Origin of the sequence: Dongia mobilis, from assembly GCF_004363235.1 — a bacterium.
Classification (GTDB): domain Bacteria; phylum Pseudomonadota; class Alphaproteobacteria; order Dongiales; family Dongiaceae; genus Dongia; species Dongia mobilis.
The window spans coordinates 57034-113518 of sequence record NZ_SNYW01000002.1; the positions used below are offsets into that span (position 1 = coordinate 57034).

Annotated in this window: 51 protein-coding genes and 1 other RNA gene (2 of these 52 running past the window's edge); 35 read left to right on the forward strand and 17 right to left on the reverse strand. The window is 66.7% G+C overall.

The window, feature by feature from the left end; genetic code table 11:
• Positions 1-915: the 5' portion of a PPK2 family polyphosphate kinase gene (locus A8950_RS01230; protein ID WP_133611668.1), read on the reverse strand. The gene continues 21 nt to the left of window position 1, outside the view; only the first 915 of its 936 coding nucleotides appear in the window; its start codon is at positions 913-915; its stop codon lies off the left edge, out of view.
• Positions 916-927: 12 nt separating this feature from the next.
• A complete protein-coding gene (locus A8950_RS01235; protein ID WP_133611669.1) occupies positions 928-1914 on the reverse strand; it encodes an NADPH:quinone reductase in 987 nt (328 codons plus the stop codon).
• Between the two features lie 109 nt (positions 1915-2023).
• Between A8950_RS01235 and fzlA the strand changes: the two genes are divergently transcribed.
• Positions 2024-2692 carry an FtsZ-binding protein FzlA gene (gene fzlA / locus A8950_RS01240; RefSeq protein WP_133611670.1) on the forward strand — a complete coding sequence of 223 codons (669 nt, stop codon included), beginning with the start codon at positions 2024-2026 and terminating at the stop codon, positions 2690-2692.
• Between the two features lie 7 nt (positions 2693-2699).
• On the opposite strand, the gene A8950_RS01245 is transcribed toward fzlA, so the two are convergent.
• Positions 2700-3476, reverse strand: coding sequence for a tetratricopeptide repeat protein (locus tag A8950_RS01245; protein WP_133611672.1), 777 nt, complete (start codon positions 3474-3476; stop codon positions 2700-2702).
• 116 nt (positions 3477-3592) lie between these two features.
• On the opposite strand from A8950_RS01245, the gene A8950_RS01250 reads away from it, so the two are divergent.
• Positions 3593-4501 carry an SDR family oxidoreductase gene (locus A8950_RS01250; protein WP_133611761.1) on the forward strand — a complete coding sequence of 303 codons (909 nt, stop codon included), beginning with the start codon at positions 3593-3595 and terminating at the stop codon, positions 4499-4501.
• Here the strand turns inward: A8950_RS01250 and A8950_RS01255 are convergent.
• On the reverse strand, positions 4495-5256 hold the full coding sequence (locus A8950_RS01255) for an alpha/beta hydrolase (protein ID WP_407644219.1): 762 nt from the start codon (positions 5254-5256) through the stop codon (positions 4495-4497). The genes A8950_RS01250 and A8950_RS01255 overlap by 7 nt on opposite strands.
• Before the next feature lie 240 nt (positions 5257-5496).
• Between A8950_RS01255 and A8950_RS01260 the strand changes: the two genes are divergently transcribed.
• From A8950_RS01260 to A8950_RS01295, 8 genes are all read left to right on the forward strand, one after another.
• Complete coding sequence (locus A8950_RS01260; RefSeq protein ID WP_133611676.1) at positions 5497-6702, forward strand: glycosyltransferase; 1206 nt, start codon at positions 5497-5499, stop codon at positions 6700-6702.
• Positions 6703-6891: 189 nt separating this feature from the next.
• Positions 6892-7464 (forward strand): histidine phosphatase family protein, encoded by a 573-nt coding sequence (locus A8950_RS01265; RefSeq protein ID WP_133611678.1) that lies wholly within the window; start codon positions 6892-6894, stop codon positions 7462-7464.
• Positions 7465-7659: 195 nt separating this feature from the next.
• A complete protein-coding gene (gene leuD / locus A8950_RS01270) occupies positions 7660-8271 on the forward strand; it encodes a 3-isopropylmalate dehydratase small subunit (protein ID WP_133611679.1) in 612 nt (203 codons plus the stop codon).
• Positions 8272-8425: 154 nt separating this feature from the next.
• Positions 8426-9541 carry a 3-isopropylmalate dehydrogenase gene (gene leuB / locus A8950_RS01275; protein WP_133611680.1) on the forward strand — a complete coding sequence of 372 codons (1116 nt, stop codon included), beginning with the start codon at positions 8426-8428 and terminating at the stop codon, positions 9539-9541.
• A gap of 194 nt (positions 9542-9735) precedes the next feature.
• Entirely contained in the window at positions 9736-10617 is an 882-nt protein-coding gene (locus A8950_RS01280; RefSeq protein ID WP_133611681.1) for a universal stress protein, read from the forward strand.
• 115 nt (positions 10618-10732) lie between these two features.
• Positions 10733-11005 (forward strand): hypothetical protein, encoded by a 273-nt coding sequence (locus A8950_RS01285; RefSeq protein WP_133611683.1) that lies wholly within the window; start codon positions 10733-10735, stop codon positions 11003-11005.
• A gap of 432 nt (positions 11006-11437) precedes the next feature.
• Entirely contained in the window at positions 11438-12466 is a 1029-nt protein-coding gene (locus A8950_RS01290; RefSeq protein ID WP_133611684.1) for an aspartate-semialdehyde dehydrogenase, read from the forward strand.
• 73 nt (positions 12467-12539) lie between these two features.
• Positions 12540-13022 (forward strand): GNAT family N-acetyltransferase, encoded by a 483-nt coding sequence (locus A8950_RS01295; protein ID WP_166644937.1) that lies wholly within the window; start codon positions 12540-12542, stop codon positions 13020-13022.
• A 128-nt stretch (positions 13023-13150) separates the two neighbouring features.
• On the opposite strand, the gene A8950_RS01300 is transcribed toward A8950_RS01295, so the two are convergent.
• From A8950_RS01300 to A8950_RS01325, 6 genes are all read right to left on the reverse strand, one after another.
• Complete coding sequence (locus A8950_RS01300) at positions 13151-14572, reverse strand: DUF4139 domain-containing protein (RefSeq protein WP_208109696.1); 1422 nt, start codon at positions 14570-14572, stop codon at positions 13151-13153.
• 172 nt (positions 14573-14744) lie between these two features.
• On the reverse strand, positions 14745-15347 hold the full coding sequence (gene recR / locus A8950_RS01305; RefSeq protein ID WP_133611689.1) for a recombination mediator RecR: 603 nt from the start codon (positions 15345-15347) through the stop codon (positions 14745-14747).
• A gap of 76 nt (positions 15348-15423) precedes the next feature.
• Positions 15424-15747, reverse strand: a complete 324-nt coding sequence (locus tag A8950_RS01310) for a YbaB/EbfC family nucleoid-associated protein (RefSeq protein WP_133611691.1) — start codon at positions 15745-15747, stop codon at positions 15424-15426.
• The gene (locus tag A8950_RS01315) at positions 15744-17585 is read right to left on the reverse strand and encodes a DNA polymerase III subunit gamma/tau (protein ID WP_133611692.1); all 1842 of its coding nucleotides are present in this window, start codon (positions 17583-17585) and stop codon (positions 15744-15746) included. The genes A8950_RS01310 and A8950_RS01315 overlap by 4 nt, the downstream gene beginning before the upstream one ends.
• Before the next feature lie 167 nt (positions 17586-17752).
• An RNA gene (gene ffs / locus A8950_RS01320) (signal recognition particle sRNA small type) lies at positions 17753-17851 on the reverse strand.
• A gap of 111 nt (positions 17852-17962) precedes the next feature.
• Positions 17963-18703, reverse strand: a complete 741-nt coding sequence (locus A8950_RS01325; RefSeq protein ID WP_133611693.1) for a DUF6134 family protein — start codon at positions 18701-18703, stop codon at positions 17963-17965.
• A gap of 398 nt (positions 18704-19101) precedes the next feature.
• Here A8950_RS01325 and nudC point away from each other — a divergent pair, with 398 nt between their 5' ends.
• Positions 19102-20019 carry an NAD(+) diphosphatase gene (nudC, locus tag A8950_RS01330; protein WP_133611695.1) on the forward strand — a complete coding sequence of 306 codons (918 nt, stop codon included), beginning with the start codon at positions 19102-19104 and terminating at the stop codon, positions 20017-20019.
• Here nudC and A8950_RS01335 read toward each other — a convergent pair.
• On the reverse strand, positions 20016-21038 hold the full coding sequence (locus A8950_RS01335; protein WP_133611696.1) for a pentapeptide repeat-containing protein: 1023 nt from the start codon (positions 21036-21038) through the stop codon (positions 20016-20018). The genes nudC and A8950_RS01335 overlap by 4 nt on opposite strands.
• 247 nt (positions 21039-21285) lie before the next feature.
• Between A8950_RS01335 and A8950_RS01340 the strand changes: the two genes are divergently transcribed.
• A complete protein-coding gene (locus tag A8950_RS01340; protein ID WP_133611698.1) occupies positions 21286-22923 on the forward strand; it encodes an ATP-binding protein in 1638 nt (545 codons plus the stop codon).
• Between the two features lie 17 nt (positions 22924-22940).
• Positions 22941-23825 (forward strand): TraB/GumN family protein, encoded by an 885-nt coding sequence (locus A8950_RS01345; protein ID WP_133611700.1) that lies wholly within the window; start codon positions 22941-22943, stop codon positions 23823-23825.
• 16 nt (positions 23826-23841) lie between these two features.
• On the opposite strand, the gene A8950_RS01350 is transcribed toward A8950_RS01345, so the two are convergent.
• On the reverse strand, positions 23842-24435 hold the full coding sequence (locus A8950_RS01350) for a LysE family translocator (RefSeq protein ID WP_133611701.1): 594 nt from the start codon (positions 24433-24435) through the stop codon (positions 23842-23844).
• 98 nt (positions 24436-24533) lie between these two features.
• Here A8950_RS01350 and A8950_RS01355 point away from each other — a divergent pair, with 98 nt between their 5' ends.
• The gene (locus A8950_RS01355; RefSeq protein ID WP_166644938.1) at positions 24534-25394 is read left to right on the forward strand and encodes a LysR substrate-binding domain-containing protein; all 861 of its coding nucleotides are present in this window, start codon (positions 24534-24536) and stop codon (positions 25392-25394) included.
• Between the two features lie 305 nt (positions 25395-25699).
• On the forward strand, positions 25700-26098 hold the full coding sequence (gene rnk, locus A8950_RS01360) for a nucleoside diphosphate kinase regulator (RefSeq protein WP_133611704.1): 399 nt from the start codon (positions 25700-25702) through the stop codon (positions 26096-26098).
• A 151-nt stretch (positions 26099-26249) separates the two neighbouring features.
• Here rnk and A8950_RS01365 read toward each other — a convergent pair whose 3' ends face one another.
• Together A8950_RS01365 and A8950_RS01370 are read right to left on the reverse strand one after the other, a co-directional pair.
• Positions 26250-27101, reverse strand: a complete 852-nt coding sequence (locus tag A8950_RS01365; protein ID WP_133611706.1) for a prephenate dehydratase — start codon at positions 27099-27101, stop codon at positions 26250-26252.
• Between the two features lie 56 nt (positions 27102-27157).
• Positions 27158-27931 (reverse strand): 3-deoxy-manno-octulosonate cytidylyltransferase, encoded by a 774-nt coding sequence (locus tag A8950_RS01370; RefSeq protein ID WP_133611707.1) that lies wholly within the window; start codon positions 27929-27931, stop codon positions 27158-27160.
• A gap of 328 nt (positions 27932-28259) precedes the next feature.
• On the opposite strand from A8950_RS01370, the gene A8950_RS01375 reads away from it, so the two are divergent.
• The 8 genes from A8950_RS01375 (at position 28260) to A8950_RS01410 (ending at position 38817) form a co-directional block, all read left to right on the forward strand.
• Positions 28260-28799, forward strand: a complete 540-nt coding sequence (locus A8950_RS01375; RefSeq protein WP_243735493.1) for a c-type cytochrome — start codon at positions 28260-28262, stop codon at positions 28797-28799.
• A 23-nt stretch (positions 28800-28822) separates the two neighbouring features.
• Positions 28823-29614: an inositol monophosphatase family protein gene (locus tag A8950_RS01380; RefSeq protein ID WP_243735494.1), complete on the forward strand. Its 792-nt coding sequence runs from the start codon at positions 28823-28825 to the stop codon at positions 29612-29614.
• Positions 29615-29740: 126 nt separating this feature from the next.
• Entirely contained in the window at positions 29741-31783 is a 2043-nt protein-coding gene (locus A8950_RS01385) for an extracellular solute-binding protein (RefSeq protein ID WP_133611711.1), read from the forward strand.
• A 109-nt stretch (positions 31784-31892) separates the two neighbouring features.
• The gene (locus A8950_RS01390) at positions 31893-32990 is read left to right on the forward strand and encodes a microcin C ABC transporter permease YejB (RefSeq protein WP_133611712.1); all 1098 of its coding nucleotides are present in this window, start codon (positions 31893-31895) and stop codon (positions 32988-32990) included.
• Positions 32987-34054, forward strand: a complete 1068-nt coding sequence (locus A8950_RS01395) for an ABC transporter permease (RefSeq protein WP_133611714.1) — start codon at positions 32987-32989, stop codon at positions 34052-34054. Before A8950_RS01390 ends, A8950_RS01395 begins: the two co-directional genes overlap by 4 nt.
• Entirely contained in the window at positions 34051-35667 is a 1617-nt protein-coding gene (locus A8950_RS01400; RefSeq protein ID WP_133611715.1) for an ABC transporter ATP-binding protein, read from the forward strand. Before A8950_RS01395 ends, A8950_RS01400 begins: the two co-directional genes overlap by 4 nt.
• Positions 35664-36605: a 2-hydroxyacid dehydrogenase gene (locus tag A8950_RS01405; protein WP_133611717.1), complete on the forward strand. Its 942-nt coding sequence runs from the start codon at positions 35664-35666 to the stop codon at positions 36603-36605. The genes A8950_RS01400 and A8950_RS01405 overlap by 4 nt, the downstream gene beginning before the upstream one ends.
• Positions 36606-36798: 193 nt before the next feature.
• Positions 36799-38817, forward strand: a complete 2019-nt coding sequence (locus tag A8950_RS01410; protein ID WP_133611718.1) for a methyl-accepting chemotaxis protein — start codon at positions 36799-36801, stop codon at positions 38815-38817.
• 22 nt (positions 38818-38839) lie between these two features.
• Here A8950_RS01410 and A8950_RS01415 read toward each other — a convergent pair whose 3' ends face one another.
• The gene (locus tag A8950_RS01415) at positions 38840-39397 is read right to left on the reverse strand and encodes an NUDIX hydrolase (RefSeq protein WP_133611720.1); all 558 of its coding nucleotides are present in this window, start codon (positions 39395-39397) and stop codon (positions 38840-38842) included.
• Positions 39398-39457: 60 nt separating this feature from the next.
• Between A8950_RS01415 and A8950_RS01420 the strand changes: the two genes are divergently transcribed.
• Both A8950_RS01420 and A8950_RS01425 read left to right on the forward strand, forming a co-directional pair.
• Complete coding sequence (locus tag A8950_RS01420) at positions 39458-40219, forward strand: AzlC family ABC transporter permease (protein WP_133611721.1); 762 nt, start codon at positions 39458-39460, stop codon at positions 40217-40219.
• Positions 40219-40545, forward strand: a complete 327-nt coding sequence (locus A8950_RS01425) for an AzlD domain-containing protein (protein ID WP_133611722.1) — start codon at positions 40219-40221, stop codon at positions 40543-40545. Before A8950_RS01420 ends, A8950_RS01425 begins: the two co-directional genes overlap by 1 nt.
• 5 nt (positions 40546-40550) lie before the next feature.
• On the opposite strand, the gene A8950_RS01430 is transcribed toward A8950_RS01425, so the two are convergent.
• On the reverse strand, positions 40551-41744 hold the full coding sequence (locus A8950_RS01430) for a phosphoglycerate kinase (protein WP_133611723.1): 1194 nt from the start codon (positions 41742-41744) through the stop codon (positions 40551-40553).
• Between the two features lie 157 nt (positions 41745-41901).
• Here A8950_RS01430 and A8950_RS01435 point away from each other — a divergent pair, with 157 nt between their 5' ends.
• The 8 genes from A8950_RS01435 to chrA all read left to right on the forward strand — a co-directional run bounded on the left by A8950_RS01435 (position 41902) and on the right by chrA (position 51006).
• The gene (locus A8950_RS01435) at positions 41902-42699 is read left to right on the forward strand and encodes an SDR family NAD(P)-dependent oxidoreductase (RefSeq protein WP_133611724.1); all 798 of its coding nucleotides are present in this window, start codon (positions 41902-41904) and stop codon (positions 42697-42699) included.
• Between the two features lie 4 nt (positions 42700-42703).
• Positions 42704-43597: a LysR family transcriptional regulator gene (locus A8950_RS01440; protein ID WP_133611725.1), complete on the forward strand. Its 894-nt coding sequence runs from the start codon at positions 42704-42706 to the stop codon at positions 43595-43597.
• Between the two features lie 141 nt (positions 43598-43738).
• The gene (locus A8950_RS01445) at positions 43739-44044 is read left to right on the forward strand and encodes an ArsR/SmtB family transcription factor (protein ID WP_243735495.1); all 306 of its coding nucleotides are present in this window, start codon (positions 43739-43741) and stop codon (positions 44042-44044) included.
• A gap of 94 nt (positions 44045-44138) precedes the next feature.
• Positions 44139-45029, forward strand: coding sequence for an MBL fold metallo-hydrolase (locus tag A8950_RS01450; RefSeq protein ID WP_133611728.1), 891 nt, complete (start codon positions 44139-44141; stop codon positions 45027-45029).
• Between the two features lie 77 nt (positions 45030-45106).
• Positions 45107-46864, forward strand: coding sequence for a bifunctional protein tyrosine phosphatase family protein/NAD(P)/FAD-dependent oxidoreductase (locus A8950_RS01455; RefSeq protein ID WP_133611730.1), 1758 nt, complete (start codon positions 45107-45109; stop codon positions 46862-46864).
• A gap of 10 nt (positions 46865-46874) precedes the next feature.
• On the forward strand, positions 46875-48689 hold the full coding sequence (locus tag A8950_RS01460) for a SulP family inorganic anion transporter (protein WP_133611731.1): 1815 nt from the start codon (positions 46875-46877) through the stop codon (positions 48687-48689).
• Between the two features lie 152 nt (positions 48690-48841).
• Complete coding sequence (locus A8950_RS19730; RefSeq protein WP_133611732.1) at positions 48842-49663, forward strand: chromate resistance protein ChrB domain-containing protein; 822 nt, start codon at positions 48842-48844, stop codon at positions 49661-49663.
• The gene (gene chrA / locus A8950_RS01470) at positions 49660-51006 is read left to right on the forward strand and encodes a chromate efflux transporter (RefSeq protein WP_133611734.1); all 1347 of its coding nucleotides are present in this window, start codon (positions 49660-49662) and stop codon (positions 51004-51006) included. Before A8950_RS19730 ends, chrA begins: the two co-directional genes overlap by 4 nt.
• A 62-nt stretch (positions 51007-51068) precedes the next feature.
• Here the strand turns inward: chrA and katG are convergent, their stop codons facing one another.
• Positions 51069-53264 (reverse strand): catalase/peroxidase HPI, encoded by a 2196-nt coding sequence (gene katG / locus A8950_RS01475; protein WP_133611736.1) that lies wholly within the window; start codon positions 53262-53264, stop codon positions 51069-51071.
• A gap of 298 nt (positions 53265-53562) precedes the next feature.
• On the opposite strand from katG, the gene A8950_RS01480 reads away from it, so the two are divergent.
• On the forward strand, positions 53563-56052 hold the full coding sequence (locus tag A8950_RS01480) for a methyl-accepting chemotaxis protein (RefSeq protein WP_133611737.1): 2490 nt from the start codon (positions 53563-53565) through the stop codon (positions 56050-56052).
• A 109-nt stretch (positions 56053-56161) separates the two neighbouring features.
• Positions 56162-56485, forward strand: the beginning of a protein-coding gene (locus A8950_RS01485) for a HugZ family pyridoxamine 5'-phosphate oxidase (protein WP_133611739.1). 450 nt of this gene lie beyond the right edge of the window; the window shows 324 of its 774 coding nt (coding positions 1-324); the start codon lies at positions 56162-56164; its stop codon lies beyond the right edge, outside the window.

Here is a 56485-nt window from a genome sequence, read left to right on the forward strand (position 1 = left end):
CCTGGATGGCGCCTTTGCCGACTCCGCCGCCAGCAACCGGGCGGCATCGCGCGCGGCCCGGGCGCGTTCCGGTCCGACCGTGGGGAAGGCCAGTTCCATGCTCTCCAGCGCTTCGATGGCGATGGCCGCCACCACCAGGCGGGCATAGGCCTTGTTGTCGGCCGGCACCACGAACCACGGGGCGGCGCGTGTCGCCGTCGCCTGGATGGCCGATTGATAGGCGGCCATGAATTCCGGCCAGCGCTGCCGGTCGCGGAGATCGTCCGGCGAGAATTTCCACATCTTGTCGGGATCCTCGATCCGCGCCAACAGGCGGTTCTTCTGCTCCTCGCGCGAGATGTTGAGAAAGATCTTGCGAATGACCGTGCCGCTTTCCGTGAGGTGGCGTTCGTGATCGGTGATGGCACGCATGCGGTCCTGCCAGATGCCGGATGACTGGCAGTGCTGGGGCAGGCGCTGCGAGGCCAGGTAATGCGGATAGACGCGCACCGCCACCACCTCCTCGTAATAGGAGCGGTTGAAGATGCCGATGCGCCCGCGGCGCGGCAAAGCGAGGTTGCAGCGCCAGAGGAAGTCGTGCTCCAGCTCGACACCTGCCGGCGGCTTGAACGAGGTCACGTCGACACCCTGCGGATCGATTCCCGACATGACATGCTTGATGGCGCCGTCCTTGCCCGCTGCATCCATGCCCTGAAGGATGAGGAGCAGCGACCAGCTGGCTTCCGCATGCAGGCGTTCCTGCAGCGCCGAGAGCTTCCTGCGCCCCTGCTGCAGCAGATCCTCCGCCTGCTCCTTCTGCAGGCTCGCCGCCTGTTTCGACAGGGTCGGAAAATCGGCCAGGCGAAAGCCGCGTCCGCTGCTGACGCGATAGGGGGCGATGAAGGCGCTGACCCGTTCCGTTGTCACTTTCACCATGGTGATCCCCCTTCAATCAATCATGACGACGATATTGCCGATCTGCCGCCCGGCCTCGACCGTTTCATGGGCGGCGGCGATCTCGGCCAACGGGAAGGCGGCGGCGATAGTGTGGGTCAATAGATCTTCCGCCAGCAGCGCATCGACCGCCGCAAGCGCGCGCTGGCGCAACGAAAGCGGCTGGTTGTAGACGATGAAAAAGCGATAGCCGATATTGCCGATGATGGAGGCGGAAAAACTCACCTCCGCCTCGCGCCGGCTCGAGCCATAGACCACGACGAGGCCGTAATCGGCCACCACCCGGGGCAGCCAGCCGATATTGCCGGCCAGATCGACCTCGATCACGCGGGCGACGCCCCGGCCGCCGGTCGCCTGCAGTACCGCCGCCACCACATCCTCGGCCTTGCGGTCGATGACGCAATCGGCACCGGCGGCTTTGGCATGCGCTGCCTTCTCCGGCGAGCTCACGGTGGCGATGACGCGGGCGCCCTTCAGTTTTGCCATCTGCACGGCGTAATGGCCGACGGCACCCGCGCCGCCCTGTACCAGCACCCAGTCGCCGGCGGCGATGCCGCCATCGGTCTCGATCGCCTGCCAGGCAGTGAGGACCGGAATGCCGAGACAGGCGCCGGTCGCAAAATCGGCATTGTCGGGAAGCGCTACGGCCTGGCTGTCCGGCAGCGCCACCAGCTCCGCCGCCGTGCCGAAGGCGCGCTGCCAGCGTGCGTTCCACAGCCAGACCCGTTTGCCGATGCGGCTCTGCGCGACACCTTCACCCACCGCGATGATGGTGCCGGCGCCATCGCTATGCGGGATGATGCGGGGATATTCGTTGGCAGCACTGCCGGTCCCGAGGCGCATCTTGACGTCGGATGGATTGACGCCGCTGGCCGCCACCCGGACCAGCACCTCGCCCGGGCCGGGCGCGGGATCGGGCAAGGCGCCCAGCTGCAGCACTTCGCGCGCCGGTCCCAGCCGGTCGTAAAAGGCAGCCCGCATGCATCCCCCCATCACAGAATTGTCGTTGCGCCATGGCCCGACCGGGCCAAGGCGAGCCTAGCCGAGGCGACGCCCGGGTGATAGTCTCCGCCGCCGAATCGGGGACCAGATGCGCGCACTCCATCATTTTTCCTTGCAGCCGCAATCGCGCCGAATCCGCATCCAGTTGCGCGAGAAAAAAATCGACGTCGATCTGGTGGCGGAACGGCCGTGGGAGCGGCGCGAGGAGCTGCTGCGCCTCAACCCGGCGGGCGAGACACCGGTCCTGGTGGAAGATGGCGGTCTCACCGTCGTCGGCGCACAGGTCATCGGCGAATACCTGGAAGAGGTCTATCCGGAAAGCCCGCTGCTGGGCGGGGACGCGCGTGCCCGCGCCGAAACGCGCCGTCTCGTTGCCTGGTTCGACGACAAGTTCGAGCGCGAGGTGACGCGCAACCTGCTGCACGAGAAGATGCTGCGGCGCCTCTACGGCCAGGGCGGACCGGATTCCGGCGCGATTCGCGCCGGCAAGGCCAATATCCGCATCCATCTCGACTACATCGCCTGGCTGACCGAACGCCGCAACTGGCTGGCTGGCGCGCAGTTCAGCCTGGCCGACATCGCCGCGGCGGCGCAGCTATCGGTCATCGACTATATGGGCGATGTCGATTGGGAATCCTTCCCCGAGGCCAAGCACTGGTATGCCCGGGTGAAATCGCGCCCCAGTTTCCGGCCGATCCTGGCCGATACCTGGCCCGGCACCCAGCCGCCGCCCCATTACGCCGATCTGGATTTCTGAGCGCGCTTCAATTGGCGTTGATGTCGATCTTCTCCAGCAGGCGCTGGGCCTCGGCAGCGGCGGCGCTGGCGGGGGCAAGTTCCAGCACCTTCATGAGATCGGCACGGGCCGCATCCTTGTCATTGAGCGCGGCATGGAGGCGGCCACGCTGCAGCAGGGCCTCGGGCAGGTCCGGCGCCAGGGAAAAGGCCTTGTCCAGATTGTCGGCGGCCAGTTCCGGCTCCTCGAGATCGATATAGGTCGAGGCGCGGAAGACATAAATGTCGGGACGTTGCGGGGCGAGATCGCTCGCCGCGTTGAGGTCGTCCAGCGCCTCGAACAGCATGCCGCTCTCGCCATAGAGATTGGCGCGGTCCAGCAGCAGCTCGACATTCTTCGGCGCGAGCTTCAGCCCCTCGTTGAGATCATGCAGGGCCAGCTGCTCCTTTCCGGCGAGGCGCCAGGCATAGGCCGCCTGGGCGAAGGTCTCGGAAGCAAGTGGCGCCTTCACCTGGGGCAGGGTCTGGGCGATGTTCTCCAGCAGCAGGGCGGCATCGTCATAGCGCTGCAGGCCGATCATGGCGAGGGCCTGGCAATGCCGCGCCGCATCGCCGCCCTTCTGCTTTTCCCATTCGATCGCACTTTCCAGGGCCGCCGCGGGATCCTGGTTCACCAGGACCATGCAGGCATCGTAATGCTGGCGGTGCTCGGCCTCGGACATTTCCGCCCTTGCCGGGAGCGATTGCGCCGGGAGGGACGCGGCAACCAGCAAGGCGGCAAGCAGGGAAAGCCCGATGATGCGCATGGTTGATGTTTCCGACTCTGGCCGCTATGGCCTGAAGGGAGCAGACAAGGCGGCTCTTTTGATGGGGCGCGCGGCGGGGATTTGCAAGGGCCATGACGGAAAGCAGCCAGCCACAGATGCGTGAAGCCGCCGCCCCGGCGAAAACCGGCGCGGCGGCGCAGCCGCCTGGACACCTCTTCTGTTTCGGCCTTGGCTACAGCGCGCGCCGGCTCGCCGACAGATTGCTGTCGGCTGGCTGGCGCGTCAGCGGCACCTGCCGGTCGCCGGAAAAGAGGCAGGCGCTCGCCCGGGCCGGTATCGCGGCGGAAATCTTCGACCGGGAGCATCCGGTGCCCGACCTTGCGCGACATCTCGCCGCGGCGACGCATCTCCTCTCCTCGGTGCCGCCGGACGGGGCGGGCGATCCCGTGATCGATCTGCACCGCGCCGAGATCGATGCCGCGGCACCGCATCTGGCCTGGATCGGCTATCTTTCCACCACCGGGGTCTATGGCGATCGCGGCGGCGCCTGGGTCGACGAGCAGAGCGACCTCAGCCCCAGCGGCGAACGCGGCCGGCGGCGGCTTCTGGCCGAACGGGCCTGGGCCGCGCTCGCCCAGCCGGCGCATCTCTTCCGCCTGGCCGGCATCTACGGTCCCGGTTCCTCGGCTCTCGATACGGTGCGCGAGGGGCGCGCCCGGCGCGTGGTGAAGCCGGGCCAGGTCTTCAGCCGGATCCATGTCGATGACATCGTCAACGTACTGACGGCCTCGATGGCGCGACCCAACCCGGGTGCGGCCTATAACGTCTGCGACGACGACCCGGCGCCGCCCGCCGATGTCATTACCTTCGCCTGTACGCTTCTGGGCGTGGCACCGCCGCCGGAAGTGCCCTATGAAAGCGCCGATCTGTCGCCCATGGCGCGCAGCTTCTATGACGACAACAAGCGCTGCCGCAACGACCGCATCAAGCACGAACTGGGCGTCACCCTCGCCTATCCCGACTATCGCACCGGCCTCAGGGCGTTGCTCGGCGCCGGTTATTGAAGGCGCGACAATTCCTCGACCGCCAGCATCAGCCGGTCGAGATCCTGCGGCCGGCTGAGGCGATGATCGCCGTCCTTTATAAGGGTGACGACCACGTCACTGCCGGCCAACTGGCGCGCCGCGCGCAACGAGACTTCGAACGGCACGTCCTGATCCGCCTGGCCGTGCAGCAACCGCACCGGCACGGTCAGCGGAATGGTGCGGCCGAGCAGCAGATGCCGCCGCCCGTCCTCGATCAGGTCGCGCGTGATGACATAGGGTTCGTCGGCATAGGCGGAAGGTTCCTCGACGCGGCCGTCGCGGACGAGTTGCGCCTGCATCGCCGCATCCATCTTGGCCCACATCAAATCCTCGGTGAAATCCGGGGCCGCGGCGATGCCGATCAATCCGGCGACACGATCAGGCCGCGCCAGCGCGCAGAGCAGCATCAGCCAGCCGCCCATCGACGAACCGACCAGAATCTGCGGTCCCTCGGTGAGTTGGTCGATCACGGCGAGCGCATCGTCGCGCCAGCGGCCGATGGTACCGTCGACGAAGCGGCCCGATGACTGACCGTGGCCGCGGTAATCGAATCGCACGAAGCCGCGCCCTGTTGCGGCGCAGTAGGCCTCAAGCGCCATCGCCTTGGTGCCGGTCATGTCGGACGCAAAACCGCCAAGGAATACGATCCCCGGCTGACTCGTTCTTACTGCATTATTTCCGTGCGCGCCCAAGTCGTTGGCGGCGCGCAGGCGGCGATGATAGGCGATGCGCACGCCGTCGCCGTGTTCGAGAAAGCGTGGCGCACTTGCACGCGGGCTAGCGGAATCGGCAAGTGGCCGCACCGGTTCGGCTTGCAAAAGATGTGCTTGCCCTGATAATGGGTCCCTGCGTCGGATCGGGACGGCGGCTGGCGCCGAAGATGACAGGGGCGGCAGCACATGATCCGGCAACGGAGTTCCAGCGGTCGGTCGGTTTTTTCGTGACGGCATAGGCAAGGCTCTCCCGGATCAGAGATGTCAATCGACACCGTTTCCGCGCTTCCTCCTTACACCACCACGGCCTTCGAAAAAAAGGCGCCTGCCATATTGCAGCTGGTGCCGCATTTCGACGGCGGCGGTGCGGCGCGACTGGCGCTGGAATATGGTGCGGCGATTCAGGCGGCCGGCGGCCAGACCTGGATCGGCTACGAGCAGGCCGCCGCCTCGACCCACGAGTTGAGCCGCTTCGGCATTCGCGGCATCGAGATGAAGCTGGCGAGCCGCAACCCGCTGACCGGTTTCAACGTCGCGCGTCGCGTCGCGCGTTTCGCCGCCGAGAGCAAGATCGACATCATCCACGCCCAGAGTGCCAGCCTGGCCGTGATCGGCCATGCCGCCGCCAAGCGGGCCGGCTGCCGCCTGGTCACCACCTTCCATGACGGGCCGGGCAGCGTCGCCGCCTTGAGCAAGCGCGCCCGCCAGGCTTTCCTCGAATCCGATCTGGTCATTACCCTCTCGCATGTGACGGCGGACGAGATCGCGCGCGCGCTGCCGGCGCTGGCATCGCGCCTCAGCGTGGTACCCTTCGGCATCGACCTCACCCGTTTCGATCCCGGCCAGGTGACGGCGCCGCGCGTGGTGCAATTGGCCAACCAATGGCGCGTGCCCGACGACATTCCGGTCATCATGGCGCCGGCCACCTTCCAGCGCGGCAAGGGTCATTCCCTGCTGCTGGAGGCGCTGGCCCAGATCCGCGACCTCGATCTGCGCTGCATCCTGGTGGGACCGGATCCGGATGGCGGCGTCTACCGCAAGCAATTGGAGCGCGAGGTGGCGGCACACCAGCTGCAGGACCGGGTGCTGATCGCCGAGGACGTGCGCGACATGCCGGCCGCCCTGATGCTGGCCGATCTGATCGTCGCCCCCTATCTGGAGCCCGCCACCTATAACCGCGTCCTGATCGAGGCCCAGGCCCTCGGTCGCCCGGTGGTGGCGAGCGATTTCCCGGCCGCGCGCGAGGTGCTGGACGGCTCCTCCATGGCCTGGCTGACGGCGCCGGGCGATGCCCAATCCCTCGGCTGGGCGATCCGCGACGCCCTGGCCCTGCCGCTCGACGAACGGGAGGCTCGTACCCCGCAGGTGATCGAGAATCTGCGCCCGCGGGCCGATCGCGACGTGATGGCGGCCCAGGTGCTGAGCCTCTACAACTCGCTCCTGATGGACGCCCACCAGGCGGCGTGACGGCGCCACATTTCTGTCGCCCCCAAACCTGTCGCGCGCCTGACTAAACCCCTGATTCGGCGCCTGATTTCGCCGAAATTTCACCGCCGCGCCCCATTCCCGCCACCTTTTCCGGCGACCTTCCCCGCATCGCAAGCGCCACGGCCCGCTCAATCGGGAAGGCGGCGCCAGGACCCAAGGGGAATGCCCATGCAGCTGCTCCGCCAGACTTTCTATTTCCTGCGCCATGGCGAGACCGACTGGAACCGCATCGGCCTGGTCCAGGGCCGGGTCAACATGCCCTTGAACGGCACCGGCCTCGCCCAGGCGCGCGCCGCGCGCGACTTGCTGCGCGATGCCGGCATCGGCACCATCTGCACCTCGCCCCTCGATCGGGCACAGCTTACTGCCGACATCATCGCTGCCGGGCTGCATGTGCCGGTCCGCGTCATCGACAACCTGCGGGAATGCGGCTTTGGCGCCCGCGAAGGCCATCCCAAGGGCGCCTGGTACGATGCCTGGCGCAACGGCACCACGCCGGCCGGCGCCGAACGCTTCCCGGCCTTCCTCGAGCGCGCCCTCGACGGGCTCAACGAGGCGCTCTCCTGCCCCGGCCCGGTGTTGATCGTGGCCCATGGCGGCATCTATGGGGCGATCGAGCGCTTTGCCGGCATCGCCCGGCGCGAGCGCATTCCCAACGGCGTGCCGCTGTTCCATGCCCCGCCGCCCAAGCCCCTGCTGGCCTGGCGCCGGCAACAAATCGCCGGCTTCGCCGCCGCCTGAAATATTATTGCGTCCTGCCGCCGGCCGGCTCCCTGATGGTTGAAAAGGGGGTGGCCGGCGACGGCGCCAGCCGCAAGATCCTTGCGTGGCGCAAACTTGCGCCCGCCTTTGCCCCATGACATAACAGCCGCCGCTTTGGATCGGCGCCGACTCCTTTTAGGGGTGAACCGGCCGATCGCAACAGATTGGCGGACCATGGAAAAGTTCACGAAATTGAGCGGGATCGCGGCACCCATGCCGATCCGCAATGTCGACACCGACATGATCATCCCGAAGCAGTTCCTGAAGACCATCAAGCGCACCGGCCTCGGCAAGAACCTGTTCGACGAGATGCGCTATACGCCGGACGGCAAGGAAATCCCGGATTTCGTCCTCAACAAGCCGCAATACAGGAAGGCGCAGATCCTGGTGGCGGGCGAGAATTTCGGCTGCGGCTCCTCCCGCGAGCACGCGCCCTGGGCGCTTTTGGATTTCGGCATCCGCTGCGTCATCGCCCCCTCCTTCGCCGACATCTTCTATAACAACTGCTTCAAGAACGGCATCCTGCCGATCAAGCTGCCGGCGGAAGACGTCGCCAAGCTGATGGACGATGCCGAGCGCGGCGCCAATGCAGTGATCTCGGTCGATCTCGAGGCGCAGGAGATCCGCGGCCCCGATGGCGGCGTCGTCAAGTTCGAGGTCGATGCCTTCCGCAAGCATTGCCTGCTGAACGGCCTCGACGATATCGGCCTCACCTTGCAGAAGAAGGCCGACATCGATTCTTACGAAACCCGGAACAAGCACAGCCAGCCCTGGCTGTGGAACTAGCAGGTCAAGCCCCTCACCCCAACCCACGCCCCGCAAGCGGGGCGCGGGCGTTTGCAGCGAGCACGACATAGGCCCCTCGCCCCATGAGATGGGGAGAGGGGTTGGGATGATGGGCCTCTCTCAACAAACCCAATTCCATTCCGAGAGCCCCCACATGGCCACCAATTCGAAGAAGATCCTGATCCTCGCCGGCGACGGCATCGGCCCGGAAGTGATGACGCAGGTGAAGCGCGTGCTGGGCTGGTTCGACCGGCGCCGCAACACCGGTTTCGAAACCGAGGATGAACTGGTCGGCGGCTGTGCCTATGACAAGCACGGGACGCCGCTCACCGACCAGACGATGGAAAAGGCGCTGGCCGCCGATGCCGTGCTGCTGGGCGCGGTGGGTGGTCCGAAATGGGACAATCTCGATTTCTCGGTGAAGCCGGAGCGCGGCCTGCTGCGCCTCAGGAAGGACATGGCGCTGTTCGCCAATCTGCGCCCCGCCCTCGTTTTCGACGCACTGGCCGAAGCCTCGTCGCTGAAGACCGAACTGGTCAAGGGCCTCGACATCATGATCGTGCGCGAGCTCACCGGCGGCGTCTATTTCGGCAGCCCGCGCGGTATCGAGACGCTGCCCAACGGCGAGCGCCGCGGCATCAACACCCAGGTCTATACCACCAGCGAGATCCAGCGCGTGGCGCGCGTCGCCTTCGAACTGGCGCGCAAGCGCAGCAACAAGCTGTGCTCGGTCGAGAAGGCCAATGTGATGGAATCGGGCGTGTTGTGGCGCGAGGAAGTGCAGAAGCTGGGCGACACCGAATACAAGGACGTGCAGCTTTCCCACATGTATGCCGATAATTGCGCCATGCAGCTGGTGCGCCAGCCCAAGCAGTTCGACGTCATCGTCACCGACAATCTGTTCGGCGACCTGCTCTCCGATTGCGCGGCGATGCTCACCGGCTCACTCGGCATGCTGCCCTCGGCCAGCCTCGGTGCCGCCGATGCCGGAGGGAAGCGCAAGGCGCTCTATGAGCCGGTGCACGGGAGCGCCCCCGACATCGCCGGGCAGGGCAAGGCCAATCCGCTGGCCTGCCTGCTCTCGGCCTCGATGATGCTGCGCTATTCCTTCGACATGGGCGAAGAGGCCGATCTGCTCGACAAGGCGGCCAACAATGTCGTCGCCAGGGGCTGCCGCACCGGCGACATCATGGCGCCGGGCTGCACCCTCGTTTCCACCAGCCAGATGGGTGACGAGATCCTGAAGGAACTGGACCGGCTCGGCGCCTGATCGGCGCCCGAAAATCTGGCATAGCGACCGAACGCCGGGTGGAGATCGCGCCGCCCGGCGTTTTCATTTCCTGCAGCCGAGGCGTCCGCGGTCACCACAATCGGCCGCAATATTGACCGATCTTGATTTGGGTCAAGCAATGTGGACCCATTGCGGTATAGATTGCGCCAAATGCAGGCAAGGGAGATCCGGTCATGACCATCCGCCACATCCTGGTTCCGCTGTTCGGCTATGACGGCGATCGCGTCTCGCTCGACGCGGCGCTGGCCATCGCCAAGCGCCACGACGCCCATGTCGCCGCCCTTCATGTCGAGACCGATCCCCTCGAGCAGACGCCGCTGATGGTCGATGTCGGCGTCGCCATCACCGAACTGGTGGAGGCGGCCGAGCGCCATGCGACACAGCGCGCCAAGGCCGCCGCTGCCGTCTTCGAGGAATGGCAGCAGGCCAGCGGCACCAGGGTCGACGGCGAGGCCTCGCTCAGGCCCGGCGTCAGCACCGCCTTCACCAACATCAAGGGCAATGAGGAAGACCTGCTGGCCCGCTTCGGGCGCCTGACCGATCTGGTCGTTCTTGCCCGGCCGCAGAAGAACCAGGCGGCGGATCTGATTGCGGTGCGCATCGAGGACGTGCTGTTCGGCGCCGGGCGCCCGGTCCTGCTGGTACCCAACCAGATCAGCGCCGAGGCGCTGGCCGGGCTCGAGAAGGGCCCCGCCCTCATCGCCTGGAATGGCAGCATCGAGGCGACCCGGGCGGTGACTGCCGGCCTCGACCTGATCAAGGCCATGGGCAAGGTGCGCGTCCTTTCGATCAAGGAAGGCAAGAAGGACATGCATCCGGCCACCGACCTCACCCATTTCCTCGCCTGGCATGGAATTGCCGCCACCGTCGGCGAGGCGCCGCAGGATGTCGGCAAGGCGACCGCCGAGCATTTCCTGGCAGCCGCGCGCGAGGCCGGGGCGACGCTCGTCGTCATGGGCGCCTACAGCCACGGGCGCCTGCGCCAGCTGGTCCTCGGCGGCGTCACCAGCCATATGATCGATGCCGCCGACATCCCGGTGCTGATGGCGCATTGATCCCTGGGGTCCCGTGCCCAGGGACGTTGAGCGGGCGGAATTCCTGCCGTAAGATCGGTCCCGTCGCGGCAAGGGCGAGGGAAATGGGTTGAAGCGGCTGGCGGTTCCGGGTGGTTTGACGATACTTCTGCTGGCGGTCTCCCTGGCCGCCCCGGCGGGTGCCAATTGCCCCTGTCCCAAGCAGAAAATGGCCGAGATTTTCGGCACCGTCTCGGCCGTCGTGCCGCAGACCTCGCCGCGCCTGCCGCCCCCGGCACTGGGTGCCGCCGAGATCGCCGAGCGCCGCCTGGCCGGGAACGAGTTGCCGCGCCATCTGCCGCTCCGCCTGCCGGCAAGCGATCTGCTGGCCAGTCTGGATCAGCACCTGCTCAAGGACCACAGCCACTGATCGGCCGTGAAATTTTCTTTCAAGATGTGTGCCGCGGCGAATTTTCGCGCCAGAATCATTGCCTCGGCCGCGCAGCGCCTCTCGACAAACCCGGCGATCGCGGTATAAAGGGCGCGTTTCGTCGGGTGGCGCCATCGTTTCGCCGCCCGCCGGTCAGCAGAGGAACCATCCCGATGCACGTTTTGGGTCAGGCAGGAATCGACGCGACGGGGCCGGCTTTCGCCGCCGCCGCGATCCGTCCTGGCATGACCACCACCGCGACCAAGACCACCGGCAAGAAAACCGGGAGCTGACGCGCGGCCATTGGGTGAAAAGCAAGTTTAAGCACCAGGCCGCATCCAGATGCGGCCTTTTTTGTTTTTGCAGCGTGGCCTGATGGGTCTCCGCACCAATCGCGGGGCGGACCCCGGCAAAGGAAAGAGTGAGGTTATCATGGGTTATCGCGTCGCCGTGGTCGGTGCCACGGGCAATGTCGGCAGGGAGATCCTGCAGATCCTGTCGGAACGGCAGTTTCCGGTGGACGAAGTCGTGCCGCTCGCTTCCGAGCGCTCGGCTGGCTCGGAAGTCTCGTTCGGCGAGGACGAGGTCCTCAAGGTGCGCCGCCTCGACACCTTCGATTTCAAGGGCATCGACATCGTGCTCTCCTCGCCGGGCGCCAAGGTCTCGGCCGTGTTCGCGCCGAAGGCCGCCGCCGCCGGTGCCGTCGTGATCGACAATACCAGCCATTTCCGCATGGACCCGGACGTACCGCTGGTGGTGCCCGAAGTGAACCCCCAGGCCATCGCCGGCTACAAGAAGAAGGGCATCATCGCCAATCCGAACTGCTCGACCATCCAGATGGTGGTGGCGCTGAAGCCGCTGCACGAGGTGGCGAAGATCAAGCGCGTCGTGGTCTCGACCTACCAGTCGGTCTCGGGCGCCGGCAAGGAGGGCATGGACGAGCTCTTCAACCAGACGCGCTCAGTCTACATGAACCAGTCGCTGGAGCGGAAGAAGTTCACCAAGCAGATCGCCTTCAACGTCATCCCGCATATCGATGTCTTCATGCAGGACGGCGCCACCAAGGAAGAATGGAAGATGGTGGTCGAGACCAAGAAGATCCTCGATCCCAATATCGACGTCATCGCCACCTGTGTCCGCGTGCCGGTCTTCATCGGCCATTCCGAGGCGATCAACCTCGAATTCGAGAGCGAGCTTTCGGTCGAGAATGCCCGTGCCGCCCTGCGGGCCGCACAGGGCGTCACCGTCATCGACCACCGCGCCGACGAGGGTTACGTGACGCCGCATGAATGCGCCGGCGAGGACGATGTCTTCGTCAGCCGCATCCGCAAGGACCCGACCGTGAAGAACGGCCTTGCCATGTGGGTGGTGGCCGACAACCTCAGGAAGGGTGCGGCCCTCAACGCGGTGCAGATCGCCGAAGTGCTGGCGCAGGAGCACCTCGCCAAGAAGGCCGCCTAAAGACCAATTCTCCCATCCCAGCCACCCGTCCCGGTTGGGACGGGTGGCTTTGTTTATGGAAGGGAGTTTCGTCATGGCCGATGATCAACACGGCTTCTTCACCTTGCGCGAGGCGCAATCCTCCGACTATCCGCAACTCCGCGCACTTGATGGCCGGCTGGTGGTCGAGGCCAAATTGCCAGGCGCCATCGCTGCCGATTTCGCGCGCTTTCAATCGGTCTATACCGAGGCGGCGCTGGCGGGTCCCGGCGGTGTCGTCCGGATCATTGTCGCTGTCGACGCGGCCGAGAATGTCCTCGGCTATATCCATCTGCAGGATGCCGATGATGCAGTGCTGCGTACCAAGATCGGCTATGTGACGCTGCTGGCGGTGGCGGAGAACGCCGCCAGGCGCGGCATCGGCCAGGCGCTGATGGCGGCGGCGGAAGACTGGGCAAAATCCCAGGGCTATCCGGTGCTGATCCTCGACGTCTTCGCCAGCAACGCCACCGCGCGACGCTTCTATGCCGCGCAGGGTTTTGTCGAGGATTCGCTGAGGCTGAGGAAGGTTGTGTAGCCACCAACCCATTTGTCATGGCCCGCGAAGGCGGGCCATCCACGAGTTTATTGAAACCTGAAGAAAGCAACTCGTGGATCCCCCGCCTTCGCGGGGGATGACACTGAATGGGTTCAGTGGCCTTAGCCTTAGAACTTGATCCGCACCTTGTAGGTGAGGGTGGTGGTTCCTTCGGCCGGCACCTCGACCTTCCAGGCCGCGGTGTTGGCATCGAGCTTCTCGTGGGGCAGCGATTCCTCGAGGATCTGCCATTCGCCGGGCAACGCCTCGCGCAGGTCGATGGTGACGGCCTCGGACTTCGCGTTCTTGATCTCGATCTCGTAGCCGTTCTCGTAGAGATTGTCGGCCAGGCGCGCGTGGGATTTCTGCTTGGCGCGCGCGGTGATGTCGAAGGCCTGGCCGAGGGTCAGATCGACCCGCTCGTTCTTCGGCGTGTGCTCGATGCGATCCTCGCCGACAAAGATGGCATCGCCGTCGCTGTCCTTCTTGTAGACGCGGATGACGCCGCCGGGCAGCGGCATGCCGAGGCGCGACGCCTCCTCGTTCTTCAGTTTCAGCTTCACGGTCGCGTTCTGGCGCGGCGCCTCGCCGAAATTGTAGCCGTAATTGCCCCAGATATTGGCGCTGTTGGCGATGAGATACTGCTTTTCCACCGGCACCTCCGTGGCGGCCAGCATGGCGACCTGCTTGGTCTGGTTCTCCTTGAGCGTGGTCGGCCGGCCGAGGGAATAGAGGTGGTATTCGAACGCCGCCTCCTGCGTCATCTTGGCGGCCCCGCCAAGCTCCGCCGCCGGTACCGCCGCCATCATCACGTCGCGCGTCATCATATCGCGGACCTGGTTGACGTCGCCCGCCACCAGCTGCAGCTTGGCATTGTTGTAGGTGATGCCGCTCTGGTTGGTCAGCGTGACCCAGCCGTTGAGCGCCACCGTCTTCTCGTCCGGCGCCAAATCCATCACGTAATCGGCGCTCCAGGAGAGGCCGCGGCTGAGATAGGAGAGGTCGACCGCGACCGAGCCGCCGGTGCTGCTCTCGGCCTTCACCACCAGGGTGGGGCGGGCGCGGAGATTGGCGGGAACGCCGCTATAGACCAGGCGCCCGGGCACGGCCGTCTCGATGCGGTCGCCGATCCGCAAGACCGCCTGCCCGCCGATGACCGAGAGCACCTCCGCCTCCTCGGTCGAATCCTCGCCGGTAGTGGGGTTTGTGCGGATGACGCGGATGGTCTGGCCCACCGATTTCTCCAGCAGCTTTTCCGGCGTCAGCAGGTCGAAATCGAAATTCTGCTCGACGATGTCGAGCACGCCGCCGCCTGAATTGATCAGCGCCGTTTCCGGGCGCATGCCGGCCGAGACGTCGATGAAGGCGAGGTCGTTTTCGCCCAGTGTCACCGCGACCGTGCGCGAATCGCGAATGAGCGCCAGGTCCTGGTTGTAGATGGTGACGGCGATGCCGGTCTGCGTCTCGGTCGTGACGGCGGTTTCGGCGGCGGCGGCGTTGGCCGCAAGCGCCAGGGCCAGCGCGGTGCCGGCAAAAAGGATGGAGCGCATGGGATGTGGTCCTTTACATGATGGCCGGGTGACGACCATAGGTAGAACAGGGGTCAAACTGGCGGCCGAATGGGGCAAGACTATGACGCGCGGCCGGCCGTCTCAAGATGCCCTGTCACAAGGCTGTGAGATCGGTCACGGACCGGGCCGGGATTTTCGATGGCGGGTCGGCCTATAGCTTCTGCCGCGCCTTCAGGGCCTGGATCAGGGTGCCGTCATCGAGATAGTCGAGTTCGCCCCCGACGGGCACGCCATGGGCGAGGCGCGAGATGGTGAGGCGGCCGCCGGCGAGATCCAGCCCCTGCAGGCGGTCGGCGAGATAATGCGCGGTAGTCTGGCCGTCCACCGTGGCACCCAGGGCGAGGATCACCTCGCTGATGCCGCCGGCCTCGATCCGCCGCAGCAGCGGGGCGATCGCCAATTGCTCCGGCCCCACCCCGTCGAGGGCGGAGAGCACGCCGCCCAGCACATGATAGCGGCCCTTGAAGATGCCGATCCGCTCCAGCGCCCAGAGATCGGCGACATCGGCAACGACGCAGAGTGCCCCCGCATCGCGCGCGGAATCGCGGCAGATGGCGCAGGGGTCGGCGGCGTCGAGATTGCCGCAGATGCCGCAGCTGCGGACATTCCGGTGCACGTCATCGAGGGCGGCGATGAGGGGCTGCAGCAGGGAATCGCGCTTCTTCATCAGGTGCAGCACAGCCCGCCGCGCCGAACGCGGTCCCAGGCCCGGCAGCCGGCCCATGATCTGGATGAGTTTCTCGATATCGTTCATGCGGGCGGAAACCTGCGACGGCAGGGGCAGGGCGTGGGAGCGCCGGCGATCAACATCAGACGGGAGGGAATGCAGCTCAGAACGGCAGCTTCAGGCCGGGCGGCAGCGACATGCCGCCGGTGACGTTGGCCATTTCCTCGGCGATATGCTTGTCGGCCTTGGCGCGGGCATCGCGCAGGGCCGCCACGATCAGATCCTCCAGCACCTCGACTTCCGCCGGGTTGACCAGAGCAGGATCGATCTTGACCTGCTTCGGCTCGCCCTTGGCGGTCATGACGATGCTGACCATGCCGCCGCCGGACTGGCCGGTCACCTCGGCCTGCTCCAGCGCCGCCTGCATCTCGGCCATCTTGGATTGCATCTGCTGAGCCTGCTTCATCATCGCGCCCAGGTTCTTCATGACTCGTCATCTCCATTGGTGAAGTCGCTGTCGCCGCCCGTGGCCGCGGCGTCGCCCGGATCGCCCGGATCTGGCGACTCGGCCGGCGCCTGGTCGGCGAGGTCGCGGACCGCGTCGATGCTGGCGCCGGGAAAGGCCTTGAGCACCGCCTGGACCAGCGGATGTTCCGCCGCCTGGCGCTTCTTCTCGGCAATGGCGGCGGCGGCCTGTTCCTTCAGCGTCGCCTCGCCCGCCGCACTGGAGAGCGCCACCATCCAGCGCCGCCCGGTCCAGTCGAAGAGACAGGCGGCGAGCTTGGCGGCAAGGCCCGGCGGCGCCTTCGGGCCGGGACGGAACTCGATGCGGCCTGACTCGAAGCTGACCAGATGCACATCCGACAACAGATGCGACAGCAGGATCGCCTCGCGCCTGGCGCGCACCAGGGCCACCACCTCGTCGAAGCTTCTGGGGTCGGCCAGCTGCGGCTGCGCCGGCATCGCCGGATCTTGTGCCGGCGCCGCGCGCATCAGGGCGCGCGGGCCGTCGCTGCTGCCGGCGCCGACGAAGGATGTAGCGACGGCACTGGCATGTCCTGCGACATTGCCGCCGGCATTCCCGTTGCGCGGGCCGTTGCCGGGGGCAGGCAGCTGGCCGGCGGGCGCGCCGCCCTGCTGCAGGCGCTTCATCAGATCGGCAGGTGGCGGCAGATCGGCCACATAGATGAGGCGGATGAGCGCCATCTCGGCGGCGGCCAGAGCCTGGGGCGCCGCCTGCGCCTCGCCGAGACCCTTCAGCAGCATCTGCCAGCTCCGCGCCAGAACCGGCATGGAGAGGCGCTGGCTGAGATCAGCGCCGCGCTTCCGCTCCGCCTCCGGCAGGGTTGGCTGGGCGAGCACCTCGGCCGAGATCTTGGCCCGCGTCAGGAAATGGGTGAGGTCGAGCAGGTCCTGCAGCACGACGATGGGATCGGCGCCGGCGCGGTACATGGCGCCGAGCTGGTCGAGCGCCGCATCGGCCTTGCCCGCCATCACCGCCTCGAACAGATCGAAGAGCTGCGTGCGGTCGGCGAGGCCCAGCATCTCGCGCACCTGCGCTTCCGTGACGCCGCCCTCGGCCATGGCGATCGCCTGGTCGAGGAGCGAGAGGCCGTCGCGCGCCGAGCCGTCGGCGGCGCGGGCGATGAGGGCAAGTGCCGCAGGCTCCACCGCCACCTTTTCGGCAGCGACGATCCTCGCGAAATGCGCCGCCAGCACATCGGCCTCGATGCGCCTGAGGTCGAAGCGCTGGCAGCGCGAGAGCACCGTCACCGGAACCTTGCGGATCTCGGTCGTGGCGAAGATGAACTTCACATGCGCGGGCGGTTCCTCCAGCGTCTTCAGCAACGCGTTGAAAGCGTTGTTGGACAGCATGTGCACTTCGTCGATGATGTAGATCTTGAAGCGCGCACTGATCGGGCGATAGCGCACACCTTCAATAAGCTCGCGGATGTCGCCCACGCCGGTGCGGCTGGCGGCGTCCATTTCGATGACATCGACATGGCGGTCCTCGGCGATGGCAAGGCAATGCTCGCATTGCCCGCAGGGACTGGCGGTGGGGCCGCCCTTCCCGTCTGGCCCGACGCAATTGAAGGCGCGGGCGAGGATGCGCGCCGTCGTGGTCTTGCCGACACCGCGCACCCCGGTCAGCATGAAGCCATGCGCGAGGCGGTCCTTGGCGATGGCATTGGTCAGGGTGCGGACCAGCGCGTCCTGGCCGACGAGGCCGGAAAAATCGCTCGGCCGGTACTTCCGCGCCAGCACCCGGTAATGGCCGTCGCCGTCACCATTCTGAGGCTGAAGCGGGCGCTCGGATTCGCTCATGCGCAGGCCTGACCGGCGGGCTGGGGGGAGAAGATGATCATCACCCCCGCTTGGTAGCAAAAAAGCGGGGTGGGGCGCCAGCGATTGCAGCGTCGCGGGTCGGAATCATGCCCCCGGAAAATCAAGCCCGGTAAAATCAAGCCCAGGAAAATCACATGCGGGGAATGGGTGGGAGGCTGGACAGCAACCCGCACGGAAACTCGTTACGGCTGCTTCCTTCCGGACCTGACCGGGTTGGCGAGACGTACGTCCGCCGCCAACCTCCCGGGCCGGGTTATAGCAGGATTCCGCCCGGCCCGCGCAAGGGCCTTTTGCCGCGCTGGCGGCCAGCCCGTTTCTTTTGCCTGTTCAGGCCGTTAGGCCTGAAACTGGCCGCCTCATACCCGGTCCAGCAATTGCTGGCGGATGGTGGAACTGTCCTTGGCCTTCATCTCGGCGGCAAGGATGGTCGCATCCTCGCCATACCAGACATCGCGGTTGAGTTCGCCGGTGAAGCCGTAGCGGCGGGCGTCCTGCTGGCCGATCGGCAGCACCAGCGCCACCTCGCCCTTGTCGGTCACCTTCACCTGATGGACCCGGGCGCGCACCGTGTCGAGCACGGCGGTCTGGTTGACGGCGTCGGGATGCCACAGGGTGGAGGGAATGAGGTTGCCATCGACGTCGCGCGCCTTCTTGTTGTAATGCCCCTTGAGGCGGTCGCCCTCGCGCGCCAGTTCGACGAGGCGTTCGTCGCCATCGTCATTGGTCTTCGAAACCAGCGATTGCAGCAGCCCGCCCTGCCAGCGCTCCTCGATATTCTGGGTGAATTTGTAGAAGCTGAGGCCAAGCACGCGGACATCGATGCTGACATCGGTCACCACCAGCAGGCCGTCATCGCCAGCCGCGCTGAACTCCAGCTTCTGCGTGCCGATGGGATCGCCATCGCGGGTGATGGTGTAGATGAAGCGGCCAGCCGGCGGGGCAAAGGGAAAGCCCTGGGCGGCATGAGCCGGCCTGGCGCCACCGAGGAGGCGCCCGGCGGCGGCAAGGCCGATGATGGTTGGAGCGGCGATGAGGATGCGCCGGCGCGTGACGAGCCTGCGCGCAACTGGCCGATTGTCTGGCCGCGTGACGGTCATGGCTTCACTCCCTGAATCTCGCTGCGAAACTTGCTGCCGGTTCTTCTGCCGATGCCGGCCGAGGCTCACTCCATGATCCGAAAGGATCGGCCAAAGTCAAATCGGCAATGGTAAATGCCGCCCTGATATGGGCAGTCGGGGGGCATCCTGCAACACCTCGGGCCAGCAAGGCAAGGTGCTGAAAAAATGTCACTTTTCGGCAACAGGGCCAGGCCGCGCTGCAACACGCCCGTCGGCCCGGCGGCAGCGCCGGCGGGGTGGCGAAGAATCCGTTTGGCGCCGCGGCGGCGGCGCTTATGATCGCGCCGACCGGCCCCGCCGGCAGCGGCCGCCGGGCGCCGCACCCGATTTCCAGACCGAGTAGTTTCCAACCGAGTATCTTCTGGCCGAAGACTGAGATGCAGACCCTGTTTTATGCGACCGGCGATTTCGACCGCCGTGCGGATCGCCGCGAGGACCAGATCTGGCTGCGGGAGCGCCTGCGCGATCCCAGTTCGCGCCTCTATCCGCTTTGGCACATGCGCCATCTCATTGCCCATGAAGTGGGGTCCGGCCACGGCCTGGGTGTGCCGCGGGCGATGGCGCTCGATGCCCGGCAGCACGCCGATCTGGTGGCCCGGGCCGAGACTATCATCCTGCTCGGCGTCGATGGCGAGGTCGCCCATTTTGCGCTCGATCTATCCAGCCTCGACGAACAGAGCGCTGCCACCCTCGGCGAGTTTCAGGAATTGCGCGCCATCGGCGCGCTGATGCCGCAGCGCGAGGGCGCGCTGCTCGCCTATGCCCGCGGCCTCGCCTATTGGCACCAGCGGCATCGCTATTGCGGCACCTGCGGTGCACCGACCGAGGTGAAGGCCGCCGGCCACCAGCGGCAATGCACCGACCAGGCCTGCTCGACGGTCCAGTTCCCGCGCACCGATCCCGCCGTCATCATGCGCGTCACCTGCGGCAACCGCATCCTGATGGCGCGCCAGGCGATGTGGCCCCAGGGCATGCATTCGGTGCTGGCCGGCTTCGTCGAGCCGGGCGAGAGCCTGGAGGACGCGGTGATCCGCGAGGTGCTGGAGGAGGTCGGGGTGCGGGTGCGCAATGTGCGCTATTTCGCCTCGCAGCCCTGGCCCTTCCCGGCGTCATTGATGCTGGGCTTCACCGCCGAGGCCGATGACGAGACGCTGCATTTGCAGGATGGCGAGATCGAGGAGGCGCGCTGGATGACGCGCCTCGATCTCCTCAATTCGCCGGAGGATGCCACCTTCCGCCTGCCGCGCACCGATTCCATCTCGCGCCGCCTGATCGAGGATTGGCTGAGGCTCTAGCCGAGGCCGCGCGTCGCCAGGTCGACATCGGGCAGCTTGCCGATCTCGCAATCGGTGACGTCGAGGCCGCGCTTCTGCGCCTCGCGGAAATCGGCGCCACGCAGATCGGCGGCACGCAGGCGCGCCCGGGCAAGGTTGGCGTCGCGAAAGATCGCGGCCATCAGCCAGGCGCCTTCCATGCGGGTTTCGGCCAGCTGCGCGCCGCTGAAATCGACCAGCGCCAGATTGCGGCCGGAGAGATCGAAACCGGAGAGGTCGCAGCCAGCAAGGATCGCCCGCTCGCCCTCCTCGCCCAGCGTGCTCACCCAGTGATCGTGCTGGCGCAGCATGTCTTCAAGCTGGCGGCGGTCGATCCGCTTCAGGCTGGGTGCCTTGGTGCGGGTCATGTCGATCTTGCCATCCATGCTCTTGTCGAGGACGGCGCCGGAGAAATCGCTGTCGGTCATCTGCGCGCCGGCGACATTGGTATCGGAAAGCTCGGCGTTGCGGAACGAGGCGCCGCGCAGATCGGCCCCCGTCAGGTTCGCCTTGGCCAGAAGTGCACCGGTGAAATCGGCATTCTTCAGTTTCGATTCGGCGAAATTGGCGCGTGTCAGTGTTGCCCCCTTGAACGAGCTGGGCTTGTCGCTGTGCACATCCTGGCGCATGTCGGAGCGGTCCAGCGTCACGGCTTCCATATTGGCGTCCTGGAACGAGACGCTCCGGAGATCGGCGCGCTGGAAATCGGCGCTGGTGAGATCGGCCCGGTCGAAGGACGAGCCGCGCAGGATGGCGCCGACGAATTTCGCGCCGCGCCCCTCGCCGTCATCGAAGCGGCATTCCAGGAAGACGGCGTCGGAGAAGTTCATGTGGCTGAAATCAAGGCCGGTGAGATCGCATTTCTCCAGCATGGCGCGCTTGCCGCTGGGGCGTCCCACGACCCAATCGACATGCAGTTTGGCCAGCTTCTGCAGCGCCTCGCGGGTGATGCGCAGATTGGCAATGGTGCGGTTGTCCTGGGCGGGCGGCTTCTTGGGCATGGTGCGGGTCGATCCTTGGCGGCCGGTCGCGGCCGAAACAGGCGTGGCGGTAACCCTGTCAATTTCTGTATTTGAAACGCAGCTTTTTTCGCATGTGCGGGCGGAGATAACACAGAGTTGGCGAGCCTACAACATTGTGTGTTTTACCAAAATAATGCCTAAATACCCAATGTTGTGATGCAGATCAGAAGGCGTTACGAGTGGATCGGCTTTCAGTACACTGGCCTTTCCCGCAACAGGATAGCCGATGAACCAGATGACCCCGGATGCCAAGCCGGCCGCGCAGACGGATACCCGTTTCGGTCGTGTGATCGCTGTTTCCGGCACGCGCATCACCGGCCTGCTCGAGGGCAAGAAGACGCCCAGAGTGGGCGAGCTGGTCAAGATCGCGACCGCCAATTCGACCGTCTTCGGCTTCGTCACCGGACTGTCGATCGACGTACCGTCGACGGCCGGGGTGGAAGTGCGGCGGGTGGAACTGGAAGTGGTGGGCGAGATCGACCACCGCCAGGGCGCGCGTGCCGTCTTCCAGCGTGGCGTCGCCACCTATCCCTCCCTCGACGATCCGCTGATCGCCGCCGATGGCGAGGACCTCCGGCGTGTCTTTACCCGGCCCGGGCGACAGGAAGACGGGGCGCGCATCGGCTCGCTGCACCAGGATCCCAGCATTCCCGCCGTGATCCAGCCGGCCGAACTGCTGGGCAAGCATTTCGCCGTGCTCGGCACCACGGGTGCAGGCAAGTCCTGCGCCATCACCACGATCCTCCGCGCGATCCTCGGCCGGCATCCGGCGGCGCATATCGTCATCCTCGACCCGCACAACGAATACGCCACCGCCTTTCCGGGCCAAGCCGAGATCGTGACGCCGCAGGATCTGGAGCTGCCCTATTGGCTGCTCAATTTCGAGGAGCTGCGCGAGATGGTGATCGGCACCGGCTCGCCGCAGCCCGACGCCGACGCGGTCATCCTCAACCAGATCGTGACCGAGGCGAAGCGCAACCTCGCCCCCGATCCGGAAGCGGCCCTTGCCATCACCATCGATACGCCGGTGCCCTATCGCCTGTCCGATGTCGCCAAGATCATCGATGCGGCACAGGGCAAGCTCGACCGCCCGTCCGACATGGCGGCCTATCACCGCATCAAGGAACGGTTCCAGGCGATGCAGCAGGACCGGCGCCTGGCCTTCATGTTTCCCGGCGGCAGCGGCATGGGTGGCGGTACCGCCGCCCTGCAGGGCCTCATCACGCGGGATTCCATGGCGAAGATCCTGGGCCGCCTGTTCCGCGTCCCCGTGGCCGGCCGGCCGGTGACCGTGCTGGATACCTCGGGTGTCCCGGCCGAGATCCTCAACGTGGTCGTCTCGCTGCTCTGCCGCATGAGCTTCGATTTTGCCCTCTGGAACGAGCAGAAGGCGCCGATCCTGCTGGTTTGCGAGGAATCGCACCGCTATGCGCCGGAGGACGAGCGCGCCGGTTTCGAACCGACCAAGCGCGCCCTCTCGCGCATCGCCAAGGAGGGGCGCAAATACGGCGTCTCGCTCTGTCTCATCAGCCAGCGCCCGTCCGAGCTCGCCACCACCGTGCTCAGCCAGTGCAGCACCATCTTCGCGCTCCGCATGACCAGCCAGAAGGATCAGGAATTCCTCGCCGCCGCCCTGCCCGAATCCAGCCACGGATTGATGGGCGAGCTGCCGAGCCTGCGCAACGGCCAGGCGATCGCGGTGGGCGAGGGTGTCGCCCTGCCGACGCGGATCGATTTCGACCGCCTGGCCGACGAGCACCAGCCGCACAGCCGCACCGCCCCCTTCGCCACCGCCTGGCAGGAGGACCAGCTGACCGCCGCCGATTTGACCGAGATCGTCAGGCGCTGGCGCCGCCAGAACTGAAAATCCTGATCGAGCCCATGATTTCACCGGTACGCCAGTTGACCCGCCTCTTTCCCCTGCTGGCCCTGCTTCTCGGCCTCGCCGCAGCATGGCCCGCCCGCGCCGAACCGGCCATGTGGGTGGCGTCGGATGATGACTCCACCGTCTATTTCATCGGCACCTTCCATTTGCTGCCCGCCGAAAGCGACTGGAAGACGCCCAAGATCGCCGCGGCCTTCGAAGCCAGCGAGGAATTGTGGCTGGAAGTGACCGGCCTCGATGACGCGCTGTTGATGCAGAACCTGGTCATCAAATACGGCCTCGACCCCAAGAATCCGCTGTGGCGCAAGCTGAACGAAACCGAGCGCCGCCAGCTGACCGAAGCGGTGGCGGCGATCGGCATGCCCTGGGTGGGCGTGCAGCCCTTCCGCCCCTGGCTAGCCGCCCTCACCATCTCGATGGTCCCCGCGATGCAGGCCGGCTTCGAGACGGAATCCGGCGCCGATGCCAGTTTCGAGCAGGAAGCGCTGCAGGCAGAGAAGCCGGTCAAGGCGTTCGAGACGGCGGAGGAGCAGATCAGCATCCTGGCCTCGCTGTCGCCCGAGGGCGAGCTTGAATTCCTGCGCATGACCCTGGCCGATATCGAGGCGGGCAAGGGCCATATCGACGAGATGGTCGCCATGTGGGAGAAGGGCGATGTGGCGGCGATCGACCGGCTGACCGTCGCGGAGATGCGCACCCGTGTGCCGGAATTCTATGACGCCATGATTGTCCGCCGCAACCGCGCCTGGACCGAGCGCATCGCCGAGATCCTGTCGGGCAGCGGCACGCATTTCATTGCCGTCGGGGCGGCGCATCTGGTCGGTACCGAGAGCGTCCCCGCGATGCTGGAGGCGCGCGGCATCCAGGTGACGCGGCACTGACCGCTGTCGCAGCGCCTCAGCTGAACAGCGTCGCGATCGACAGCACCAGCAGGGCCGCCATGGCATAGTTGAACCAGCGCAGGCGGGCCGGGGTGGCTAGGAGGCGCGCAGCACCGGCGCCGATGAGGGCCCAGGCACCGACCGAGGGCAGGGCCACGGCAACAAAGACCAGCGCTATCACCAGCGCCTGCCAGGCGAGATTTTCCCCGGCCACGGTAAAGGTGGCGATCGCCCCCAGGGCCACGATCCAGGCCTTCGGATTGACCCATTGGAAGAGTGCCGCCTCGACCAGGCCCGGCGGCCGCGCGCCGGCGGCCAGGGCGCCGCCGCCCGTGGCCGTGGCGATACGCCAGGCGAGATAAAGGAGATAGGCCGCCCCCAGATAGCGCAGGGCCTCATGGACCGCCGGATAGTGCTCCAGCACCGCGCCGAGGCCCAATCCCACCAGCAGGATCATCAGCCCGAAACCGGCTACCACGCCCAGCACCGCCGGCAGGGTGCGGCGCACGCCGAAATTGGCGGCACTTGCCGCCACCAGCACATTGTTGGGACCCGGTGTCGCCGCCATTGAAACGGCAAAGGGCACCAGGGTCAGCACCAGTTCCCACATGATCCGCCTCCTCGCCAGCCATCTGTCGGGCGGCGGCAAACTTGCAGTGCCACGCTGCATCAGGCAAATTGAATGAAATGAATGTCCGTGCAGAAAAAATGAACAAGAGTCGGCGTCCGCTCGAGCTTGATCTGCTGCGCAGCTTTGCCGCCATCGTCGCCGCCGGCAGTTTCCGCGCGGCGGCCGAAGCGGTCGGCCGCTCGCCCTCGGCCGTCAGCATGCAGATCGGCCGGCTGGAGGAGATCGTCGGCGGACGCCTCTTCACCCGCGATCGGCCGCCGGTGCGCCTCACTCCCGAAGGCGAGATGCTGCTGGACTATGCCCGCCGTTTGCTGGTGCTGGAGGAGGAGGCGCGCGCCGCCTTTGCCCCGGAAGCCGCGCTGGGCCGCGTGCGCTTCGGCATTCCCGATGATTATGCGACCGGTGTGCTGCAGCCGATTCTGGCGCGGCTGGCCGTCGAACATCCCCGCATCGAGGTGGAGATCACCTGTGCCCCCAGCGCGCAGCTGCTGCCGCTCCTCAAAGGTGGGCAGCTCGACCTTGCCATCATCACGCATCTGCCGGGGCGCCCGCGCGGGCAATTGGTGCGGCGCGAGCCGCTGGTCTGGGCGGCTGCGCGCATTTCTTCCGGCTGGGACAGCGACCCGCTGCCGGTCGCGGTGTTCCAGCCGGATTGCTGGGCCCGCGATGTGGTGGAGCGGGCCCTCGACAAGGCGAAGCGGCGCTATCGCATCGCCTATGCCTCGCCCAATCTCGCCGGCCTGCTCGCGGTGGTGCAGGCGGGGCTTGCCGTGGCCGCCCTGCCGCGCTCCAGCGTGCCTGAAAACCTGCGTCTCCTCGATGCGCGGCTGGGTTTCCGCAGGCTGCCGGTGCTGGATCTTTGCCTGGTGCGGCGCGAGCGCGCGAGTAGTCCCGCCATCGATTCGATGAGCGCCTGCATTCTCGCCGCACTCGCCTGACGCCCCGGCCCGGGACTGTGACCCGAGCGTGGCTTGACAGGCGCTGCCGCCACCCTATCTAATCTCCATCATGAAACAGCGTCGCCAACATAATTGTGCCCCCTCGCACGCGCAGGAAATGCGCGCGGGTCACATCAAACTGGGCTCCCAGCCCCGGATTCGGCCGCTTTACTGACAGCGCGGGCGGTCCCGGCTCCGGGGCCCCGCTTCTCCAATCCCGTTTTCATTCTCCCGATGCCGAACCGACGCGGTTGCGTTTCTGCGCGCCGCCCCCGACATCCCCCTTGCCTTCCGGAGTTCACGCCATGATCCGCCACGACAACCAGCCACCCATCGTCATTTCCGAAGCCGAGCATGCAAGGCTCAGCAATCTGGCCGAGGCCAACCGGCACCTGCCCGGTGTCGCCGATTACCTGCTGACCGAGCTGGAGCGCGCCACCATCGCCAGCGACAGCGAGCTCGGCCGCGACATCGTCACCATGAACACGGAACTGGAATATCGCGACGAATCGACCGGTGCCACACGCCGCGTCACCCTGGTCTATCCGGAGGCGCAGGACATCGCCGCCTGGAAGATTTCGGTGCTGACGCCGGTGGGTGCCGCTCTCATCGGCCTTGCCGCCGGCCAGTCGATCGCCTTCGAGGATCGCACCGGCGAAACGCGGCGCCTCACCGTGACGCGCATCTTCGAGCGGGGGACATAAGATCCCGACGATCTTTTGTCATGACCCGATTCAGTCGGGCCATCCACGAGTTTGTCCGCAGCCAAGGAAAGTAACGCGCGGATCCCCCGCCTGAAGCGGGGGATGACAAGTGGCGTGAAAACCTGGTCCTGCTTCAGCCCGCGCGCCCGTATCAGCCCTGGCCCTGCCTGAAGGGCGAGGCGGGATAGACGCCGAGGATGCGGACCTCGCGCGAGAAGAAGGAAAGCTCCTCCAGCGCCAGGCGCACGCCGCGCTGGTCGGGATGGCCGTCGATATCGGCATAGAACTGTGCCGAGGAGAAATGGCCGTCGAGGATATAGCTCTCCAGCTTGGTGATGTTGACGCCGTTGGTGGCGAAACCGCCCAGCGCCTTGTAGAGCGCCGCCGGCACCGAGCGGACGCGAAAGACGAAGCTGGTGACGATTGGTCCCTTTGCCGGATCTGGGTCGATCGGCTCCTTCGCCATGACGACGAAGCGGGTGGTGTTGTGCTCGGCATCCTCCATGTCGCCCTTGAGGATGTCGAGGCCATAAGTCTCGGCCGCCAGCGTCGAGGCGATGGCCGCCATCGATCTGTCGCCCTTCTGCGCCACCTCGGCCGCGGCGCCGGCGGTATCGGCATGCACCACCGGCCTGATGCCGAGCGCGCGCAGGTTGTTGCGGCACTGGCTGAGCGCCTGGATATGGCTCGCCGCCGTCTTGATCTCGGCCAGCGTCGTCCCCTTCAGCCCGAGCAGCTGGTGGTTCACGCGCTGGAAATGCTCGGCGATGATGTGGAGGCCGGATTCGGGCAGCAAATGGTGGATATCGGCGACGCGCCCCGCCACCGAGTTTTCGATCGGCACCATGGCAAGGCGCGCGCGCCCCTCATGCACGGCGGCAAACATGTCCTCGAACGAGGCGCAGGGCAGTGTCTGCATCGCCGGATAGGCGGCGCGGCAGGCGAGGTTGGAATAGGCGCCGGGTACGCCCTGGAAGGCGATGGTGTTCTGGGTCACGGCCAGTCTCTGAAAAGGGGGCGATCTTTGTAAATCGGGCGGTCTCGGTTGCGGAGGAAGGTCTAGGATCCGGGCGCCAGCAGCAGGCGGGCGCGCTCGAGGTCGGCCGGAGTATCGACACCGAGCGGCAGGGTGTCAACGCGCGCCACATCGATGCGCATGCCGTTCTCCAGCGCCCGCAATTGCTCCAGCTTCTCGCGCTGCTCGAGCATCCCCGGCGGCAGGGAAACGAAGCGCTCCAGCGCCGCGCGGCGATAGGCGTAGAGGCCGATATGGTGGTAATGCGGCCCCACCTTGCCATCGGCATTCGCCGGCACCGTCGCCCGGCTGAAATAAAGTGCGCGGGCGATGCCGCCGCCCTCTTGTCGGAATGCCGCCACCGCCTTCACCACATTCGGGTTGTGGCGCTCGGCCTCATCGGTAACCTCGACCGCCAGGGTGGCGATGTCGACAGCGGCATCGCGCAAAGGTTCGAGGACGCGGCGAATGAGGGCGGGGTCGATGGTGGGCAGATCGCCCTGCAGGTTGACGATGGCGTCGTGCCGCCTTCCGGGATCGATTTTCGACAGCGCCGCGCAGATGCGGTCGGACCCGGAAGGGTGGGCGGGATCGGTCAGCACCGCCTGGCCGCCCGCCGCCTCGACCGCGGCGAGGATTTCCGGTTCGGCGCAGGCGACATAGACCGGGCCCAGTTCCGCCTCCATCGCCCGGCGCCAGACATGGACGATCATCGGCGCGCCGTGGATCACGGCCAGCGGCTTGTTCGGCAGGCGGGTCGAGGCGAGGCGGGCCGGGATCAGGATGACGGGGTTCTGGGGTTGCGCATCGGCAGTCATGACGGGTTCCGGCGGGTCGGGGTGATCGGTGGTCTTTAGGACCTTGGCCCCGCTTCCGACAGCCTGCCATCGCCGGGGCGCGACATTATGCCGCTAAGTGCCCGGAAACCAAGCCCGACTTTCCAGCCGGGTTGCGGCCGGCCGGGCGCGATATTCCGGTCAAGAGAGCCATCCGGAGATTGGACAGGCGCGGCGGAAGCGGTTAAATTCCGCGCCGAATTGACCCCTTTACCGCCAGAAGTTAGGGCGCACCGGATCGGGGTAGGCCGGACCGAACACATCGGCGGCTGCGGGACCCGGGGTGCCACAAGCCATGAGGGATGACGGAATGTCCTTGGAAGCCAACAAGATCGCCGCTGCGGTCCTGGTCGGCGGATTGCTGACGCTCTCGGTCGGCATCGCTACGCACATGATCTACGGGACGCCGTCCGGCTCCTCCGTCGCCGTGGCCGGCGAACCCGCCGAGGGTGCGGGCGGCGTCGAGGGCGCAACCCAGGAAGCGGCCGCCCCGGTCGACATGATGCCGCTGATCGCCAGCGCCGACCCCGCCGCCGGCGAGAAGGCCTTTGGCAAGTGCAAGGCCTGCCACACCTCGGAAAAGGGCGGCCCCAACCGGGTCGGCCCGAATCTGTGGAACACGGTGGGTGGCCATTCGGCCCATATGGACGGCTTTGCCTATTCCGATGCGATCAAGGGCCTGAACATCACCTGGGATTTCGAGCATCTCGACAAGTTCCTGGAAAACCCGAAGGGCTATGCGCCGGGCACCAAGATGACCTTCGCCGGCATCAAGAAGCCGGAGGAGCGCGCCGCCCTCATCCGCTGGCTGCGCGACCAGGCCGACAGCCCCATCGCCCTGCCGCAATAAGCCGGTCGCGGGCGCAACCGGTCGTGGCCGCGCAAGCTGGCGAAGTCCTGTCGGGCGAGTTCCTGTCAGTCGCGCGCGGCCTGACCGAGGTCAGCCGGCCGATTCTCCGGCGCTATTACCGCACCCGGGTCGATATCCTCGACAAGAGCGATGAAAGCCCGGTGACCCAGGCCGACCGCGAATGCGAATCGGCCCTGCGCGCCGCCATCGCCACGGCCTTTCCGGACCACGGCATCATCGGCGAGGAATTCGGGCCCGAGCGCGCCGATGCCGAATTCGTCTGGGTGCTCGACCCCCTGGACGGGACCCGCGCCTTCATCACCGGGCGGCCGATGTTCGGCACCCTCATCGCCCTGACCCGCGGCGGCAAGCCGGTGCTGGGGGTCATCGACATGCCGATCCTGGGCGACACCTGGCTGGGTGCCGTCGGCCATCCCACGACACTGAACGGCGAACCGGTGCGCCCGCGCGCCTGTGCCGCGCTGAAGGATGCCTATTTCTCCTGCGCGCTGCCGCTGATGTTCGCCGGCCCCTTCCGCCCCACCCTCGACGCCCTCACCGCGGCCACCAAATCGCAGACCTTCGGCGGCGATTGCTACCAGTACGGGGTGCTGGCCAGCGGCTTCCTCGACCTCGTGGTCGAGCGGCAATTGGGCCTCTATGATTTCCTCGCCCTGGTACCGATCCTCGATGGCGCCGGCGCCTATATCACCGACTGGCAGGGCAAGGCGCTCGACATCCGCTCCGGCGACCAGGTCGTGGCGGCCGGCGACCGGCGCGTGCTCGACCAGGCACTCGACCTCCTCAATCGCTAGCAGCGCCATCCAAAGACCGTGGGTCCCGGCGTCGCGCGGGGGATGACGGCTTTGGTGAGGGCCGCTATGCTCGCCGGCAGGACGCCGGCACGAGCGTCGCTTGACCGATCCAGGGAAGGGCCGTTGATGAAGCTTGTCGCCGCCGCGATTCTGAGCGCCGCCACGATCTCGATTCTCGCCAGCCTCGCTTCACCCGGCGCGCGTGCGCAATCCAGCGAAATCACCCACGCTTTGTCGCTCGGCGATGCGGTCAAATACCCGCCCGATTTCCGCCACCTCGATTACGTCAACCCGGACGCGCCCAAGGGCGGCACCGTGCGCTTCGCTGCCATCGGCAGCTTCGACAGCCTCAACCCCTTCATCGTGCGCGGCGAGGCGGCGTCGATGCCGGGCTTCTACGAATTGCTGACCGGCTCGGCCGATGACGACATCATGAGCGAATACGGCCTCATCGCCGAGACCATGGAAGTGGCGACAGACAATTCCTGGATCGTCTTCAACCTGCGCGCCGAGGCGCGCTGGCATGACGGCAAGCCGATCACCGCCGAGGACGTCGTCTTCTCCTTCAACATCCTGAAGGAGAAGGGACGGCCGCAATTCCGCTACTACTACGGCAATGTCGAGAAGGCGGAAGTGCTGGGCCCGCTCAAGGTCAGGTTCACCTTCAATACCAGTGACAACCGCGAATTGCCGGTGATCATGGGCCAGCTGCCGGTGCTGCCCAGGCACTACTGGGAAGGGCGCAATTTCGACGAGCCCTCGCTCGAGATCCCGGTGGGCAGCGGTCCCTACAAGGTGAAAAGCTTCGAGGCCGGCCGGTCGATCACCCTGGAACGCGACCCCGGATACTGGGGCAAGGACCTGCCGATCAATATCGGCAACGACAATTACGACATCGTGCGCATCGACTACTACCGCGATCCCAATGTCTCGCGCGAGGCGTTCAAGGCCGGCGCCTATGATTTCCGCGTCGAAAGCTCGGCCAAGGAATGGGCGACCGGCTATGAATCGCCGGCCCTGCGCGACGGCCGCTTCAAGATGGAGCTGATCGAGACCGACAACCCGCAGGGCATGCAGGGCTTCAGCATGAACCTGCGCCGGCCGCTGTTCCAGGATGCGCGCGTGCGCGAGGCGATGATTCTGGCCTTCGATTTCGAATGGTCCAACAAGACGCTGTTCTTCGACCAGTACACGCGCACGCGCAGCTTCTTCCAGAACTCGCCGATGGAGGCAAAGGGGCTGCCCTCGCCTGCGGAACTGGCGCTGCTGGAGCCCTGGCGCGGCCAGATTCCGGAGGAGGTCTTCACCACCGAATACCAGCCGCCGGTGAGCGACGGTTCCGGCACCAACCGCGACAACCTGTCCAGGGCCGCGCAATTGCTGGAGGCGGCCGGCTGGAAGCTGGAGGGCGCCAGGCGCATCAAGGACGGCCAGGCATTCGAGTTCGAGTTCCTGATCGATGCCGGCAATTCGCAATTCGAGCGCATCGTGCAGCCCTATCTGCGCAACCTCGATCGCCTCGGCATCAAGGGTAGCCTGCGAGCGGTCGATTCCTCGCAATACGAGAAGCGCGTCAGCGAGGATTTCGATTTCGACATGATCTCGTCGCTCTATCCGCAATCGCTCTCGCCCGGCAACGAGCAGCGCTATTACTGGAGCAGCGAGGCGGCGGATGCGCCCGGCAGCCAGAACTATATCGGCATCAGGAACCCGGCCATCGACGCGCTGATCGAGACGCTGATCATGGCGCCGACACGCGAGGAGCTGATCACCGCCAGCCGCGCCCTCGACCGCGTGCTGCAATGGAGCCATTTCGTCGTGCCCAACTGGCACATGCGCGGCGTGCGCATCGCCTATTGGGACAAGTTCGGCCGGCCGGAGAAGCTGCCGCAGCCGACCTATGGCATCGGCAATTCGGCCTGGTGGATCGATCCCGCGAAGGAAGCGGCCCTGAAGGCGAAGCTGGCTGAAGCCCCCGCTGCAACGGCCGCACCGGCGGAGCCTGTGGCAGCCGAACCCACAGCCGAGCCGGCAACTGAGCCGGCAGCCGAGCCGGCAGAGGCGCCAGCCGGGCGCGGTGCTTCGCCCATCACCTATGTGCTCTATGGCGCCGGCGCCCTCCTCCTGCTGCTGATCGTGCTGGGCGCCGTGCGGCGGAAGAAGCAGTGAACCGCGGCGGGTTGGAGCAGGCCTCGGCCTGCCCCCCACCCCACGCCACCCCCGCAGGAATGGCGGGCGGGGCCGGGGGTGACGCGCCACTGCACCGGGACCAGCCCGCATGATCGCCTATATCATCCGCCGCCTGCTGCTGATGATCCCGACCCTCCTCGGCATCATGGTGATCAATTTCATCGTCATCCAGGCGGCACCCGGCGGGCCGGTCGAGCAGACCATCGCCCAGCTGCGCGGCACCGCGCTCGACACCACGGCACGGGTCACCGGCGGCGGCCAGGAATTGATGGGCGGCGGGCAGAATGCCGCCCCGGGCGAGTCGCAATATCGCGGTGCCCGCGGCCTCGATCCCAAATTCATCAAGGAGATCGAGCGCATGTACGGCTTCGACAAGCCGATGCACGAGCGCTTCCTGATGATGATGAAAAGCTACCTCACCTTCGATTTCGGCAACTCCTTCTTCAAGGGCCGGCCGGTGGTCGATTTGATCGTCGAGAAGATGCCGGTGTCGATCTCGCTGGGCTTGTGGACGACGCTTCTCATCTACGGCATCTCGATTCCGCTCGGCATCGCCAAGGCCTCGCGCGACGGCACCCCCTTCGATTTCTGGACCAGCACCGCCATCATCGTCGGCAGCGCCATCCCCGGCTTCCTGTTCGCGATCCTGCTCATCGTGCTGTTCGCCGGCGGCACCTATTGGAACATCTTCCCGCTGCGCGGCCTCACCTCGGAAAACTGGGAAACGCTCTCGCTCTCGGGCAAGATCCTCGACTATCTCTGGCACATGGTGCTGCCGATCACCTCGCTGGTCATCGGCAGTTTTGCCGGCCTCACCATGCTGACCAAGAACTCGTTCCTCGACCAGATCAACCTGCAATACGTGACCACGGCGCGGGCCAAGGGCAATACCGAGCAGCGCGTGCTCTATGGCCATGTCTTCCGGAACGCCATGCTGATCGTCATCGCCGGCTTTCCCAGCGCCTTCATCGGCATCCTCTTCACCGGCGCGCTGCTGACCGAGATCATCTTCTCGCTGGACGGGCTCGGCCTGCTCGGCTGGGAGGCGGCGATCGGGCGCGACTACCCGGTCATGTTCGCCACCCTCTACATCTTCACCCTGCTGGGCCTGGTCCTCAAGCTGGTCGGCGACATCACCTATATGCTGGTCGATCCCCGCATCGATTTCGAGGCGCGGGCGATATGACGATCGCATCGCCCAGGCCGCGCATCCTCGGTCTCGGGGTCTCGCCCGTCACCCATCGGCGCTGGCTGGGCTTCCTCGCCAACCGGCGCGGCTTCTGGTCGCTCATGCTGTTCCTGGCCCTCTTCGCGCTCAGCCTGCCGGCCGAGTTCATCGCCAACGACAAGCCGATTGCGGTCGCTTATCGGGACGAGATCTACTGGCCGGTCTTCCGCGAATATGGCGACGAGACCTTCGGCGGCATTCCCGGCCTGCGCGCCGATTTCACTCAACCCGACATGCAGCAGCGCGTCGCGGAAAGCGGCGGCTGGATGATCTGGCCGCCGATTCCCTATGCCTACAACACGGTGGTGCTGAACCTGCCCGGTCCGGCGCCGACGCCGCCCGACGCAATCAACTGGCTGGGTACCGACGACCAGGCGCGCGACGTCATGGCGCGCGTCATCTACGGCTTCCGCATCTCGGTCCTGTTCGGCCTGGCGCTGACCATCGTCTCGACCGTCGTCGGCGTGCTGGCCGGTGCGGTGCAGGGCTATTTCGGCGGCTGGGTCGATCTGCTGGCGCAGCGCTTCCTGGAAATCTGGGAGAGCCTGCCCGCCCTCTACATCCTCATCATCGTCGCCGCGGTGATCGTGCCCGGCTTCTGGACGCTGCTCATCCTGCTGCTGATCTTTTCCTGGACCTGGCCGATATCGGTGGTGCGGGCCGAGTTCCTGCGCGCGCGCAACCTCGAATATGTCCGCGCCGCCAAGGCGCTGGGCCTCGGCGACTGGCGCATCATGATCCGCCACATGCTGCCCAATGCCATGGTGGCGACGCTGACCTTCCTGCCCTTCACGCTGTCGGGCTCGGTGACGGCACTGACCTCGCTCGACTTTCTCGGCTTCGGCCTGCCGCCGGGCTCGCCTTCGCTGGGCGAATTGCTGAAACAGGGCAAGGACAATCTGCAGGCGCCCTGGCTCGGCCTCACCGGCTTCTTCGTCATCGGGCTGATGCTGACGCTCCTCATCTTCATCGGCGAGGCGGTGCGCGATGCCTTCGATCCGCGCAAGGGACACCATTCATGAGCGCCCTGCTCTCGCTCGACAGCCTTTCCGTCGCCTTCGACGGCCACAAGGTGGTCGAGGACGTCTCGTTCGAGATCGCGCGCGGCGAGACCCTGGCCCTGGTCGGCGAATCCGGCTCCGGCAAATCGGTGACGGCACTTTCCATCCTGCGCCTGCTGCCCTATCCGGTGGCGAGCCACCCGTCCGGGCAAATCCGCTTTGACGGCGAGGAGGATCTGATGCGGGCGTCGCCCGACCGGTTGCGGCAGATCCGCGGCGACCGCATCGCCATGATCTTCCAGGAGCCGACCCTGTCGCTCAACCCGCTGCACCGCATCGAGCGGCAGATCGTCGAGGCCATCCAGCTGCATCGCAAGGTCGATGCGGCGGCGGCGCGGGCACGGGCGCAGGAGCTGCTGGAACTGGTCCGCATCGACGATGCCGAGCAGAAGATGAAGGCCTTCCCGCACGAACTATCCGGCGGCCAGCGCCAGCGCGTGATGATCGCCATGGCGCTCGCCAACGAGCCCGACCTCCTCATCGCCGACGAACCCACCACGGCGCTCGACGTCACCATCCAGGCGCAGATCCTGAACCTGCTCCAGGAATTGCAGCGGCGCCTCGGCATGGCGATCCTGCTCATCACCCATGATCTCGGCATCGTGCGCAAATTCGCCGATCGCGTCGTCGTCATGCGCCAGGGACGCATCGTCGAGAGCGGGGCGACGGCCGCCCTCTTCGCGGCACCGCGGGACGAATATACCCGCCATCTGCTGGCGGCCGAGCCAAAGGGTGTCGCCGAGCCCCTGCCCGCCGACAGCGCCGGGATCCTGCGCACGGAAAAGCTTTCGGTCCGCTTCCCGATCAAGCGCGGCCTGTTCCGCCGCGTCGTCGGCCATGTCCCGGCCCTGAGCGACGTGACGCTCGATCTGAAGGCCGGCGAAACGCTGGGCATCGTCGGCGAATCAGGTTCCGGCAAGACCACGCTCGGCCTCGCCATCCTGCGCCTGATCGACAGCGCGGGCGGCATCGATTTCGAGGGACAGGCGATCGACGGCCTCGACCGAGCCGGCATGCGGCCGCTCAGGCGCCAGATGCAGATCGTCTTCCAGGACCCGTTCGGCTCGCTCAGCCCCCGCCTTTCGGTAGGCGAGATCATCAGCGAGGGCCTCGACGTGCACGGCCTCGGCCGCGACGCCGACGCGCGCGAGCAGATGGTGGTGGATGTTCTCAACGAGGTCGGCCTCGATCCGCTGACGCGGCATCGCTATCCGCACGAATTTTCCGGCGGCCAGCGCCAGCGCATCGCCATCGCCCGCGCCCTCATCCTGAAGCCGAAACTGATCGTGCTCGACGAGCCGACTTCGGCCCTCGACATGTCGGTGCAGGCGCAGATCGTCGACTTGCTGCGCGCCTTGCAGCATCGCCACCGCCTCGGCTATCTCTTCATCTCGCATGATCTCAGGGTGGTTCGCGCCATGTCGCATCGGGTGATCGTCCTCAGGGGCGGCAAGGTAGTGGAAGCAGGCCCGGCCGAGGCGATCTTCGAGCGGCCGCAGGCGCCCTATACCCAGGCCCTGCTAGCGGCCGCGATCCGCCACGAGGTGAGCGATGCGGGCGCGGTGAAACAATGACCCCGCCGCCGACACCCCTGCTCTTTGCCGGCGCCGAGGAATACAACGCAATCTGGGCCCGGGCGGCAGCGGCCGTGCCGGAGATCGACTTGGTCTTCCATCGCCCCGGAATCGACGTCACCCCGTTCGAATACCTGATGATGTGGCGCCCGGTGCCGGGCCTTATTGCCGCCATGCCGCGCTTGAAGGCGCTGTTCAGCTTCGGTGCCGGGATCGAGCGACTGCTGGCGCATCCCGAGATCCCGGCCGACCTTCCCATCGTGCGCATGGTGGAGCCGGGGCTGACCGAGGGCATGGCGCAGTATGTGCTGTGGCAGGTGCTGCGCCACCATCGCCGCATCTGGGAACTGGAAGCGGCCGAGGCGGAGGCGCGCTGGGCGCCGCATCTCTATCCCCCCGCCTGGGAGCGCAAGGTCGGCATCCTCGGCCTCGGCCATCTGGGTGCGGCGTCGGCAGGGCTGCTGGCCCTGATGGGGTTTCCGCTCCGCGGCTGGTCGCGCAGCCGCAAAGAAGTTCCCGGCGTCGAGAGCTTCGCCGGGGGCGCGGAACTGCCGGCCTTCCTTTCCGGGCTCGACATCCTCGTCTGCCTGCTGCCGCTGACCGCGGAAACCAGGGGCATCCTCAACCGCGATCTCTTCGCGCAATTGGCCCCCGGCGCCTGCCTCGTCAATGCCGGGCGCGGCGGACATCTGGTCGAGGCGGATCTGATCCCGGCGCTCGATTCGGGACAGCTGGCGGCGGCCAGCCTCGACGTCTTCGCCACCGAGCCGCTTCCCGCCGACCATCCCTTCTGGGCGCATCCGCGCATCACCATGACGCCGCACAATGCCAGCGATACCGACCCGGTGACCGGCCTCAGGGAAGTCGCCCGCCAGATCAAGGCCCATCGCCGCGGTGAGCCGCTGCGCCATGTCGCGGAACGGGCGCGGGGCTATTGAGCGGCGGCGGCGCGCAACTTTCCGGCAGGTTTTTTTGCGACCCTCCACCGCCGGTGTGAAGTGATGCCGGCTTGGTAATATCTTCTTAGGCATTTCGGAAAATAATCCCTTCCACCGGGCCCGGCCCACCGATTTCCGGCGGGACGCCGGACGTCGATCAGAAACACATCCTGCCAATTCCCAAGGATCTCGGATGATGCAAACGCTTCTTGGGCGCTTTTCAGTCAGCGGCCGCATCGGCCTCGGCTTCGGCGCCGTGCTTGTCGTCCTCGTCGCCTTCATCGCCTTCGCTTTTCTTGCCCTGCAGGAAATCCGCGCCAGCATCGACGAATTCGCGCGCATCTCGACCAATACGCTGACGGTGCAGCGGATCGACCGCAACGTGGTCGACCTGCGCCGCAACGTCCTCGCCCTCATCCGCGAAAACCGGGCCGAGGCGGCGGATGCCGCCCGCAGCCTCATCGCCGATCTCAAGGAGGTCATCCAGCAGCGCGTCGCCAACACCAAATCGGCCGAACGCAAGGCCATGCTCGAGGAGATGGCCGCTCTGGTCGCGCAATACGGCGATGCCTTCGAGCAGGTGGCGGCTGCCAAGGCGGCGCGCGACACGATCGAGAACGAGCAATTGGCGCCCTTCGGCCAGCAGGCGACCAAGATCGTGGCGGCGGTCATGGGCGATGCCATGGCCAACAACGATTTCCGCGGTGCGGCCTATGCCGGCGTCGCCATGGAGAAGCTGCTGCTCGCCCGCATCGGCGCCGCCCGCTATGTCACCACTGGCGATCCCAAGATGATCGACATGGCAAAGAGCAGCCTGACCGCGCTGAAGCTCGAGGTGAAGACGCTGCAGGAAAAGCTGTTCTCCCCCGGACATCGCAACCAGATCAACCGCGCCGCCAAGGTGATGGAGGATTACGGCGCCGCCCTGCTGGCGCTGGCCGAGAAGGCGGGCGAGATGAACATGCTGACGGATGAACGGCTGACGCCGCTGGCCGAGCGCTTTGCCGAGATCTCGCTGGCGACCCTGCAATCGCAGACGCAATCGCTGGAAGAGGTCCAGGGCGACCTTGCGCAGGTGATCGCCACAACCACCGCGGTGCTGCTGGGCGTGGCGCTGGGCGCCGTGCTGCTGGGCGGCACCATCGCCTGGGCGATCGGGCGCAGCATCAGCCAGCCGGTGCGCCGCATGTCAGCGACGATGACCGAGCTGGCCAGGGGCAATCTGGAGGTCGAGATCCCGGCCCGGGACAATCGCGACGAGATCGGCGACATGGCGCGCAATGTAATGGTTTTCAAGGACGCCCTCGTCACCCAGCGCGCGGCCGATGCGGCGGCACGGACCGATGCCGAGGCCAAGCTGAAGCGCGCCCAGGCGCTCGACGGCCTCATCAGCGCCTTCGAGGGTCGGGTCGGCGATCTGGTCCGGCGCCTCGACGGCGCGGCCGGCGACTTGAAGCGCTCGGCCGAGACCATGAGCGCGACCGCCGAGCAGACCAACCGGCAATCCAATGCCGTCGCAGGTGCCGCGGAAGCCGCCACCGCCAATGTGCAGACCGTCGCCGCCGCGACCGAGGAACTGACCAGCTCGATCAGCGAGATCGGCCGCCAGGTCAACCAATCCACCACCATCGCCCAGCGCGCCGTCGAGCAGGCGACCAGGACCAATGCCCAGGTCCAGGGCCTCGCCAATTCGGCGCGTGCCATCGGCGATGTGGTCAGCCTGATCACCGAGATCGCCTCGCAGACCAATCTCCTCGCCCTCAATGCGACGATCGAGGCGGCGCGCGCCGGCGAAGCCGGCAAGGGCTTTGCCGTGGTCGCCTCGGAGGTGAAGAACCTCGCCGGCCAGACCGGCAAGGCGACCGAGGAGATCGGCGCCAAGGTGGCCGAGATCCAGGCCGCGACCGATCAATCCGTGGCGGCGATCCACGAGATCGCCAAGGTGATCGAGGAGATCAGCCAGATCTCCACCACCATCGCCGCCGCGGTCGAGGAGCAATCGGCGGCGACCGCCGAGATCGCCCGCAACGTGGAGCAGGCCAGCGAGGGCACCGGCCAGGTCACCGGCAATATCGCCAGCGTCACCCAGGCCGCCGACGAGACCGGCCGCGCAGCCGGCGAGGTGCTGGGTGCGGCCACCGAGCTCGGCCAGCAATCCACCACCCTCAACAGCGAGGTTTCCCGCTTCATCGCCGAGGTGCGCGCGATTTAGCGACCGCGCCACCTGGCCAAGTTCAATGATCCCCGGTCAGCAGGTTGCCGGTCTCGTCGGCCGGGTTGCTGAAGGCCGCAAATTCATCCAGCCCGCGCACCTGGTCGAAATGGCCGAGGGCCCAGCGCACCGAGGGGAAGGCAAGCTCGTCCCACGGAATCTCGGCCCAGTCGAAGAGGCCGACGGCGAGGCTCTCCGGCCCGGCGGAGATCGCGGGGTCGATCAGGCGCGCGCGATAGATCAGCTGCACCTGCGAGAGGCGCGGGATGGTATAGGCGCCGAGCAGCCGGTCGATGGCAATCTTCGCCCGCGCCTCCTCCCAGGCCTCGCGCATGGCGCCGGCCTCGGCGGTCTCACCCAGTTCCATATAGCCTGCGGGCAGGGTCCAGAATCCGGCACGCGGGTTGATGGCGCGGCGGCAGAGCAGGATGCGGGCACCCAAGGTCACCACCGCCCCCACCACCACCTTGGGGTTCTCATAGGCGATGAAGCCGCAATCGCTGCACACCTGGCGCTGGCGGTTGTCGCCTTCGGGGATGCGGCTTTCGAAACTGGGGGCTTTCGTCTGCGTTTCCGGCATGGCTCAACTGTGGCCCAAGGCGGATGACGCTGCAAGCGCCGGCCCCTATGGTGCGGCACCATGGATGAGGGGAAGACGGCACCACCGGCGCAGGCAACCTGGCGCCACGATTTCGGCTCGGCAGCGGGAGCGCGGGCGGCGGGAATGCGCGCGGCTTGCGGCACGCCGGCGCTGGTGCTGGGGGCGAGCTATGTCGGTTTCGGCGCCTTCGTGCACCAGGCCGGATTCGACCTCTGGCAGGGGCTGGGCTCGACCACCTTGGGCTGGGCGCTGCCCGGCCAGATCGCGCTGGTCGAGATCTTCGCCATCGGCGGCTCGCTGCTCGCCGCCGCCATCGCCGTCGGCCTGGCCAATGCGCGCCTGCTGCCCATGGTACTCACCCTGATGCCGATCCTGCGCCAGGGCGATGCGGCGACCAGGCCGCGCCTTGCCCATTATCTCAGCGCGCATTTCATCGCGCTCACCGGCTGGGCCAATGCCATGCAGCGTTGCCCGGAGATGGTGCCGGCGCAGCGCCTGCCTTATTTCCTCGGCTTTACCACGGTGATCTGGCTTTCGACCGTGCTGGCGACGGCACTCGGCTTCCATCTGGTGGGCGTCCTGCCTGCCCCGGTGACGCTGGGTCTCGTCTTCCTCAATCCGCTCTATTTCATGCTGCTGTTCGTGGCCGATCTGGCGCGGAAGGAACGCGGTATCGCCCTCGTGCTCGGCGCCGTACTGGGACCGCTGCTGCATATGGTCAGCCCGGATTGGGGCCTGCTGATGACCGGCCTCATCGGCGGGAGCATCGCCTTCCTGATCGTCGAACGGGGGCGCCACTGATGCCGGGCGCCTGGATCTTCGTGCTGGTGGGAGCCATCGTCACCTATGCCTGGCGCGGGGCGGGCGTCGCCCTCTCCGGCCGGATCGATCCGAATTCCCGCGCCATGCGCTGGGTCACCGCAATCGCCTATGCGCTCCTCGCCGGCCTCATCGCCCGCCTGATCGTGGCACCGCAGGGTGCCCTGGCCGAAACACCGCTCTGGCTCCGCTTCATGGCCGCCGCCCTTTCGATCGGCATCTATCTTCTCTGCCGCCGCTCGATCACCGCCGGCGTCGCGGCGGGTGCGGGATTGATGGTCGTGGTGTCGGCACTGGGGATGGATTGAGGCCGCTATTTCGCCAGCGCCTTCACACCCGGCAGTTCCTTGCCTTCCAGCCATTCCAGAAAGGCGCCGCCCGCCGTGGAGACATAGGAGAAATCGGCTTCCGCGCCGGCATGGGCGAGGGCCGCCACCGTGTCGCCGCCGCCCGCCACCGAGAGCAGCTTCTTCGCCTTGGAGAGCAAGGCTGCCTGCTGGGCGACCGCATTGGTGCCCTGGTCGAAGGGCGGCACCTCGAAGGCGCCCAGCGGCCCGTTCCAGACCAGCGTCTTCGCATTCGCAAGGTGCTGGTTGACCAGCGCCACCGATTTTGGCCCCACGTCCAGGATCATCTTGTCGCCCGGCACGTTGCGCACGTCGACCGTTGCGCTCGCCGCACCTGCCTTGAACTCGGCCGCCACCACGGCATCGATGGGCAGCACGATCTCGCAGCCGGCCGCCTTGGCCTTGCCGAGGATCTCGCGCGCGGTCGCGGCGAGGTCGCGCTCGGCCAGCGATTTCCCGATTTCGATTCCCTGCGCGAAGAGGAAGGTATTGGCCATGCCGCCGCCGATCACCAGCGCATCCACCTTGGCGACCAAATTGCCGAGGAGGTCGAGCTTGGTCGAGACCTTGGCGCCGCCCACCAGCGCCATCACCGGCCGCTCCGGCTTTTCCAGCGCGGCGGCGAGGTGATCCAGCTCCGCCTGCATCAGCCGACCGGCCACGGCCGGCATCAGATGCGCGATACCTTCGGTCGAGGCATGGGCCCGGTGCGCGCAGGAGAAGGCATCGTTGACATAGAGATCGCCGAGCTTCGCCAGCGAGGCGGCGAAGGCCGTGTCGTTCGCTTCCTCGGCATCGTGATAGCGCAGGTTCTCGAGCAGCAGCACCTCGCCATCCTGGAGTGCCGCCGCCGCCGCTTCCGCTGCCGGCCCGACGCAATCCTCGGCGAAGGCGATGTTGCACCCCAGGGCCTGCGCGAGCGGCGCGACCAGCGGCCGGAGCGACATCTCGGCCACGCGCTTTCCCTTCGGCCGCCCGAAATGCGAGAGGATGATGACCTTGGCACCCTTGGCAGCGAGCTCCTTCAGTGTCGTGGCCGAGCGCTCGATGCGGGTGGCGTCCGTCACCTTGCCGTCCTGCATCGGCACGTTGAGGTCGCAGCGCACCAGGGCGCGCTTGCCGGCGAGGGAGACATCGTCAAGGGTGCGGAAATCGGGCATTGGTTAAACGTCCTTCTCGGCTTCTGGCCCCGAAGCGGGTCCGGGGGCGGCTTTCGCGGGCTTGGGTGCCATATCGGGGCGGCGATGGCAAGGCGGGGCAAGATCGCTTAGGATTCACCGGGCAATCCTCGAGTCGCAGCGAAGAAATGCCGTCCGCATGCCGGTAACCTACCGATCCGCTCTCATCACCGGCGCCTCCTCCGGGATCGGCGCCGCCTTCGCCCGGGCGCTGCCGCGGGCCACCGCCCTGCTGCTGACCGGGCGCGACCGCGAGCGCTTGAATGCGCTGGCCCAGGAACTCGGCCTCAACGGCCGCCAGGTGCGCACCGTGATCGCCGATCTCGCCACCGCCGAGGGGCGCCAGGCAGTGGTGGGCGCGGCCGAGATCGCGCGCATCGATTTGCTCATCAACAATGCCGGCGTGGGCCGCCTCGGCCGTGTCATCGACAACCCGGAGCCGCGCGAGGCCGAGATGGTGCAGGTCAATGTGGCGGCACCGGTCGAGCTCATCCGCGGCCTGTTGCCCGACATGCTGCGCTGGGCGCGAGAGTCGAACGCCCGCTGCGGCATCATCAATGTGGCGAGTGCCGCCGCCTTCGCGCCGATGCCGACCTTCGCCACCTATGCCGCCAGCAAGACCTTCCTGCTCAACTACACCGAGGCGCTGGCCGAGGAGATGTCGGCGGAGCCGGTCGACATCCTGGCGCTCTGCCCCGGCGCCACCGAGACGCGCTTCTTCGAGCGCGCCGGGGCCAGCTTTGGATCCCTCGGCCGGCCGGCCATGACCGTGATGCACGACGCGGCGCGGGTCGCCGCCGAGGGCCTGCGCGAGCTCGGCCATGCCCGCGTGCATGTGGTCGGGCCGACCAACTATCTGGCGTCGCTCGCCATGCGCCTGCTGCCGCGCCGCTTCGTTACCGCGGCGGCGGAGACCACGCTGCAGAAATGGAAGTAAGGCGATGCTGATGCGGCAGCTGGCCTATCTGGCGGCGCTGGCGCGGGAGCGGCATTTCGCCCGCGCGGCCGCGGCCTGCAACATCACGCAGCCCGCCCTCTCAACCGCCATCAAGCAGCTGGAGGAGGAATTGGGCGTGCCCCTGGTCGAGCGCGACAAGCGCTTCAAGGGCTTCACGCCGGAGGGTCAGGAGGTGCTGCTCTGGGCGCGGCGCATCCTCTCCGATTTCGATTCCCTCAAACAGGGCATCCAGAATGCCAAGCGCGGCCTGACCGGCAATCTGCGCCTCGGCGTGATTCCCTCCGCTTTGCCGCTGGTGCCGCATGTGACCGACCCCTTCAATGACCGGCATCCGCAGGTGAAGGTGACGGTTTGGTCGACCAGCTCGATCGAGATCCAGCAGGGGCTCGATCATTTCGAGCTCGAGGCCGGCATCACCTATCTCGACAACGAGCCCCTGAAGGGCGTACTGCAGCGCCCGCTCTATACCGAGCGCTATGTCCTGCTCACTTCCGAGACGGGACCCCTCGCCGGGGCGACGAAGGCGACCTGGCGCGAGGCGGCGGATCTGCCGCTCTGCCTGCTGACCCCCAACATGCAGAACCGGCGCATCATCGACGGCGTCTTCAAATCGCTGGATTGCGCGCCGCGGCCGCAGCTCGAGACCAATTCGGTGATCAATCTCTGCGCCCATGTGCGCTCGGGGCGGCTGTCTTCGATCGTGCCGAAATCCTTGATCCAGGTGCTCGGCATGCCGGCGGGCGCCGTCGCCCTCGACCTGGTCGCGCCCGAGGTGAGCCGCCAGGTTGGGCTGGTGGTGCCGGACCGCGAGCCGCTGCCCCCCATCAGCCTCGCCATCTTCTCGATGCAATTCCCGGGCTTCCACGAGAGCCAGTAGCCCGGTCCCGATGCTCCCCGGCCCCAGCGCCCCCGGCCCCAGTGCCCCCGGCCCCGGTGCCCGGCAATTGCGGCCTTCTGCCGCAAGCGGCGATTCTCCTTGCATCCGGCTGCAATATTGCAGATATATGCAGGTATGCAGATGGACGCCATGCTGGAGACCGCGACCGAGGTCAGCGAGCTGATGAAATCGCTCGGCAACCCGAAGCGGCTGCTGATCCTCTGCCAATTGGTCGAGGGCGAGAAATCGGTCTCGGAACTGGCCCGGCTCACGGCGATGAAGGAGCCGGCCGTTTCGCAGCAGCTGGCGCTGTTGCGCAAGGACGGCATCGTCGCGCCGCGGCGCGACGGGCAGAACGTGCTTTATGACCTGGTGCGGAAGGATGTCCGCCAGCTGATCGAGTTTCTCTACGCCACCTATTGCCAGCCGTCCTGCGACACCGCGTGAACGGACAAGTGAGCGGATGGACGGCCGGTACCGGATCTAGCTGATTTCACACCGATCGTGTGGATTGAAATCGAAGCCAAGGAGGAAGCGCCTGATGACGAGTGCCAATAAGCCCGCGGCCGGCAAGCCGGAAGTCCATGGCTTCTTCGATCCCGACACCTTCACGGTCAGCTATGTCGTCATCGACCCCGCGACCGGCAAGGCCGCGATCATCGATTCGGTGCTGGATTTCGACCCCGCCTCGGGTCGGACGAAGACGGAATCCGCCGATCGGCTGATTGCCTTCGTCCGCGAGCGCGGCCTCAGCGTCGAATGGCTGCTGGAAACCCATGTTCATGCCGACCATCTTTCCGCGGCCCCCTATCTCAAGGAAAAGCTCGGCGGCACGCTCGCCATCGGCACCGAGATCGTCACCGTGCAGAACACCTTCGGCAAGGTTTTCAATGCCGGCACCGAATTCGCCCGCGACGGCCGCCAGTTCGAACGCCTGCTGAAGGACGGCGACAGCTTCGCACTGGGCGGCATTCCGGCCCGCGCCCTGCACACGCCCGGCCATACGCCGGCCTGCATGACCTATCTGATCGGCGATGCGGGCTTTGTCGGCGACACGCTCTTCATGCCGGATTACGGCACGGCGCGCTGCGACTTCCCCGGCGGCAGCGCCGCCATCCTCTACCGCTCGATCCAGAAGATCTTCGCCCTGCCCGACGAGACGCGCCTCTTCATGTGCCACGACTATCTGCCCAAGGGCCGCTCGGAATATGTCTGGGAAACCACGGTGGGCGAGGAGAAGCGCCACAACATCCATGTCGGCGCCGGCAGGAGCGAGGCCGAGTTCGTCGCCATGCGCGAGGCGCGCGACAAGCAGCTCGACATGCCGCGCCTGATCCTGCCCTCGGTCCAGGTGAACATGCGCGCCGGCCACATGCCGCCGGCGGAGGAGAACGGCATCTCCTATCTCAAGCTGCCGGTGAACGCGCTCTAGCGGCGCAGACAACAACCAGACGCACAACCCAGCGGCGGGCCGGTGATTCCGGCCGGCCGCAACGGAGGAGACTTGCCATGCAACAGATGCGCCGGCTCACCCCCTTCCTCAGTGTCGCACCGCAGATCAGCGAGGCCGATATCGGCACGCTGGCATCGCGTGGCTATCACGCCATCATCAACAACCGCCCGGACAATGAGGGCGAAGGCCAGCCGCCGGCTGCGGCACTCGCCGCGGCGGCCCGGCGCCACGGCCTCGATTACCGCCATATCCCGGTCGTCTCCGGCCAGGTGACCGATGCCGACATCGCCGCCTTTCGGGAGGCCATGGCCGAGATCAAGGGACCGGTGCTTGCCTTCTGCCGCACCGGCACGCGCTCGACCACGCTCTGGGCGCTGACCGAGGCGGCGCGCCTCGATCCCGCGGTGATCATCGGCACCGCCGCCGATGCCGGCTATGACCTCAACCCGCTGCGCCCGCGCCTCGAGGCGCTGTGGCAGGCGGGCGCCGACGCAACGACGACGCCGGCGACACCGACGCCGAAGCCGGCGGCGCGCCGCTTCGACATCGTCGTGGTGGGTGGCGGTGCCGCCGGCTGCGCGGTGACGGCGAGCCTCCTCAAGCGCCGGCGTCGGCTCGACATCGCCATCATCGAACCGAAGGAGATCCATTACTACCAGCCCGGCTGGACCCTGGTGGGTGGAGGCGTCTTCGACCGCGCCGCCACCTCGCGCCCGATGCAGGCCTGCATCCCCGCCGGTGCCAAATGGATCAAGGCGGCGGTGGCCGGTTTCGAGCCCGCCGCCAACCAGGTGATCCTGGAGGATGGCAGTGCTGTGGGCTATGACGCCCTCATCGTCGCCGCCGGGCTGGAACTGCGCTGGGACATGATCGAGGGGTTGCGCGAGACCCTGGGGCGCAACGGCGTCACCTCGAACTATCTCTTCGACCTCGCCCCCTATACCTGGGAGCTGGTGCAGAACCTCAAAGGCGGCACCGCGCTCTTCACGCAGCCGCCGATGCCGATCAAATGCGCCGGTGCGCCGCAAAAGGCGATGTACCTCTCCTGCAATCACTGGGAACGCCAGGGCCGCCTCAAGGAGATGAAGGTCGAGCTCAACAATGCCGGCGGCGTCCTTTTCGGCGTTGCCGATTACGTGCCCAGCCTGATGAGATATGTCGAGCGCTACGGCGCCAATCTGGCCTTCAACTCGAATTTGAAGGCGGTGGACGGCCATGCCAGGACGGCCACCTTCGAGGTGAAGCAGGCCGATGGGTCGCTCACCCGCGTGACCAAGCCGTTCGACATGATCCATGTGGTGCCGCCGCAGACGGCGCCCGAATTCATCCGCAAATCGCCGCTCGCCGACAATGCCGGCTGGGTCGATGTCGATCCCGAGACCCTGCGCCACAAATCCTTCGGCAATGTCTTCGCGCTGGGCGATGTCGGCTCGACCCCCAACGCCAAGACCGCCGCCGCCGTGCGCAAGCAGGCGCCGATCGTCGCGGTCAATGCGCTGGCCATGCTGGATGGCGGCGAGCCGCGCGCCGTCTATGACGGCTATGGCTCCTGCCCCCTGACGGTCGAGCGCGGCAAGGTGGTGATGGCCGAGTTCGGCTATGGCGGCAAGCTGCTGCCGAGCTTCCCGTGGGATTCCACCAGGCCGCGCTGGAGCGCCTGGTTCGCTAAGGTCTCGCTGCTGCCCTGGCTCTATTTCGACGTCATGCTGAAGGGCCGCGAATGGCTGGCCAGCCCGCGCATCCTGCCGCACCGGCCGCAGCCGCATGAGGCGGCGGCCGCCTGCATCGACCCCGGCGCGCAGAAACTGAAGTGATGAAAGCGCGATGATGCGACCCGCCTCGCCGCTTGAACGCTGGCTGCCCTGCCTGGTCTGGGGCCGCCAATACTCGGCCGAGAATTTCGGCCATGACCTGCTGGCGGCGGTGATCGTCACCATCATGCTGATCCCGCAGAGCCTCGCCTACGCCATGCTGGCCGGACTGCCGCCTTATATCGGGCTCTATGCCAGCATCCTGCCGCTCGTTGCCTATGGCCTCTTCGGCACCAGCCGCACGCTGGCGGTGGGGCCGGTCGCCGTCATTTCGCTGATGACGGCGGCCGCCGCCGCCAAGGTGGCCGCACCGGGTTCGCCTGCCTATATCGAGGCGGCCCTCATCCTGGCCTTCCTTTCCGGCCTCATCCTCGTCGCCATGGCGGTGATGCGCCTCGGCTTCCTCGCCAATTTCCTCAGCCATCCGGTGATCTCCGGTTTCATCAGCGCCTCCGGCCTCCTCATCGCCGCCGGGCAGCTGAAGCATATCCTCGGCATACCGGCCGGGGGCGAGACACTGCCGCAGATCGCTAGCGCCCTCGCCGCCCGGATCGACGGCACCAACCTGCCGACCCTCCTCATCGGCGGTTTCGCCACCCTCTTCCTCTTCCTTGTGCGCCGGTCGCTGAAAAAGCTGCTTATGCGGATGGGCCTCCCCGCGCGGGCCGCCGACCTGTTCGCCAAGGCCGGGCCGGTCTTCGCCATCATCGTCTCGATCCTGCTGGTGCGGCAGTTCGACCTCGCCGCCGCCGGTGTCAGGATCGTCGGCAGCATCCCGCAGGGCCTGCCACCCCTTACCCTGCCGCGCCTGGATACGGCGCTCTGGGCCGATCTTCTGCCGGCCGCCCTGCTGCTCAGCCTGGTCGGCTTCGTCGAATCGATCTCGGTCGCGCAGACGCTGGCCGCCAAGAGGCGCCAGCGCATCACGCCCGATTCCGAATTGCTCGGCCTCGGTGCCGCCAATCTCGCCGCCGCCTTCAGCGGCGGTTATCCGGTGACCGGCGGCTTCGCCCGCTCGGTGGTAAATTTCGACGCCGGGGCGGTGACGCCGCTGGCTGGCGGCCTGACCGCCATCTTCATCCTGCTCACCACCCTGTTCCTGACGCCGCTGTTCCACGATCTGCCGCAGGCGGTGCTTTCCGCCACCATTATCGTCGCGGTGCTGTCGCTGGTCGATCTTCGCGCCCTGCCGCGAGTCTGGCGCTATTCGCGCCACGATTTCGTCGCCATGGCCGCCACCATGGTCGTCGTGCTGGGTGTGGGCGTCGAGGCCGGCATCGTGACCGGCGTTGCCCTGTCGCTCGTTCTCTTCCTGTGGCGCACCAGCCGGCCGCATGTGGCGATCGTCGGCCTGGTGCCGGGCAGCGAGCATTTCCGCAATGTCGAGCGCAATGCTGTGCTGGTGAGCGAGAGCGTGCTCTCGATCCGCATCGACGAGAGCCTCTATTTCGCCAATGCCCGCGCCCTTGAGGACCGCATCTATGCCGAGATGGCGGAGCGGCCTTCCCTGCGTCATGTCGTGCTGATGTGCCCGGCGGTCAACCTGATCGATGCCAGCGCGCTGGAAAGCCTGGAGGCGATCCAGCAGCGCCTGAAGGATGCCGGCATCACCTTCCATCTGTCCGAGGTCAAGGGACCGGTGATGGACGCCCTCGCCGGCACCGCCTTCCTCGACCATCTGCGGCATGACGGCGGGCGCATCTTCCTCAGCCAGTATGCCGCCGTGGCGGCACTCGATCCCGACCTCGTCGCCGGGCGCCGCGCCGATGGCAGCAAGGCAACGCTGTCCGAGCCCAGCATCGCTCCCGCCATGGCCTCGGCCAAATGAACAGCGCAGGCGATCATCCCGCACCCAAGAAGCGCCTTGACGGGGCGGCCCGGTTTTCCACATATTGCGGCCCGAGGGGTTGACCGCGATCGCCCCATGAGGCCCCGGCCAGAGTATCGCGTCCTGTCTCCCGACTACGGAGTGGACGTATCATGCCCGGTCCCAACTCGATCTCCCCGCAACAGCTTTCCCGCCTGGTCGGCACGGCCGATGCGCCTGGCCTCATCGATGTCCGCCTGGACGAGGATTTCGCCGCCGATCCCCGCCTCCTCCCCGCTTCGCGGCGGCGCGACTATGCGCGCGTCGCCGACTGGGCGGCGGAATATCGGAACCGTCACGTCGCCGTCATCTGCCAGAAGGGGCTGAAGCTCAGCCAGGGTGTCGCCGCCTGGCTGCGCCAGGAGGGCGTCGCGGCCGAGACCCTCGAGGGCGGGTTTGCCGCCTGGTCGGAATCCGGCCAGATGCTGGTCAAGGATGCCGCCTTTCCGCCGCGCGATGGCAAGGGCCGCACCATCTGGGTGACGCGGGCGCGGCCCAAGATCGACCGCATCGCCTGTCCCTGGCTGATCCGCCGCTTCATCGACCGCGACGCCGTCTTCCTCTATGTCGCCGCCTCCGAAGTGAAGGCGGTGGCCGAGCGCTTCAATGCGACGCCCTTCGACATCGATGGCGTGTTCTGGAGCCATCGCGGCGAGGCGTGCACCTTCGACGTGATGCTGCAGGAATTCGGCCTCGCCGCGGAACCGCTGGCACATCTTGCCACCATCGTGCGCGGCGCCGATACCGACCGGCTCGACCTCGCCCCACAGGCCGCCGGATTGCTGGCTGCCTCGCTCGGCCTCTCGCGCATGTACAAGGACGATCTTGCCCAGCTCGAGGCCAGCATGCTGCTCTATGATTCCTTCTACCGCTGGTGCCGCGACGCGGTAGACGAGAATCATACCTGGCCGGCACCGAATGGCGGTCGGCGATGAACCATTCGACCCCGCAGGTCAGCCTGCCCAACTTTGCCACCGCCTTGCGTGTCTGGGCGAAGATCGGCCTCCTCTCCTTCGGCGGACCGGCCGGGCAGATCGCGCTCATGCACCGCATCGTGGTGGATGAACTGCAATGGGTAGGCGAGCGGCGCTTCCTGCAGGCGCTCAACTTCTGCAACCTGCTGCCGGGGCCGGAGGCGCAGCAGCTCGCCACCTATCTCGGCTGGCTGATGCATGGGGTCAGGGGCGGACTGGCCGCGGGCCTGCTCTTCATCCTGCCCGGCGCGCTCGTCATGTTGGGGCTTTCCGTCCTCTATGTGACGCTGGGTGATGTGCCGCTGGTGGCGGCGCTGTTCTTTGGCCTGAAATGCGCCGTCCTCGTCCTCGTGGTGGAAGCGCTGATCCGCATCGGCAGGCGTGCCCTCAAGGGAAAGGCCGCCTATGCGATGGCGGTGGCCGCCTTTGTCGCCCTCTTCCTCTTCCATCTGCCATTTCCGCTGGTGGTGTTGGGGGCGGCCGTCATCGGCGCCGCCTTGCCGCGCCATTTCCACGGCGGCGGACACGGCATCGGCGGCGCGGGCAACGACGCGCTCATCGACCGGCTGCTGAGCGCCGATCCCGACCTCGCGCGCCGCCAGGCACGAGGCGCCAGGCGCGCCGGTGGCACGGCACTCGCCCTCTGGCTCGTTCCCGTCGCAATCCTCGTTTTTGTTGTCGGCGGGACCTATGGCGACATCGCCGCCTTCTTCACCAAGATGGCGGTGGTCACGGTGGGTGGCGCCTATGCGGTGCTGGCCTATGTGGCACAGGACGCCGTCGGCACCTATCAATGGCTGAGCTCGGCCGAGATGCTGACCGGTCTGGGCTTTGCCGAAACCACGCCGGGCCCCCTGATCCTGGTGCTGCAATTCGTCGGCTTCCTCGCCGGGCATGGGGCGACGAGCGGTCCTGCCGGCATGGTGGGCGCGCTGCTGGCGTGCCTGCTCACCCTCTGGGTCACCTTCGCGCCCTGCTTCGCCTTCGTCTTCCTGGGGGCACCAGTGATCGAGAAGATCCAGGGCAACCGGGCGCTCTCGGCCAGCCTTGCCGCCATCACTGCGGCGGTGGTCGGCGTCATCGCCAACCTTGCCCTCTGGTTTTCCCTGCGCGTGCTCTTCGCCGAGGTGGCGCTACTCGATCTCGGTTTCCTGCGCCTGGAATTGCCGATCCTGGCGAGCCTCGACTGGCGGGCGGCAGCCCTCTCCGTCCTCGCCGCCCTCGCCCTCTTCAGCTTCCGACTTGGCGTGGTCAGAACTCTCGCGGTCACCTCGGTGGGCGGGCTCGTATTGGCGTTCCTGTGAAAGAAAAAGGGGCGGCTGACGCCGCCCCCAACTCCGTTCGCATGGTTTCTTCTTGTCGTTGATTATCGCGCAAGGTCGAAGCGGTCGAGTTCCATCACCTTGGCCCAGGCGGCGACGAAATCGGCGACGAACTTCTTTTGCGCGTCGGCGCTGCCATAGACTTCGGCCAGCGCCCGCAGGACCGCATGCGAGCCGAAGACCAGATCGACGCGGGTGCCGGTCCACTTGACCTCGCCGGTCTTGCGGTCGCGGCCTTCATAGACCTCCTTCGCATCGCTGGTCGCCTTCCATTCCGTGCCCATGTCGAGGAGGTTGACGAAAAAGTCGTTGCTGAGCGTTTCCTGGCGCCTGGTGAAGACGCCATGCGCGGCACCGCCGGCATTGCCGCCCAGCACGCGGAGGCCGCCCACCAGCACGGTCATCTCCGGCGCCGTCAGGGTGAGGAGCTGCGCCTTGTCGACCAGCATGTGCTCGGCAATGCTGGCCGCCCGTCCCTTGGCATAGTTGCGGAAGCCGTCGGCTAGGGGTTCCAGCACGGCGAAGGATTCGACATCGGTCTGGGCAGCACTGGCATCCATGCGGCCGGGATTGAAGGGCACAGTCACGTCATGGCCGGCCTTCTTTGCCGCCGCCTCAACCGCGGCATTGCCGCCCAGCACGATGAGATCGGCCAGCGACACCTTCTTGCCGCCGCCGGCCGCCTTGTTGAACGCGGCCTGGATGCCCTCGAGGGCGGCGAGCACCTTGGCGAGCTGCTTGGGCTGGTTGACTTCCCAATCCTTCTGCGGGGCGAGGCGGATGCGCGCCCCATTGACGCCGCCCCGCTTGTCGGAGCCGCGGAAGGTCGAAGCCGCGGCCCAGGCGGTCTGCACCAGTTCGGCCACCGAGAGGCCGGCGGCGAGGATCTTAGCCTTGAGATCGGCCGCATCCTTCTCGTCGATCAGCTTGTGGTCGACAGCCGGGACCGGATCCTGCCAGATCAGCTCTTCCTGCGGCACTTCGGCGCCCAGATAGCGGGCGCGCGGGCCCATGTCGCGATGGGTCAGCTTGAACCAGGCGCGGGCGAAGGCGTCGGCGAATTGGTCCGGGTTCTCGTGGAAGCGGCGCGAGATCTTCTCGTAGGCGGGATCGACGCGCAAAGCGAGATCGGTGGTCAGCATGGAGGGCGTGCGGCGCTTGTTTGGATCGAACGGGTCCGGCACGGAATTGGCGCCCGCACCACCCTTCGGCACCCATTGATGGGCGCCGGCCGGGCTCTTGGTCAGCTCCCATTCATAGCCGAACAGGTTCCAGAAGAAATTGTTGCTCCATTTGGTCGGCGTCGTGGTCCAGATCACCTCGAGGCCGCTGGTGATGGCGTCGGCACCCTTGCCGCTGCCATAGGTGCTGGTCCAGCCGAGGCCCTGCTCGGCGAGATCGGCCCCTTCCGGCTCCACGCCGACATGGCTCGCCGGACCCGCGCCATGGGTCTTGCCGAAGGTGTGACCGCCGGCGATGAGGGCCACGGTCTCCTCGTCATTCATCGCCATGCGGGCGAAGGTCTCGCGGATGTCCTTGGCGGCGGCGAGCGGGTCGGGATTGCCGTTCGGGCCTTCCGGGTTGACGTAGATCAAGCCCATCTGCACGGCCGCCAGCGGGTTCTCGAGATCGCGTTCGCCCGAATAGCGCTTGTCGCCAGCCAGCCACTTGCTCTCCGAACCCCAATAGACGTCCTTGTCCGGCTCCCACACATCAGCGCGGCCGCCGGCAAAACCGAAGGTCTTGAAGCCCATCGATTCCAGCGCCACGTTGCCGGCCAGGATGATGAGGTCAGCCCAGGAAATTTTGCGGCCATATTTCTGCTTCACCGGCCAGATCAGGCGCCGCGCCTTGTCGAGGCTGACATTGTCGGGCCAGGAATTCAGAGGCGCGAAGCGCTGCTGCCCGCCGCCGGCGCCGCCGCGCCCATCGGCGATGCGATAGGTACCGGCGGAATGCCAGGCCATGCGCACGAAAAGCGGCCCATAATGGCCGAAATCAGCCGGCCACCAATCCTGCGACTGCGTCATCAGCGCCTTGAGGTCGGCCTTCACCGCGGCGAGGTCGAGGCTCTGGAATTCCTTGGCGTAGTCGAAATCCTCACCCATCGGGTCGGTGCGCTCGTTGTGCTGCGAGAGCATGTCGATGCGCAACTGATTGGGCCACCAATCCTTGTTCGAGGTGCCGCCGGTCGCGGCCTGGTGGAAGGGGCATTTCGCTTCGGCTTTGATTTCGTTCATTGCTGCGGCTCCTTGCTGGCTTGTCTTCGTCATCTTGCGCTGCTGGGTGTTTCAGGCGCATGTCTTGGAGCGCATCTTGGACCCCCGGGCGGCGCGCGGGAAATTGATTGTCCCGAACGTCGTGATGGAGAGAATCGATCGATCCCGGTGCGGGTTCCCGCAGGCGGTTGTTGCACCTGCACTACGACGATGGTCGGTATTAACGCGGCCAGTCCTTTAACCCAGCATTAAGCGGGCGATGGCTAGGGTCGGGCCTGATGCAACGCATCAAATGATTAACTTTTTCCGGGCATGACGGATGCGATTCAAGCTGAGCATCGCCAGGGCGATCGTCCTTTTCGGCATCCTCATCATCGGCGGTTTCGCCGCGATCTTCGGCACCTCCCACCTGGCCTTGGGCGAATTGAAGATCGGCGGTCCGCTCTATCGCCAGATCGTGCTGGGCAAGGACCTCATCGCCGACATCCTGCCGCCGCCGGAATACGTGATCGAATCCTATCTGGAAGCGACGCTGGCGCTGCACAACCCGGAGGAATTGCCGGCCCGGCGGGACCGCCTTGCCACCCTCAGGGCCGATTACGAGGCGCGCCACGCCTTCTGGCTAACATCGGACTTTAATCCCAGTCTTACCCGGCGGCTGACCGAAGCAAGCCATGCCGAAGTGACGAGGTTCTACCAGGCGATCGACCGCCTGCTGCTGGCCGTCGCCGCGGGCGATGCGGCAGCGGCCGGCGCCGCCTATGCCGAGGTGACGGCGGCCTATCTTGCCCATCGCGCCATCGTCGACGAGATCGTCGCCGGCGCCACTGCCGCCAATGCCGAGATCGAGGCCGAAGCCGAAGCCGCCAACCGCCATTTCACGCTGATAAACTGGCTGGTCACGGCGGCGGTCGTGGCACTGGTGGCGGGCGGGCTCGCCCTCATCGGCCTTGGCCTCGTGCGGCCGCTCATCCGCATGACCGCCAGCATGACGGCATTGGCCCAGGGCGACCGCAGCGTCGCCATTTCCGCCACGACGCGCCGCGACGAGATCGGCGACATGCTGCGCGCGATCGCCGTGTTCCGCGACCAGGCGGAGGAGAACGAGCGCCTGCGCACCGAGCAGGAAGAAGAGCGCAAGCGGACCGACGAGCTGCTGAAATCGGAGATGCTGCAACTGACCGAGACGCTGGAGCATGAGGTGAAGGAGACGGTGGGCGACATTTCCGTCCAGGCCGCCAAGCTCACCGACAATGCCACCCAGTTGCGCCGCACCGCCGAGCAATTGCGCGCGATGGCGCTGGAGGTCAACCAGCTGGTCGATTCCACCAGCCGCAATGTCGACACCGTCGCCAGTGCCACCGAGGAGCTCGAGGCCTCGAGCCGCGCCATCAGCGCGCAGATCGACAATTCCAGCAAACTGGCGGCGGGTGCGCGCGACGGCGCGGAAGTCGCCAACCGCGAAGTCACCGGCCTGGCCGAGACGGCGTCGAGCATCGGCAATGTCGTCGGAATGATCCAGGAGATCGCCGCACGCACCCGCATGCTGGCGCTGAATGCCACGATCGAGGCGGCGCGGGCGGGCGAGATGGGCAAGGGCTTCGCCGTGGTGGCGGATGAGGTCAAGAGCCTCGCCCGCCAGACCGAAGACGGCATCGCCCAGGTCAATGCCCAGGCCGAGGGGATCACGCAATCGACCGCCAAGGCGGTGGGCCTGGTCGACCATGTGGCGGGCGGCATCCGCGACATCGACGCGGTGACGCAGGAGGTGGCACGCGCCAGCGAGGAGCAGCGCGCCGCCACCGCCGAGATCATGCAGAGCGCGGGCGAGGCCGCGCGCGCCACCCGCTCGGTCGCCGACAACATGGCGCGCATGCTGGGCGATGTCGAAAGCACCGGCCAGACCGCCGGCCAGGTGAACGACCTTTCCTTGCTGGTCAGCCGCGACATCGCCGCCCTGCAGCAGCGGCTTTATGTCATCCTGCGCTCCTCGGTCGGCGGCAACCGCCGCAATACCCCGAGGCGCACCGCCGCCATCGCCTTCCGGGGTACCTTCGGCGGCCAGACGGTAACCGGCTTCACCGGCGACGTGTCGCCGGCCGGCGTGATGGTGGTGGCGGACAACAATGTCGCCCTGCAGCCCGGCGAAGGCACGGCCGAACTCAAGGATGTCGGCCGCTTCCGCGCGCGGCTGGTGGCGCAGGATCCGCTTGGCATCCATATCCAGTTCCTGGAACCGGGCCAGGACGAACTGGCAGCGCTGGAAGCCAAGCTGGAAGCCACCGGCCGCGAGGACGAGCCTTATATGAAGCTGGCGGACGAGGTGGCGGGTGCCGCCAGTGCGGCGCTCGACCAGGCGCTCAGGGAGCGCGCGATCACGCCCGAGGCGCTCTTCGACGTCGACTACGAACCCATTGCCGGAACCGATCCCTTGCAGGTGATGGCGCGGCATACCGAACTGGTCGAGCGCCTGTTCCCGCCGCTGATCGAACCGCCGCTCGGCCGCGATGCGCGCATCGTCTTTTGCTGCGTCATCGACCGCAAGGGCTACATCGCCGCCCACAACAAGAAATACTCGCTGCCGCAGAAGCCGGGCGAAACGTTGTGGAACATGGCAAACTCCCGCAACCGGCGCATCTATACCGACCGCGCCGGCACCATGGCCGGCCGCGCCACGCGCACCCTCGTGCAGACCTATGCGCGCGACATGGGCGGCGGCAAATTCGTCGTGCTGAAGGAAATCGACGCGCCGATCCAGGCCGGCGGCCGGCATTGGGGGGCGGTGCGCCTAGCGTTGAAACTGTCGTGACGGGCGGAACGTAGCGGGCGGAACGTGACGAACCGGCGGCAATCGCCTATACCAGCAGCGAATGGCTGAGCCAGCACCCGAGCCAAGCCCCTTTCTCACGGAGCCTGGTATGACTGCCGCATCGGATAGCCCATCCGTCACCACAGCCCCCGTCATCACGCCGCGGGGCATGGAACTGCCCGCCGGCGCCGGCCAGCCGGTGGATGCGCGCGGGCTCGCCTGCGACCTCTTGCGCCGGGCGCGGGCCGGCGTGCTCTCGACCCTCGATCCCGGCGGCTATCCCCTGGGCTCGGTCACCAACATCGCCACCATGCCGGACGGGACCCCGTTCTTCTTCGCGGCCCTGCTCGCCGTGCATGCACGCAATGTGCTGAAGGACCCGCGCGCCTGCCTCACCTTGGCGGATCTGGGCACGGGCGATGCCTTGGTGCGG

Bases quoted from the DNA above. Each gene is read 5' to 3' on its own strand.
- A8950_RS01235 (WP_133611669.1), bottom strand. From the start codon at position 1,914: ATGCGGGCTGCCTTTTACGACCGGCTGGGACCGGCGCGCGAAGTGCTG.
- fzlA (WP_133611670.1), top strand. From the start codon at position 2,024: ATGCGCGCACTCCATCATTTTTCCTTGCAGCCGCAATCGCGCCGAATC.
- A8950_RS01245 (WP_133611672.1), bottom strand. From the start codon at position 3,476: ATGCGCATCATCGGGCTTTCCCTGCTTGCCGCCTTGCTGGTTGCCGCG.
- A8950_RS01250 (WP_133611761.1), top strand. From the start codon at position 3,593: ATGCGTGAAGCCGCCGCCCCGGCGAAAACCGGCGCGGCGGCGCAGCCG.
- A8950_RS01260 (WP_133611676.1), top strand. From the start codon at position 5,497: ATGTCAATCGACACCGTTTCCGCGCTTCCTCCTTACACCACCACGGCC.
- A8950_RS01265 (WP_133611678.1), top strand. From the start codon at position 6,892: ATGCAGCTGCTCCGCCAGACTTTCTATTTCCTGCGCCATGGCGAGACC.
- leuD (WP_133611679.1), top strand. From the start codon at position 7,660: ATGGAAAAGTTCACGAAATTGAGCGGGATCGCGGCACCCATGCCGATC.
- leuB (WP_133611680.1), top strand. From the start codon at position 8,426: ATGGCCACCAATTCGAAGAAGATCCTGATCCTCGCCGGCGACGGCATC.
- A8950_RS01280 (WP_133611681.1), top strand. From the start codon at position 9,736: ATGACCATCCGCCACATCCTGGTTCCGCTGTTCGGCTATGACGGCGAT.
- A8950_RS01290 (WP_133611684.1), top strand. From the start codon at position 11,438: ATGGGTTATCGCGTCGCCGTGGTCGGTGCCACGGGCAATGTCGGCAGG.
- A8950_RS01295 (WP_166644937.1), top strand. From the start codon at position 12,540: ATGGCCGATGATCAACACGGCTTCTTCACCTTGCGCGAGGCGCAATCC.
- A8950_RS01300 (WP_208109696.1), bottom strand. From the start codon at position 14,572: ATGCGCTCCATCCTTTTTGCCGGCACCGCGCTGGCCCTGGCGCTTGCG.
- recR (WP_133611689.1), bottom strand. From the start codon at position 15,347: ATGAACGATATCGAGAAACTCATCCAGATCATGGGCCGGCTGCCGGGC.
- A8950_RS01310 (WP_133611691.1), bottom strand. From the start codon at position 15,747: ATGAAGAACCTGGGCGCGATGATGAAGCAGGCTCAGCAGATGCAATCC.
- A8950_RS01315 (WP_133611692.1), bottom strand. From the start codon at position 17,585: ATGAGCGAATCCGAGCGCCCGCTTCAGCCTCAGAATGGTGACGGCGAC.
- A8950_RS01325 (WP_133611693.1), bottom strand. From the start codon at position 18,703: ATGACCGTCACGCGGCCAGACAATCGGCCAGTTGCGCGCAGGCTCGTC.
- nudC (WP_133611695.1), top strand. From the start codon at position 19,102: ATGCAGACCCTGTTTTATGCGACCGGCGATTTCGACCGCCGTGCGGAT.
- A8950_RS01335 (WP_133611696.1), bottom strand. From the start codon at position 21,038: ATGCCCAAGAAGCCGCCCGCCCAGGACAACCGCACCATTGCCAATCTG.
- A8950_RS01340 (WP_133611698.1), top strand. From the start codon at position 21,286: ATGAACCAGATGACCCCGGATGCCAAGCCGGCCGCGCAGACGGATACC.
- A8950_RS01345 (WP_133611700.1), top strand. From the start codon at position 22,941: ATGATTTCACCGGTACGCCAGTTGACCCGCCTCTTTCCCCTGCTGGCC.
- A8950_RS01350 (WP_133611701.1), bottom strand. From the start codon at position 24,435: ATGTGGGAACTGGTGCTGACCCTGGTGCCCTTTGCCGTTTCAATGGCG.
- A8950_RS01355 (WP_166644938.1), top strand. From the start codon at position 24,534: ATGAACAAGAGTCGGCGTCCGCTCGAGCTTGATCTGCTGCGCAGCTTT.
- rnk (WP_133611704.1), top strand. From the start codon at position 25,700: ATGATCCGCCACGACAACCAGCCACCCATCGTCATTTCCGAAGCCGAG.
- A8950_RS01370 (WP_133611707.1), bottom strand. From the start codon at position 27,931: ATGACTGCCGATGCGCAACCCCAGAACCCCGTCATCCTGATCCCGGCC.
- A8950_RS01375 (WP_243735493.1), top strand. From the start codon at position 28,260: ATGTCCTTGGAAGCCAACAAGATCGCCGCTGCGGTCCTGGTCGGCGGA.
- A8950_RS01385 (WP_133611711.1), top strand. From the start codon at position 29,741: ATGAAGCTTGTCGCCGCCGCGATTCTGAGCGCCGCCACGATCTCGATT.
- A8950_RS01390 (WP_133611712.1), top strand. From the start codon at position 31,893: ATGATCGCCTATATCATCCGCCGCCTGCTGCTGATGATCCCGACCCTC.
- A8950_RS01395 (WP_133611714.1), top strand. From the start codon at position 32,987: ATGACGATCGCATCGCCCAGGCCGCGCATCCTCGGTCTCGGGGTCTCG.
- A8950_RS01400 (WP_133611715.1), top strand. From the start codon at position 34,051: ATGAGCGCCCTGCTCTCGCTCGACAGCCTTTCCGTCGCCTTCGACGGC.
- A8950_RS01405 (WP_133611717.1), top strand. From the start codon at position 35,664: ATGACCCCGCCGCCGACACCCCTGCTCTTTGCCGGCGCCGAGGAATAC.
- A8950_RS01410 (WP_133611718.1), top strand. From the start codon at position 36,799: ATGATGCAAACGCTTCTTGGGCGCTTTTCAGTCAGCGGCCGCATCGGC.
- A8950_RS01415 (WP_133611720.1), bottom strand. From the start codon at position 39,397: ATGCCGGAAACGCAGACGAAAGCCCCCAGTTTCGAAAGCCGCATCCCC.
- A8950_RS01420 (WP_133611721.1), top strand. From the start codon at position 39,458: ATGGATGAGGGGAAGACGGCACCACCGGCGCAGGCAACCTGGCGCCAC.
- A8950_RS01425 (WP_133611722.1), top strand. From the start codon at position 40,219: ATGCCGGGCGCCTGGATCTTCGTGCTGGTGGGAGCCATCGTCACCTAT.
- A8950_RS01430 (WP_133611723.1), bottom strand. From the start codon at position 41,744: ATGCCCGATTTCCGCACCCTTGACGATGTCTCCCTCGCCGGCAAGCGC.
- A8950_RS01435 (WP_133611724.1), top strand. From the start codon at position 41,902: ATGCCGGTAACCTACCGATCCGCTCTCATCACCGGCGCCTCCTCCGGG.
- A8950_RS01440 (WP_133611725.1), top strand. From the start codon at position 42,704: ATGCTGATGCGGCAGCTGGCCTATCTGGCGGCGCTGGCGCGGGAGCGG.
- A8950_RS01445 (WP_243735495.1), top strand. From the start codon at position 43,739: ATGGACGCCATGCTGGAGACCGCGACCGAGGTCAGCGAGCTGATGAAA.
- A8950_RS01450 (WP_133611728.1), top strand. From the start codon at position 44,139: ATGACGAGTGCCAATAAGCCCGCGGCCGGCAAGCCGGAAGTCCATGGC.
- A8950_RS01455 (WP_133611730.1), top strand. From the start codon at position 45,107: ATGCAACAGATGCGCCGGCTCACCCCCTTCCTCAGTGTCGCACCGCAG.
- A8950_RS01460 (WP_133611731.1), top strand. From the start codon at position 46,875: ATGATGCGACCCGCCTCGCCGCTTGAACGCTGGCTGCCCTGCCTGGTC.
- A8950_RS19730 (WP_133611732.1), top strand. From the start codon at position 48,842: ATGCCCGGTCCCAACTCGATCTCCCCGCAACAGCTTTCCCGCCTGGTC.
- chrA (WP_133611734.1), top strand. From the start codon at position 49,660: ATGAACCATTCGACCCCGCAGGTCAGCCTGCCCAACTTTGCCACCGCC.
- katG (WP_133611736.1), bottom strand. From the start codon at position 53,264: ATGAACGAAATCAAAGCCGAAGCGAAATGCCCCTTCCACCAGGCCGCG.
- A8950_RS01480 (WP_133611737.1), top strand. From the start codon at position 53,563: ATGCGATTCAAGCTGAGCATCGCCAGGGCGATCGTCCTTTTCGGCATC.